The sequence below is a fragment of the Desertibacillus haloalkaliphilus genome, from assembly GCF_019039105.1.
GTDB classification, from domain to species: Bacteria; Bacillota; Bacilli; order Bacillales; family KJ1-10-99; genus Desertibacillus; species Desertibacillus haloalkaliphilus.
The window spans coordinates 1-47,929 of record NZ_JAHPIV010000025.1 but is presented as its reverse complement, the minus strand read 5'-3'; the positions used below and the strand labels follow the sequence as shown (position 1 = coordinate 47,929).

44 protein-coding genes are annotated in these 47,929 nt (G+C 39.1%); 38 read left to right on the top strand and 6 right to left on the bottom strand.

The features are described from left to right. Positions 1–134 precede the first annotated feature (134 nt). On the bottom strand, positions 135–1,493 hold the full coding sequence (gene mgtE, locus KH400_RS20265) for a magnesium transporter (protein WP_217227744.1): 1,359 nt from the start codon (positions 1,491–1,493) through the stop codon (positions 135–137). 317 nt (positions 1,494–1,810) lie between these two features. Here mgtE and KH400_RS20260 point away from each other — a divergent pair, with 317 nt between their 5' ends. From KH400_RS20260 to KH400_RS20220, 9 genes are all read left to right on the top strand, one after another. After that, complete coding sequence (locus tag KH400_RS20260) at positions 1,811–2,209, top strand: rhodanese-like domain-containing protein (RefSeq protein ID WP_246589912.1); 399 nt, start codon at positions 1,811–1,813, stop codon at positions 2,207–2,209. 151 nt (positions 2,210–2,360) lie between these two features. Next, positions 2,361–3,377, top strand: coding sequence for a potassium channel family protein (locus tag KH400_RS20255; protein ID WP_217227743.1), 1,017 nt, complete (start codon positions 2,361–2,363; stop codon positions 3,375–3,377). An 80-nt stretch (positions 3,378–3,457) separates the two neighbouring features. Beyond that, positions 3,458–3,961 (top strand): DUF4178 domain-containing protein, encoded by a 504-nt coding sequence (locus KH400_RS20250; protein WP_217227742.1) that lies wholly within the window; start codon positions 3,458–3,460, stop codon positions 3,959–3,961. Between the two features lie 19 nt (positions 3,962–3,980). Next, entirely contained in the window at positions 3,981–4,649 is a 669-nt protein-coding gene (locus tag KH400_RS20245; protein WP_217227741.1) for a PspA/IM30 family protein, read from the top strand. Between the two features lie 160 nt (positions 4,650–4,809). After that, the gene (locus KH400_RS20240; protein WP_217227740.1) at positions 4,810–5,415 is read left to right on the top strand and encodes a DUF4247 domain-containing protein; all 606 of its coding nucleotides are present in this window, start codon (positions 4,810–4,812) and stop codon (positions 5,413–5,415) included. 21 nt (positions 5,416–5,436) lie between these two features. Beyond that, a complete protein-coding gene (locus KH400_RS20235) occupies positions 5,437–5,832 on the top strand; it encodes a DUF350 domain-containing protein (RefSeq protein WP_217227739.1) in 396 nt (131 codons plus the stop codon). 69 nt (positions 5,833–5,901) lie between these two features. Beyond that, positions 5,902–7,452, top strand: a complete 1,551-nt coding sequence (locus KH400_RS20230) for a polyamine aminopropyltransferase (protein WP_217227738.1) — start codon at positions 5,902–5,904, stop codon at positions 7,450–7,452. 54 nt (positions 7,453–7,506) lie between these two features. After that, positions 7,507–7,704, top strand: a complete 198-nt coding sequence (ykzS, locus tag KH400_RS20225) for a protein YkzS (protein ID WP_217227737.1) — start codon at positions 7,507–7,509, stop codon at positions 7,702–7,704. Positions 7,705–7,787: 83 nt separating this feature from the next. Beyond that, positions 7,788–8,075: an atypical membrane-integrating protein (Mistic protein) gene (locus KH400_RS20220; RefSeq protein WP_217227736.1), complete on the top strand. Its 288-nt coding sequence runs from the start codon at positions 7,788–7,790 to the stop codon at positions 8,073–8,075. Positions 8,076–8,251: 176 nt separating this feature from the next. Here the strand turns inward: KH400_RS20220 and KH400_RS20215 are convergent, their stop codons facing one another. After that, entirely contained in the window at positions 8,252–8,692 is a 441-nt protein-coding gene (locus tag KH400_RS20215) for a Dps family protein (protein ID WP_217227735.1), read from the bottom strand. 287 nt (positions 8,693–8,979) lie between these two features. Then, positions 8,980–9,648, bottom strand: a complete 669-nt coding sequence (locus tag KH400_RS20210) for a B3/B4 domain-containing protein (protein ID WP_312889303.1) — start codon at positions 9,646–9,648, stop codon at positions 8,980–8,982. Between the two features lie 104 nt (positions 9,649–9,752). Between KH400_RS20210 and queG the strand changes: the two genes are divergently transcribed. From queG to KH400_RS20180, 6 genes are all read left to right on the top strand, one after another. Then, a complete protein-coding gene (gene queG / locus KH400_RS20205) occupies positions 9,753–10,886 on the top strand; it encodes a tRNA epoxyqueuosine(34) reductase QueG (RefSeq protein WP_217227733.1) in 1,134 nt (377 codons plus the stop codon). A gap of 74 nt (positions 10,887–10,960) precedes the next feature. After that, complete coding sequence (locus KH400_RS20200) at positions 10,961–11,491, top strand: methylated-DNA--[protein]-cysteine S-methyltransferase (protein ID WP_217227732.1); 531 nt, start codon at positions 10,961–10,963, stop codon at positions 11,489–11,491. Between the two features lie 463 nt (positions 11,492–11,954). Next, complete coding sequence (locus KH400_RS20195; RefSeq protein WP_217227751.1) at positions 11,955–12,833, top strand: amidase domain-containing protein; 879 nt, start codon at positions 11,955–11,957, stop codon at positions 12,831–12,833. A gap of 162 nt (positions 12,834–12,995) precedes the next feature. Then, positions 12,996–13,469: a tRNA (uridine(34)/cytosine(34)/5-carboxymethylaminomethyluridine(34)-2'-O)-methyltransferase TrmL gene (gene trmL / locus KH400_RS20190; RefSeq protein WP_217227731.1), complete on the top strand. Its 474-nt coding sequence runs from the start codon at positions 12,996–12,998 to the stop codon at positions 13,467–13,469. A 374-nt stretch (positions 13,470–13,843) separates the two neighbouring features. Beyond that, complete coding sequence (locus KH400_RS20185; RefSeq protein WP_217227730.1) at positions 13,844–14,152, top strand: antibiotic biosynthesis monooxygenase family protein; 309 nt, start codon at positions 13,844–13,846, stop codon at positions 14,150–14,152. Between the two features lie 67 nt (positions 14,153–14,219). Beyond that, complete coding sequence (locus tag KH400_RS20180; RefSeq protein ID WP_217227729.1) at positions 14,220–14,777, top strand: DUF5366 family protein; 558 nt, start codon at positions 14,220–14,222, stop codon at positions 14,775–14,777. 48 nt (positions 14,778–14,825) lie between these two features. Here KH400_RS20180 and KH400_RS20175 read toward each other — a convergent pair whose 3' ends face one another. Beyond that, positions 14,826–16,694 carry a transglycosylase domain-containing protein gene (locus tag KH400_RS20175; RefSeq protein ID WP_246589910.1) on the bottom strand — a complete coding sequence of 623 codons (1,869 nt, stop codon included), beginning with the start codon at positions 16,692–16,694 and terminating at the stop codon, positions 14,826–14,828. A gap of 270 nt (positions 16,695–16,964) precedes the next feature. On the opposite strand from KH400_RS20175, the gene KH400_RS20170 reads away from it, so the two are divergent. The 13 genes from KH400_RS20170 to KH400_RS20110 all read left to right on the top strand — a co-directional run bounded on the left by KH400_RS20170 (position 16,965) and on the right by KH400_RS20110 (position 35,055). After that, positions 16,965–18,860, top strand: coding sequence for a PrkA family serine protein kinase (locus KH400_RS20170; protein ID WP_217227728.1), 1,896 nt, complete (start codon positions 16,965–16,967; stop codon positions 18,858–18,860). A gap of 223 nt (positions 18,861–19,083) precedes the next feature. Next, positions 19,084–19,635 carry a signal peptidase I gene (gene lepB, locus KH400_RS20165; protein WP_217227727.1) on the top strand — a complete coding sequence of 184 codons (552 nt, stop codon included), beginning with the start codon at positions 19,084–19,086 and terminating at the stop codon, positions 19,633–19,635. A 572-nt stretch (positions 19,636–20,207) separates the two neighbouring features. Beyond that, positions 20,208–21,665, top strand: coding sequence for a 4-hydroxyphenylacetate 3-hydroxylase family protein (locus tag KH400_RS20160; RefSeq protein WP_217227726.1), 1,458 nt, complete (start codon positions 20,208–20,210; stop codon positions 21,663–21,665). A gap of 88 nt (positions 21,666–21,753) precedes the next feature. After that, positions 21,754–23,094, top strand: coding sequence for a short-chain fatty acid transporter (locus KH400_RS20155; RefSeq protein ID WP_217227725.1), 1,341 nt, complete (start codon positions 21,754–21,756; stop codon positions 23,092–23,094). 48 nt (positions 23,095–23,142) lie between these two features. Then, the gene (locus tag KH400_RS20150; RefSeq protein WP_217227724.1) at positions 23,143–23,907 is read left to right on the top strand and encodes an SDR family NAD(P)-dependent oxidoreductase; all 765 of its coding nucleotides are present in this window, start codon (positions 23,143–23,145) and stop codon (positions 23,905–23,907) included. A gap of 30 nt (positions 23,908–23,937) precedes the next feature. Beyond that, a complete protein-coding gene (locus tag KH400_RS20145) occupies positions 23,938–24,780 on the top strand; it encodes a 3-hydroxyacyl-CoA dehydrogenase NAD-binding domain-containing protein (protein WP_217227722.1) in 843 nt (280 codons plus the stop codon). Positions 24,781–24,793: 13 nt separating this feature from the next. Further along, a complete protein-coding gene (locus KH400_RS20140) occupies positions 24,794–26,389 on the top strand; it encodes a class I adenylate-forming enzyme family protein (RefSeq protein WP_217227720.1) in 1,596 nt (531 codons plus the stop codon). Between the two features lie 5 nt (positions 26,390–26,394). Then, positions 26,395–27,570: a thiolase family protein gene (locus tag KH400_RS20135; protein ID WP_217227719.1), complete on the top strand. Its 1,176-nt coding sequence runs from the start codon at positions 26,395–26,397 to the stop codon at positions 27,568–27,570. Positions 27,571–27,741: 171 nt separating this feature from the next. Then, positions 27,742–29,463: a sigma 54-interacting transcriptional regulator gene (locus KH400_RS20130; RefSeq protein WP_246589908.1), complete on the top strand. Its 1,722-nt coding sequence runs from the start codon at positions 27,742–27,744 to the stop codon at positions 29,461–29,463. 722 nt (positions 29,464–30,185) lie between these two features. Beyond that, entirely contained in the window at positions 30,186–31,355 is a 1,170-nt protein-coding gene (gene yhbH, locus KH400_RS20125; protein WP_217227718.1) for a sporulation protein YhbH, read from the top strand. Between the two features lie 291 nt (positions 31,356–31,646). Next, positions 31,647–33,278: an ATP-binding protein gene (locus KH400_RS20120; RefSeq protein WP_217227717.1), complete on the top strand. Its 1,632-nt coding sequence runs from the start codon at positions 31,647–31,649 to the stop codon at positions 33,276–33,278. A 7-nt stretch (positions 33,279–33,285) separates the two neighbouring features. After that, positions 33,286–33,993, top strand: a complete 708-nt coding sequence (locus tag KH400_RS20115) for a response regulator (RefSeq protein WP_246589914.1) — start codon at positions 33,286–33,288, stop codon at positions 33,991–33,993. Between the two features lie 138 nt (positions 33,994–34,131). Then, a complete protein-coding gene (locus KH400_RS20110) occupies positions 34,132–35,055 on the top strand; it encodes an AEC family transporter (protein ID WP_217227716.1) in 924 nt (307 codons plus the stop codon). A gap of 88 nt (positions 35,056–35,143) precedes the next feature. On the opposite strand, the gene KH400_RS20105 is transcribed toward KH400_RS20110, so the two are convergent. Both KH400_RS20105 and KH400_RS20100 read right to left on the bottom strand, forming a co-directional pair. Then, positions 35,144–36,475, bottom strand: coding sequence for a CitMHS family transporter (locus tag KH400_RS20105; protein WP_217227715.1), 1,332 nt, complete (start codon positions 36,473–36,475; stop codon positions 35,144–35,146). A 295-nt stretch (positions 36,476–36,770) separates the two neighbouring features. Beyond that, positions 36,771–37,745, bottom strand: a complete 975-nt coding sequence (locus KH400_RS20100; RefSeq protein ID WP_217227714.1) for an ABC transporter substrate-binding protein — start codon at positions 37,743–37,745, stop codon at positions 36,771–36,773. Positions 37,746–37,950: 205 nt separating this feature from the next. On the opposite strand from KH400_RS20100, the gene KH400_RS20095 reads away from it, so the two are divergent. The 10 genes from KH400_RS20095 (at position 37,951) to KH400_RS20050 (ending at position 47,703) form a co-directional block, all read left to right on the top strand. Then, positions 37,951–38,955 (top strand): FecCD family ABC transporter permease, encoded by a 1,005-nt coding sequence (locus KH400_RS20095; RefSeq protein ID WP_217227713.1) that lies wholly within the window; start codon positions 37,951–37,953, stop codon positions 38,953–38,955. Continuing rightward, positions 38,952–40,013, top strand: coding sequence for a FecCD family ABC transporter permease (locus KH400_RS20090; RefSeq protein ID WP_217227711.1), 1,062 nt, complete (start codon positions 38,952–38,954; stop codon positions 40,011–40,013). The genes KH400_RS20095 and KH400_RS20090 overlap by 4 nt, the downstream gene beginning before the upstream one ends. 18 nt (positions 40,014–40,031) lie before the next feature. Next, a complete protein-coding gene (locus KH400_RS20085) occupies positions 40,032–40,826 on the top strand; it encodes an ABC transporter ATP-binding protein (RefSeq protein WP_217227710.1) in 795 nt (264 codons plus the stop codon). Between the two features lie 15 nt (positions 40,827–40,841). Then, complete coding sequence (gene fhuF, locus KH400_RS20080; RefSeq protein ID WP_217227709.1) at positions 40,842–41,603, top strand: siderophore-iron reductase FhuF; 762 nt, start codon at positions 40,842–40,844, stop codon at positions 41,601–41,603. 509 nt (positions 41,604–42,112) lie between these two features. After that, positions 42,113–43,315, top strand: a complete 1,203-nt coding sequence (locus KH400_RS20075; RefSeq protein WP_217227708.1) for a quaternary amine ABC transporter ATP-binding protein — start codon at positions 42,113–42,115, stop codon at positions 43,313–43,315. Further along, complete coding sequence (locus KH400_RS20070; RefSeq protein ID WP_217227707.1) at positions 43,312–44,148, top strand: ABC transporter permease; 837 nt, start codon at positions 43,312–43,314, stop codon at positions 44,146–44,148. The genes KH400_RS20075 and KH400_RS20070 overlap by 4 nt, the downstream gene beginning before the upstream one ends. 78 nt (positions 44,149–44,226) lie before the next feature. Then, positions 44,227–45,108, top strand: coding sequence for a glycine betaine ABC transporter substrate-binding protein (locus KH400_RS20065; protein ID WP_312889297.1), 882 nt, complete (start codon positions 44,227–44,229; stop codon positions 45,106–45,108). Positions 45,109–45,264: 156 nt separating this feature from the next. Next, the gene (locus KH400_RS20060) at positions 45,265–45,582 is read left to right on the top strand and encodes a DMT family transporter (RefSeq protein WP_217227706.1); all 318 of its coding nucleotides are present in this window, start codon (positions 45,265–45,267) and stop codon (positions 45,580–45,582) included. A 41-nt stretch (positions 45,583–45,623) separates the two neighbouring features. Continuing rightward, positions 45,624–46,607 (top strand): Gfo/Idh/MocA family protein, encoded by a 984-nt coding sequence (locus KH400_RS20055; protein WP_217227705.1) that lies wholly within the window; start codon positions 45,624–45,626, stop codon positions 46,605–46,607. Positions 46,608–46,743: 136 nt separating this feature from the next. Then, positions 46,744–47,703: a calcium/sodium antiporter gene (locus tag KH400_RS20050; RefSeq protein ID WP_217227703.1), complete on the top strand. Its 960-nt coding sequence runs from the start codon at positions 46,744–46,746 to the stop codon at positions 47,701–47,703. Positions 47,704–47,929 lie beyond the last annotated feature (226 nt).

Genomic DNA, 47,929 nt, shown 5'->3' with positions numbered 1-47,929 from the left:
TGGACAAAAATACTCCCCCTAAGGTAAAACAGATTTTTATTTTTTAATCTGTCTACCCTAGAGGGAGCATATCAAAAAGGTAAAAATCAACCTTCTGTCCGAGCCTCTTTCCTTGCGTTTAGGTGAGAGCGATTCTACATCAAGTTTGTTATGAACATCGTCGCAATTCCAAAATAAATCAGCAAGGATAAAATATCATTAATGGTTGTGATTAATGGACCAGAGGCGACAGCAGGATCAATATTAAATTTGTATAAAATCAGTGGAATGATCGTTCCAGCTAATGTACCGATAATTAGTGTGCAAAGCAAAGAACTGCCGACAACAAACCCTAATGTCGGGTTTCCGCGCCATACGTAAGCGATAATCGCAATTAATACAGCACAAGTGATTCCGATAATGATCCCTACCCAAAGTTCGCGTAAGATGAGTTTCACAACTTGTTTAAAGTTTAAGTCCTCAGACACCAATCCTCGAACAACGACTGCAAGTGATTGAGTCCCCGTATTTCCTGTCATTCCTGCGATCAATGGCATGAAAAAGGTTAGCGCAACAACGGCTTCTAACGTTTCTTCAAAGCCACTAATAATTCCACCTGATATTAAACCGATAAATAATAATAAAATAAGCCAAGGAAGCCGACGGTAGGCAGCGACAAGAGGTCTTGTATTAAAGTCAATCGCCTTACCAGAAGCATGTAGTTTTTCAATATCTTCATTTGCTTCTTGGAGGACGACATCAATCACGTCATCAACTGTAATAATTCCGACTAACTTGTTGTCCTCTTTAACAATTGGTAAGGAGACAAAGTCATAGCGGCTAATGAGTTTAGCCACCTCTTCTTGGTCCGTATGTACATCTGCTTTAACAACTCGGCTATACATCACGTCTTCTACTTTGTCATGTAAGTTACCTAATAATAAATCTTTGTAGGAGATAACCCCAACTAATTTTTTCTCTTCATCGATCACGTATAGGTAGTTTAAGTATTCAGCCAACTCAGCGAAATGTTTGAGTTTATCAACGGCCTCACGAATCGTGTAATGTTTAGGAATCCAGACAAAACGGTTGTTCATGATTCTACCGGCAGTCTCAGGTGGGTAGTTCATTAAGTTTTGCACAACTTCTGATTCTTCTTCTTTCATTTCTGAAAGAAGTTCTTCGATTTGTTCTGGCTCAAGGTCAGTAAGTAATGAAGCTAAGTTATCATTCTCCATTAAGTCTAGAACTTCTGTTGACTTTTCAATGCCCAATTTTTGGAGTACGGCTAATTGGTCATCAGTATCTAACTCCTGCATTAATTCTGTGAGTTGCTCGACTGACAAATAAATAAGGAACTTATTAATATGTTTTGACGGAAGTGCCCGATATTGCTGAGCAATATCGTAAGGTTGTAGCTCATCGATGATCTCTTGAAAGGATTTCTTTTTCCCTTCTTTCAATGATTGAATAATTGCAAGTGTAATTTCATTCTCTGTCATCTCTAAAGACATTGAAATCTCTCCATTCTGTGAAAGCTTTAGGTAGATGCAGCTGTCAGTTTTTATAACGTCCATTACTGATTTATCTTTCCCATTATTCACTTTAACGAAAAGTAAGATGTTATAAAAGGAAAACATTGCATAGAGAAGTCCAAATGAATGGCAAAAGTCAAACAATCAAATAGTAAAAAGGAAGAGATTGCAACGTAAATATCCGTTGTAGCCGTGGTTAAAAACACTTTTTTGAATTACTATTTGTCATGAGTTAGACATAGGTTTATACCGATATATATGTATATAATGAAAGAAAAAAGCAGGTTGATACTGATATGAACAAAAAAATGGTTCTTGTTATGATCCCATTAGTCGTTTTTATTGCGTTTGTAAGTAATCGTTTTTCTATGACAAATGATGTTGTACAAATGGAAACGAATGAATTAGCTCAGTTGTTACATCAAACTGACGATGATTCGTATTTTTTTGTCGATGTACGGGAAGAAAATGAGTTTAGAGAAGGGCATATTGCGCAGATGACCAATTTTCCGCTGAGTCAATTTGAAAGTAAGTTAGAACACGTCCCTATTGATAAAACCATTGTCTTGATCTGCCGTAGTGGTAATCGAAGCCAGCAAGCTGCCGATATCCTAGTTGATAAAGGGTATCGAGATATCATCAATATCAATGGCGGTATGCTTGCGTGGGAAGGTAAAGTAACTAAATGGAAGTAGCTATTTTTTGAAAGAATAGTAACAGTATAGTTAATAAACACACGGCCATCTATCATAAAATAGGTGGTTTTTTCTTGTGTGTTGATGGGGGTATTTTTGCTATACTAACTACATTGAGATTTACTGTGTCTGTTTTGAGGAGGTTGGTTAATTGCACTTTTTTCTTAAACTTGGTTTGAATTTGATAAAGATGAGAAACCTCACTTTAATCCTCGCTACGTTGATTTTTGTGATTCTTTGTACAGTTATCGCCTATTTATTAGAACCTGATAACTTTGAGAGTCTACCAAACTCGTTTTATTTTGTGATGACAACGTTTTCGACAGTCGGCTATGGGGATTATTCACCGGTGACCGCAGCAGGGAAAACCTTTGCTGTCATCATGTATTTAGTTGGTATTGGTTTGCTAGGGGTTGTGATCGGAAAAATTGTTGATGCATTTACGATTTTTAGGCGGAAAAGGGAGGAAGGGAAGTTGAAATACGGGAAAGACAATCATATTATCATCGTTGGCTGGAGCAAAAAGACAGCAGCTGCTGTACAGGAATTACTAGAATCGGATGACCGTGTTGAAGTTGTTGTTATTGATGTGTTGGAAAAGTCCCCCATTGATCTAGCGGTGGATCGCGTCCATTACATACAAGGAGATCCTACCTGCGAAGAGACGTTTGAAAAAGCAAACATTTCAAGTGCAAAGTCAGTCGTTGTATTTTCAGATGATAATATTCAAGATCATTCATTAAAGGATGCTAAAACGTTGTCGATTGCAATTACAGCGGAACGGGTGGCTCCCGACGTCCATACAACGGTAGAAATCATGACGGAAAAAAATAAAACCAACTTTTCACATGTGAACGTTGATGAGTTTATTTTATCGCAGCAAACGATTTCGAGCCTTGCTGTACGGTCAGCGATGTATAAAGGCGTAACGAAGGTTTATTCGCAATTGATGAGCCGTCAATATGGGGAAGACCTTTATAAGATTTCTAAGAAAGAAAATTGGCATACATACCGTGATGCCTTCTTAGATTTATTACAGCAGGGGGCAACGTTAATTGCTGATCGTGATAAACTTGATATTAATCGTCGCTTAGATGAAAAAATCGCTGATGATGCCGTTCTTTATGTTGTGTGTAATTCTGAAACGTATCAGAAGCTAACATCATAAAAAGTTTTGCTGAGATTTTTGAAACCTTTTCGTTACCAACAACGTAAAAGTAAGTGTATAAAAAGAGAAAGGTGTGAACGATGAGTTTCCTGCGTAGATTATTTCGCTCAAAACAACAGGATGAACCTGTTAAAGAACGAACCGTCATGAACATACAAGTAGATGACATTATCACCTACGACCTAGAAGACTATCAAGTCGTAAGTAAATTAACGTATAATGACCATGGGTTTGAATGGACCGCGTATCAACTTCAAGGGAATAAAACCCTGTGGTTAAGTGTAGAAATGGATGATGAGCTTCATGTTGGCATGTATGAAAAGATAACCAAGAAACTCAACGATCCTTTACCGGAAAGAGTTGAACATGAGGGTGTTACTTATTATTTAGATGAAAGTGGTACTGCCCATGTTCGTGGTGAAGGAAGAGGAGCTAATGTAAATGGCCGAGAATGTCATTACTTCGAGTATTGTAATGATAATGAGGACCGTTTTTTATCAGTCGAAATATGGGGAAGTGAAGTTGAAGTAAGCTATGGCTACCCAATCGAAGACTATGAGCTTAAAATACTTGCAAGTCATTAATTTTTAAGGGGGAATAACGATGTTTAAATTTTTTAAGCGTGTCAAAACAGTTGTAGGCTCTGAATTAAATGCGATGTTAGACCGAACAGAGGATCCAGTAAAAATGTTAGATCAAATGATGAGAGAGATGGCAGAGGATATCCGCGAATCTGAAACTTCTGTTGCTAAATTGATAGCGAATGAAAAACTTCTGTATAAAAAATATCAAGATGCAGAAAAGATGGCACAAAAACGTGAGGAACAAGCGATTAAGGCGTTAGAAGCAGGCGATGAGGATTTAGCAAAACGTGCATTAGAGGATAAGAAATCACATAGTGAGCAAGCGGAGTCATTAAAGGAATCCTATGATACGGCAAAAGCAGATGCTGATGCATTGCGAGAGAAGTTAGAGGAAATGAAAAATGAATACAATGAAATGAAGTTAAAGAAAGATTCATTAAAAGCACGAGCAGAATCAGCAAAGACTCGCAAGAAAATGAACCGTGCGATGTCTTCTGTTGGTAACGACCAATCAAAACAAGGTTTTGAGCGAATGGAAGAAAAGGTAATGGAGATGGAAGCAGAGGCAGAAACGACGGAAGACCTGCATGCATCAAGTCGTAGTTTAGATGATGAATTAGATGCCCTTGATAAAAACAGTGTCGATGATGAATTAGAAGCATTGAAGAAAAGATTAGGAAAAGAATAATGAAGGAATCATGGGGCTGTTCCATAAGGGATTGCATACCTCGTTTAGGTGCATAAACAGTAGCGTAAGTTCTATACCATGCACTTGAGGTGACAGTTACCTAGATTGGGACAGCCCCATCATTTTCAGGGTGTAGAATGTCTACAAAGGGGGTGGAGCAGTGAAAAGCATATATGTATCTATCATTTTTATAGCTGTCTTATTTATAAGTGCTTGTTCTGTGCAAAGTTCAGCCTATCAATCAATCTATAATGACGAAATTGCTAGCTTTATTAAAGGGCAGTATCCGTTATTTGATGTTGTTGCCAGTTCCATAGATTCATCGAATTACTCGGAAATCTATGTTGCAGAAGGAAAAGGGATGGCCGAAGTTGCGACGGAGATTGAAGCGGTAAAAGAGCCTGTCCAATCCAGTGATGAAAATGATGGTAAACAAGTACTTGTTTATGATCAGTTTTTTGTGATTTTGTCAGTCGCTGAAGATAACCGAGCAAACACGTTAATTGAATTGGCGAATAAAGAATTTGTACGTAATAATTTTAACCCGAGCTTTTTTGAAGGAATGTTGTTAATGAGTATGCTTAACAACATGTTAGGTGGTAATGACTGGGGGAATACTCGGCGTCAACAATGTAATAATAACCCTGATGAATGCTATCGTGGCTATAGCACATCCGGTGGTAGTTTCAAAGGCTATCAAAATAGCCCAACTGTTCGCGGTGGTAGTGCGACAATCCGTGGCGGTGGACCAGGGACAGGGAAATAAAAAATAGAGAGGATGTAATAAATGGAACCATTTATATTTACAGTCGTTTATTTTGCATTAGCGATTATTATTGTTCTTATTGGTTTAATTATTTTTGAAAGCCTAACACGTCAGTATAAAGATTGGCATGAAATCTTAGCGGGTAATAAAGCTGTGGCCTTATCGATTATGGGTAAAATTATAGGGATTTGTATCATTTTAGCTTTTGCCGTTTATCATAGTGTGCAATTAACGGATACATTAATTTGGGGATTAGTTGGTGTGGTTCTGCAAATGGCTGCTTATTTGATTTTTGAACTTGTAACACGCAGTTTTTCCGTAGAAGAGCAACTGAAAAATGGGAATGTGTCAGTTGGTATGATTAGCTTTGCTGTGTCAGTTGGACTAGCATTAGTGATTGGGGCATCAATCACTTAATCATACTACCCGTACAAGGTGAGAATTTTGCTCAGGGGCCTTAGGATCTAAAGCAAAGGAGTTACAACAGTGGGACATGATGGAGTAAATAAAACAAAAGCTTTGTATTGGGCGTCTGGGATTGTATCGATTTGCGGTATCATCTTCCAAGTCTTGTTTGGGGCGGCTGGCTCGTATCTTTTAGGAGATGGAGTCAAACAATATACACTTGTAATTTCTTTATTTTTGACCGGCATGGGAATCGGTGCTGCAATTAGTGAGAAGGTAACGAAAAATTTAATCCTATCATTTGTTTGGGTGGAATATTTAATTGGTATCGTTGGGGGATTCTCAACCTTTCTTTTGTTTGGTATTAGTGCCTATTTAAGTCAAGGGACGGATGCGTTCTTTCTTTATTCAGTGACTTTAATAATTGGGACGTTAACCGGTGTAGAACTGCCAATCTTGATTCGCAAGGCTAATGAGATTGGAGAGACGTTAAATCGGAGTGCCGCACGCGTCCTGTTTTCAGATTATGCCGGTGGTTTAATTGGCGGTTTGGCGTTTGTTTATTTCCTTCGCCCAGAGCTTGGTCTTGTCAAAACAGCCTTTGTCGTTGCGCTCATTAATATTATCGTTGCGCTTTGGCTACTCTTTTACTTTCGGGATGAAATCACAACCTATAAAAAACATGCAGGACTTGGAATATTAATCTTCCTAGTCCTTACTGCTGGTGTTTTTTGGGGAGAAGAGATGGCTTTTTCATTAGAACAAAAGCTCTACCGGGATCCGATAATTTATCATGACACGAGTGACTATCAACAATTGATTGTAACGAAAGAACAAGGCGACGTCAGATTGTTTCTAGATGGACAATTGCAATTTAGTTCAAGCGACGAGTATCGTTATCATGAAACGCTCGTTCACCCAGCTATGGCGACAGCCAGAAGCAAGCGACATGTGTTGATTTTAGGTGGTGGAGACGGTCTTGCTGTAAGAGAAGTTCGTAAATACGATGAAGTAGAGACGATTACACTTGTCGATCTAGACCCAGCTGTCGTTGAGTTAGCAAAGACAAACCACGACTTCATATCCTTAAATGACGATGCGTTTTCTGATCCGCGCCTCACCGTGATTCATGAGGATGCCTTTTTATTTATGGAAGAGTCTGCTCGTTTTTTTGATGTTATTCTAGTTGACTTACCGGATCCTAACAATGAGTCGCTTAATAAGCTTTACTCTTTACGCTTTTATCAACTTCTACGGAATCATCTTGCACCGGGGGGCTCGATTATGGTCCAAGCGACAAGCCCGACATTTGCGAGAGAGGTTTATTGGACGATCAATCAAACGCTTGAGGCTGCAGATTTAGTGACCGAGAATTTCCAAGTCGACGTTCCTAGCTTCGGTAATTGGGGGTTCATCCTGGCAAAGCGGGAAGCTACCAGTTTAGAACCCGTTGAAATTGAAGCAGATACGAAATTTCTATCAGGTGATGTGATGAGAAGCCTTACTCAATTTGGTAAGGACATTGATCAGTTTATATATAATGAGAATGGAGAATTACTTGAGTGGGAGATTAATACGCTGATCCACCCGATCATTTTAGAAAAATATAGTGAATCATGGCGTAGGTATTGATGCTGATATAAGTTAAAGTTTATAAGGAAACAAAGGTTTAGGGGGAAGGTAGATATGGATTGGAATGATGAACTAGAAAAATTAAAGGATGGTAACATTTCGGAAATTTCGATTAGCAAGGAAGACTTTCCTGCCTTTAGAGAAGCGTTAATGAAACGCAAACAGCCTCCATACAACGACTTTTACGATTTTGTAGGGATAGCGATTAAAGGTGGAGCTGTTGTATATCGTTATGAGAAGATTGAGGAGTAACGGTACTAAATAGTGAGTAAACTGAAAGAAATGGATTCCCCTTGTCTATACTAGGAGAAAACTGTGTGTGCGAGGGGATGACAATGAAAGTATCAAAAAGTGAAAATACTCGATTAAGTCAAGCGATTGATAACATTACCGATGGGTTAGATGTCGTGATCGAAATGTATAATGACTCGGAAGAGGATATGCCTCTTATTGATTTTGATGAAGAAGTGATAACAGATTTAAGAAAAGCAATCAATCAGTTTGGTGCCGATACCGTAAACCGAAAAATAAATACGATTGTACGTGAGTTGCTTGATTGGTTGCCGTTAGAAGATGTGGAAGAAGATACTGAGGAAGAAAAAGAAAACGATGAGGATGAATAATTTGTCTACATGTTCATATGGATAGAAAGGAGGCTGGGACAATTTGATATGCTCCCTCTAGGGTAGACAGATTAAAAAATAAAAATCTGTTTTACCTTAGGGGGAGTATTTTTGTCCAATAAATATTATTCTAGTCAGTTTAAGAATGAAGTAGGTTCAAAAGTGATGTGTTGTGATTATTTTAGGAAGGAACGCAGCATCCAGTTATGCTTTTCAAGTGATTGGTGAATCGCTAGTAGCATATCGCCTGTTGTTTCATCACCAAGCTCTTCAGCTGCTTCCATTCCATCTTTTAACTCAGAAATGACCGTATCGAAGTCTTTGACAAGTTCAGCAACCATTTCTTCAGCTGTTTCGTTACCTGTTGCTTCTGAAATGGATGACACCTCAAGAAACTCTTTCATGGTTGCCACAGGCTCTCCTTGTAGAGCGAGAAGGCGTTCAGCTAATTCATCGATATGTGTTGCTCCTTCGTTGTATAGCTCTTCAAACTTTTCGTGAAGAGTAAAGAATTGAGGACCTTTTACAAACCAATGATAATTGTGGAGTTTGATAAAAAGAACACTCCAGTTAGCAATTTGCTTATTTAATATTGACGCTACTTTTTCTTGACTCATACATACATCTCCTTTGTTAGCGGTGTTATTAGTAAAATACCCAGCAATCGGCTTGTTCAAACCTCTTTTAGTTTCTGGTTGATCGGATATTAATATGTACTGGAAACTGTTCAATAATGAAACGGAGGCCGGAAGGATGGTAAACTAGAAAAAGTAGTGTTCTAACAACGGAACACTACTTTTTCTAGTGGGAGTGCGCTAGCAAAGAGGAATGTTCAGGGAAGTAAGCTTACTCGCACCGCCTTAGATTGAGTTAGGGGAATTTCCCCCGAAGTGATTCGAGGGTATTAGGTGATCAATGAAGGCGTTGCTTCGCCGCCATGGACTTGTGTAAACATACTAGCTAGTGAAGAGAGAAGTTTGTTTGCTTCAGATGGCTGCATGGATTCTTTTAAATAAACGATATGTAAGGCATTTTTTGTCTTTTCAGTTACGATTGTTCGTTTTGAGTCGACAATTGGACTTCCGAATGGACCGTCTGCATCAGCAGATATAAGTTTATTTTTTAATTGATTGACTCTACCGTTAATTCCTAAAAATTGATCTTCTTCTTGGCCAATACGATATTCAACGGGGCCTTGTAATTGATCTAAATCATAGATACCCAGCGGAATTTCGTGCTGTAAGGAAAAGAAGTTATTGAGGTCTACAGCTGAATTAATAAGTGGAAGTGATTGTCCTTTTTTTATTCGCTGATATAGGGCCTCAGATGAAGGTCGGTAACGCGTGGGATCGATTCCAAGCGTTTTAAATATCTCTCGCCATTCCTTAATACCAGCTAAGCTTGTGAGTGGAGTGGTTTCTAGATTGACCTTGATCTCTTCTTGGAAAAACTGTAATCGCCCCCGCAACATTTGTGGAGAATGGTCGACAACAATTCCTTGATACGTAATCATTCCAATTTTAAAATTAGGTAGACGCTTCTTTATATCATCTTGTATGGATGTTATTAACACGTAGGGACACCTCTTTTTAACTAACATTTATGTCTAGTTTATCATAATGACAAATCAGTTATTAAATCGTAGCACTCAATCGAAAAAAAGAAGGGGTGAAAGAATTGACAAGTGCCCAATTAAAAAAGGAAATCATTGCATATAGTAAAAGTATTGGAATAGATAAAATTGGATTTGCAGCTGCTGATCCTTTTCAACAATTAAAAGAACGGTTACTGACACAACAAGAGTTAGGTTATCAATCAGGTTTTGAGGAGTCAGATATTGAAAAAAGAGTTGATCCCTCTAAGATCGTACCTGAAGCCAAAACACTGATTGCCATTGCACTCGCGTATCCATCAAAAATGAAAGATGCACCAAAGAGTAACAGCAAAGAGAGGCGAGGGGTATTTTGTCGGGCCTCGTGGGGAGAGGATTATCATCATGTGCTAAGAAAGCGCATGGAGCAATTAGAAGCCTTCATTTTAAGGAAAGTCCCTGAAGCCAACGTAACATCGATGGTGGATACTGGTGAACTTTCTGATCGTGCCGTTGCAGAGCGCGCTGGAATTGGGTGGAGTGGTAAAAACTGTGCGATTATTACACCGGAGTTTGGGAGCTATGTCTATTTAGGTGAGTTAATCACCACGATATCTCTTCCGCCAGATCAGCCGATCACTGATCAGTGTGGAACATGCAACAAATGTGTAGACGCCTGCCCTACAAGTGCATTAGTCCAAGGGGGACAGTTGGATTCAAATAAATGTATTGCATTCGTAACACAAACGAAAGGTTTTCTTCCCGATCGTTTTCGCGAAAAGTTAGGAAATCGCTTGTATGGCTGTGACACGTGCCAACAGGTTTGTCCGGAGAATAAGGGGAAAGACTTTCATCACCATCAAGAGATGGAGCCTGATCCTGAAGTGGTAAAGCCGAAACTGATTCGACTTTTACGTATCAGTAATCGAGAGTTTAAGGAGACGTTTGGGAAGCTCTCAGGTTCGTGGCGTGGAAAGAAGCCGATTCAACGAAATGCGATTATTGCACTAGCACATTACAAAGACGAAAATGCTGTTGATGAATTGTATCAAGTGATGATGAACGATCCTCGTCCGGTTATTCGCGGGACAGCCGCTTGGGCGCTAGGGAAGATCGGCAAGGAAGGTAGCGAAGAATTATTAGAACAAGCGATACAGCGAGAAAAAGACGAAGATGTCCTAGCAGAAATCAAAAAAGGGCTGAATTTGCTTGTAGATTAGCATATATGTATATGGATATCTTTAAAATAATTCTGTATGATAAATAAAAGACTGGTTTGGAAGGAAGGGGTAATATGACACAACCGTCATTTATCTATTATGATGTAATGGATAGTCCAATAGGTCAATTAACTATAGTCTCAACAGATCGTGGTGTATGTTTGCTTCAATATGGCCCGATCGATAACAGCTTACCGAATATAAAAGCTTGGATTAAGAAAAATGGTTTGAAGGGTAAACTAGTTGAAGATATCGAGTTAACAAAGCCAGTCGTAAAGCAGTTAGAAGATTACTTTGAAGGTAAGAGGGTCGAATTCGATGTTCCATTGGATTTGTATGGTACCCGATTTCAAAAGTGTGTTTGGAAAGCACTACAATCAATAGGATACGGAGAAACTCGTTCATATAAACAAGTTGCACAAGAGATTGGTGCACCAAAAGCGGTACGTGCGATTGGAGGAGCCAATAACCAGAATCCTGTGCCGATCATTATCCCTTGTCACCGTGTGATTGGGAGCAATGGTGCTATGGTCGGTTACGGTGGTGGTCTGGCAAGAAAAGAAGCATTACTTAACCTCGAAGGTTCAATTGAAAAAATTTCCTAGTAGTGGGTCGGAGTAAAACTAGTAAAAATATTGGCAATGGATTCACTCGCCAAATGCCCGTTGTGATAAACCCACTCACACCGGGCTTTTAAATGATCGTGGCGGTTACACTCATTGCTTCGAGGTTAAGGACAAGAGGTAAAAATAAACCTCTTGTCCTTAGCCTCTTTTTTATTTTTAATAATGGCTCTGTTATCGTTGAATGTTGATATTGGGCTCATTTTATGGGAGATATGAATGAAATCCTATGAGAAAATAAATTTTCTCCATGATATCATTCATATCTTCCAACCTTTCAGTACCTGAAAGGCGTGCGAAACAAAGGTTTCGTACGAAAGGAGCCCAATATCAACGAGCATCAACAATAAACTTTAACACAGCCTTAATAATGAACGTGCTCTTCATCATATGTTAAATCAGGCTGTTTTTTTATAAATGATAGGAGGCGTTCGGAGTGCCACAATTGGTTGAACAATTAAAGCATTTTATAAATGAGAGAAATCAATGCTTTGTTGAAGATCGGCAATTGGAAACAGCTTATATCCGTGCGGATGAGTGTGAAAGCTTGGCAAGAAAAAAGCAAGCTTTAAAACACCGTAAAGCTGAAATTGTAAAAGCAAGCATTGAGGGCCAAGTCATCCGGCAGCAGCGGATTGACGATGAAGCTGAAATTGATTATTTACTTCACCATCAATTTTTAATAAAAAATAAGGAGAAGTTTTATATGGAAGAGCTTCTTCAGCATCGGCGGGCGTTATTTGTGAATGAAGAATTAGCCGATGATTTTGAGGTCATTGAAGACTCAGTGGTTGAATCACCACAAATCGAACGCTTAAATCAATCAGAACAAAAGGAACGATTCTCCTACAATCGCTTAGAAGCTGTTCGTTATGCTGAACGATGGTGGAATGATTATAATCCCATTTACCGACGCTTTGAAAACAATTGCACAAATTTTGTCTCGCAATGCCTACGGGCAGGTGGGGCACCGATGTCAGGAGCATCTAATCGCTCAAAAGGCTGGTGGTACCGAGAGGAAAACTGGAGCTATAGCTGGTCAGTTGCTCATGCGATGCGTTGGTATTTAAGCGGTGCAGAAAGTGGTTTACGAGGACAGGAGATGTCTTCAGCAAAAGAGTTGAGCCCAGGTGATGTGATTTGTTATGACTTTGACGGTGATGGAAGGTGGCAGCATACAACGATTGTCGTTGCTAAGGATGCAGATGGAATGCCACTTGTGAATGCCCAGACGACAAATAGTCGAATGCGTTATTGGACGTATGAGGATTCCACGGCTTGGACTGAACATATTAACTATAGGTTTTTTCATATTGCTGATTAATGCATAGCAGGAAGTGATTTCTCACAAGCTGAAAATAATGGTATAATGACGTTTGGATGAAAGTCGTGCATGGCGCCTATGAGTTACAGGAATAACTGTCTGCATAGGCGCTCTTCTTATTAACATATATTTTAAACATGGAATGAAATAGAGGTGCGAAACGTGGGGTTACATATTGTACTATATCAACCTGAAATACCTGCTAATACGGGTAATATTGCAAGAACATGTGCAGGAACAAATACAACACTGCATTTGATTCGGCCACTCGGCTTTTCAACAGATGATAAGATGTTAAAACGAGCAGGCTGTGATTATTGGGCTGATGTTACGATTAAGTATTATGATTCGTTAGATGAACTGTTTCAAACGTATAATCAAGGGGCATTTTATTTTATCGAGACTGTAGGGACAAAAGCGTACAGTGATTTTGATTACCGAGATCGTAATCAAGATATCTTTTTTGTATTTGGCAGGGAAACAACCGGGTTACCGAATGATCTGTTGGAGAGAAATAAAGAAAATTGTCTACGTATTCCTCAGACCGATAAAGTAAGATCATTGAACTTATCCAATACAGCAGCGCTCGTCATTTATGAGGCGTTGCGTCAGCAAGGATTTCCTGAGTTAAGTTAATCGTTGGTGATTAAAAAAGGGCTGTCCCAAGCTAAGTAACAGTGACTTAGGGGACACCCCTTTTTTATTTAATTTTTTCGAGGATTACCTTCGTAACCTGCTGCGAAGATGGCAGTTAAAAATGCTGCACATACACCTAAAATAAGAAGTGTGCCCATCTGTTTAACCTCCTTTTAAAAAAGCAATTAGTAATCATAGCTTTCCAACTTTTATTATAGAGTATAACTTGTTTGCTGTGAACAAGGAAGCATCAATTTTGTGACGAACAAATGAATCCTGTAAGAGAAGTGTTGATTGCTCGGAGAAATTATCCATTGCTGGAAGTTTGAGTTGTTGTATAATGGATATGATAAATGAAGTAGGAGGGATACAGCATGTATGTCGTTATGAATGAATTATATGTTCCTAAGGAAGCGAAAGATGAAATGATCAAACGCTTTGGAAAAAGTGCTGACAATATGACTAACGTTCCTGGGTGCCTTGAGTTTCTATTTTTAAACCATGAAGAAGAAGACGGTAAGCAAATTGTCTTTACAAAATGGGAATCAAAAGAAGCATACGAGGCATGGGTTGAGAGTGATGCCTTTAAAAAAGCGCATAAAGAAAGACGTGAATCAAAAGAAAAGAGTCCTGCTTCTGGGAACCAACTAAATGCTTATGAGGTTGTTTATCATACATCATAAATCGATCTCTAAAATCAACAGCGTTTTAAAACCTGTTGATTTTTTTAATGACTAAGGGTGGTAAGTGATGAAAAATACATATTTAACAAGCCACTTTCCGTTGTTTTCCATCTTATTATTTAGTACAGCACTTGCGATGTATTCACAATCGGTGATTATAACGAAGCTAGATGATTTAGGGTTGTATCAAGGCATGATGGAATTTTTTTCGGAGAGTGGGATCAAAGGAACCTTATTATTTTTGCTTTTATTGTTCTTTTTTATGGTTTTTTCCGCGTTAAAGTTAATATCGGATACGATGGTTCAACTGTCTTTATTGTTTTTTTCTAAAGATGAAGAAGGTGTGTCTTTAACGACAATCCGTTCAGGCTCATGGATTTATCTGATAGCTAGTGTTGCTGCATTATTAGGAAGTACCTTTATTGAAGTCATTGTTGGTGTGTTTTTAGTTGCCACACTCATCTATTTTGTGTTTTTTGTCTATAAAATTAGTGATTCTTTATCGGCTCTTGGGCTTTTTGGTGTCGTGTTTTTTCATACTTTCTTTTGGTTTAGCTTCGTGCTAGCGATCAGTTTTGCGGTTTTACGTTTGTATAATAGCTTCATGGCAAGCTTGCCGTTGTAAAAAATAAACCACCGTGGGGAGCGATGATTGCTCATCTCTCCACGGTGTTTAATGAATCGCACTCATTACATCCCTCCAAATCAGAAGGTGTGGTGAACGTTGATAGACGTTTCCCAAGCTTTGTGGCTGGTCTTTTCCAACCCAGACACCTGTGGTATAACGATCAGTGAGGCCGATAAACCAAGCGTCATGATAATTGTTCGTTGTTCCTGTCTTCCCACCGATATAGGAGTGTGCCAAATACGCTTTTTTACCTGTTCCTTCCGTGACTACCTTATGTAAAAGAGTGCGCATTTTTGTATTTGTTGCTTGGTCCCAGACTTGAGTGGAGGTCTCTTCCCATTGATATAGGATGTTCCCGTCTAAATCAGTAACTTGGCGAATCCCTTTTGCCGGTTGAAACTTCCCTTCATTAGCAAACGTTGTATATGCGTTTGTAAGCTCAAGTGGAGTCACGCCATATGTGAGGCCACCAAGTGCTGCCGGAAGATGATAATCGCTCTGATGTAGATGTTCAAAACGAAGATCGTCTATATATTGAAAAGAGGTTTCAATACCTGTTCTCATCAGAAGACGGACCGCAGCGGTATTGTACGAATGTTTTAAGGCTGTTTCTATCGTCACTGTTCCGTATTGTCCGCCCCCATAGTTTTTAGGACAGTAGCTTTCAATACACAAATTATTAGCGTTTATAGAACTATGAATCGATGCGTTGCTTTCGGCTAGATAAGGGGCAAACACAAGCAATGGCTTTATCGCTGACCCAGGTTGTCTCGTTGCTTGATAAGCGCGGTGAAAATCAAACTTGTTGTACTGTTTCCCACCGGTGATGGCGACGATTTCATTCGTTGTATGGTCAATAACGATACCAACACCTTCAACATCCGATTCGGGTAACTGGTTGCTGATCGTCTCAATGGTCTGCTCTTGAATCATCGGATTAAGCGCTGTTTCAATGATGATCCCTTCACGGTAAAGTGATTCCACTTTTTGATCCAGCTCATGTCTGATCGATTCGCGGGCACTAGCGTCAGCGGTTCGCAAGCGATCGGCATACCCGTCTTGTGTAGCGACTAGCTCCGTAAATTCATGATGAATATAGGTGACATAATCAGGGTAGTGATCGGTTTTTTTCGTAACCTCTAATTGGATAGGCTCCACTAACGCAAGCTCGTACTCCTCTTCAGTAATGGCTTCAACCTCGATCATTTTTTGTAAAATCCAATGTTGGCGTTCCTTAGTTTTGTCTTTGTTTGTCAGTGGGTTGTAATACGTTGGATTGTTTGGAATCGCACTTAAAAATGCAATTTCTGCTAAAGAAAGCTCGTCTGTCGAGCGTCCGAAATAGTAGCGACTAGCCGCTTCAATTCCATATACACCATGTTGGAAATAGATTGTATTGATGTATAAGGCAATTATTTCTTCTTTGTCATAATGCTGTTCAAATTGATAAGCGTAGAGGAGCTCACTTAATTTGCGGTTATAGCTTTGTTCGTGGCTCAAAAACACGTTTCGAACAAGCTGTTGAGTGATTGTACTAGCCCCCTGTTCAATCGAGTTATTTTCGATGTTAATCATTAATGCCCGCACGATGGCTGTCAGATCAAACCCCTTATGATCATAGAAATTCCTGTCTTCAGTGGCAATAAAAGCATCAATGACATGGGTGGGCATCTTATCATAGGCTAGTGGGATCCGATTTTCAGCTTGATAGATTTCTGAGATTAACGTGCCATGTTGGTCATATATATAACTATTTGTTGGAAGCGCAATATGGTCAACGCTGATCTGCTCATCAATTGCTTCATGAATAGGTTTAGTGTGTCCGGTCTCTGTGATGACTTGAGTTAATAATAGTAAAAAGCAGATGAAAAGCAGCAAAATAATAAAAAGTCCTGTCGTTATTCTTATATGCAATGGTTCTTCTCCTTTCGCATTGTTTTTATTTTACCTTTCTTGTAGATTTGCGTCATCTATTTCTCTAAAGCAATTCATATTTTAAGAGGTTGAAACGTATAGTGAATAAAACAGATACCTAGTTTATAAGCTCCTTCAATATTAGAAAAAAGCTTTGTAGGGCAAGGTCTTTTGTCCAGTTATCATGACAAGTTAAAAGGTATGTTCAGAAGCTGGGGTGCATAGGATTTAGTAACCGGCGACTGAGGTGAGACTTGAAAGGAGGAACATATGGATATTTTAGATAAGGCTAGACAGTATCGTGAGGAAGAAGAACGATTAACTTGGAGAGGGACGTTCGCGGAGTATTTAGAACTGTTAAAAGAAAATCCAAATATAGCTCAAACTGCACATTCTCGTGTTTATAATATGATTAAAGATGCTGGAATTGAAGAGGTTGATGGAAAAAAGCGCTACAAATTTTTTGATGGTGATATTTATGGTTTAGAAGATTCCATTGAAAAGCTTGTTGAAGAATATTTTCACTCGGCAGCGAAGCGGTTAGATGTTCGAAAACGAATCCTATTGTTAATGGGGCCAGTCAGTGGTGGTAAATCAACGATTGTAACGATGTTAAAACGTGGACTTGAGCAATATACACGAACAGAAAATGGTGCTGTTTATGCCATTGCGGGTTGCCCAATGCATGAGGATCCTCTTCATTTAATTCCACAGCATTTACGTGATGATTTTTATGAAGAGTATGGGATTAAGATCGAGGGTAATCTCTCTCCTTTAAACATGATGAGGTTAGAAAAAGAATATGGCGGACGCATTGAAGATGTGATGATTGAGAGAATCTTCTTCTCAGAAGACAAACGTACGGGGATTGGGACGTTTAGTCCATCTGATCCAAAATCTCAAGATATCGCCGATTTAACCGGGAGCATTGACTTCTCAACGATCGCTGAATATGGTTCAGAATCTGATCCACGCGCCTATCGATTTGATGGTGAATTAAACAAAGCCAACCGTGGTTTAATGGAATTTCAGGAAATGCTCAAGTGTGATGAGAAGTTCCTATGGCACTTATTATCACTCACGCAGGAAGGGAACTTTAAGGCCGGTCGATTTGCACTGATTTCTGCTGATGAAATGATTGTTGCTCATACGAATGAATCAGAATATAAATCATTTATCTCAAACAAGAAAAATGAAGCGCTTCATTCACGGATTATCGTGATGCCTGTTCCGTATAACTTAAAGGTGAGTGAAGAAGAGCGTATTTATCAAAAAATGATTAAAGAAAGTGACATGTCACATGTTCACATTGCACCGCATGCCTTAAAGGTAGCCGCTATTTTTACGATTTTAACGCGTTTAAAAGCACCAAAGCGCCAAGGTGTTGACTTAGTGAAGAAGATGCGTTTGTATGATGGCGAGGATGTCGAAGGTTTCAATGGGCAAGATTTAGATGAATTAAAGAAAGAATATCAAGATGAGGGCATGGACGGTATTGACCCTCGTTATGTCATTAACCGCATCTCATCAGCGATTATTCGTAAGCAGTTAACATCAATCAACGCACTTGATGTCTTGCGGTCAATTAAAGAAGGTTTGGATCAGCATGCATCGATCTCAAATGAAGACCGCGAGCGCTATAAAGACTTTATTGCGATTGCTCGTAAAGAGTACGATGAAATTGCGAAAAAAGAAGTTCAAAAAGCGTTTGTTTATTCATACGATGAATCTGCGAAGACACTAATGGAAAATTATCTAGATAATGTTGAAGCATATTGCAATAAAAATAAATTGCGTGATCCATTAACGGGTGAAGAAATGAACCCAGATGAAAAGTTAATGCGCTCAATTGAGGAGCAAATTGGCATTTCTGAAAATGCGAAAAAAGCATTCCGTGAAGAAATTTTAATTCGAATTTCTGCCTATGCTAGAAAAGGTAAGAAGTTTGATTATAATTCGCATGAGCGTTTGCGTGAGGCGATTCAGAAGAAGCTCTTTGCGGATCTAAAAGATGTTGTTAAGATTACTACATCTACGAAGACTCCTGATGAGTCACAGCTGAAGAAAGTTAATGAAGTGATCGCACGCTTAATTGATGAGCACGGCTATAACTCCGTATCAGCGAATGAATTGCTGCGCTATGTTGGAAGCTTGTTAAACCGATAATAAATGGAAAGAAGGATGTGGTCTTGCGCCACATCTTTTTCTTTTGGGGCGAAGTAAGATACAGGTGAAACTGAGGGAGCAGAGAAGAATGACTTTGAGTAGGTTTTCAATAGAGCATATCATTGTGTGAGCTTATAGTCTTTATTAGGTTATTTTCCATTTGTAGAAAATTTACCGTAGTGGTACATTAATAGTGGTAGCTTAGCGGTAGGGGTTGAAATATATGGGGCAGTTAAGAAATGAGATTTTCGAATGGGTTAAGACATTGGTTGTTGTCCTTATTCTAGTTATCATCGTTCGTACATTTTTCTTTGCAAATTATATGGTCTATGGTGAATCGATGATGCCATCGATTCAAGATGGTGAACGAATTATTATTAATAAAGCCAGTTATAATCTTTCAGAACCAAAACGATTCGATATGATCGTCTTTCATGCCACGAAAGAAAATGATTATATTAAACGTGTGATTGGATTACCTGGTGATTCGATTTATTATAAGGATGATATTCTCTATGTTAATGACGTCCCGATTGAAGAAGCGTATTTAGAAGAGTTTCGCGCACAATACGATGGAAACGTTTTTACAAATGATTTTACAATTGAAGATGTAACAAATGAAAGTGTTGTTCCTGAAGGTCATTTGTTTGTGTTAGGAGATAATCGTAGAAATAGCATGGATAGTCGCCAGCTAGGCTTCATATCTCTCGACCAAGTTGTTGGTAAAGCAAATCTTTGTTATTGGCCGTTAAGTGACTTTCGACTGTTAAAGTAAACATCCGTACTAGTTGTGGGTGTGAAAATAACAAATAGCAAAAGTAATAAGCGTACCAATTCACAGATGGATTCGTACGTTTGTTTTTTTGTTGATATAGTTTTAATAGATTTATACGAAAATCAGCGGATGAAGGACAAAAAGAGTGGGAAAAGCGAGGGAAATGTCCTTCATAAAAATAGATAAACTATTTTTATTGGATAGAGCTTCATCTTCAAGCATGGTAAATTTGTTTGGATCTTGTGAATGATCTTTCCCCCTAAAACTGCTCCTGTAAGCTTTTATGAATAAAAAGCGTCCGAATAAACTCTTCTGCCATCATTTGTTGCGAAAGTGCATCATTAGCTATTTATGATGCTAATATGCATCAATTTAGCGTAGGAAACCTTGCTTCTGTTTATTGAGATCTCTCTTTAGAGTGCCTAAATATAGCCATTTTTTATTTATTTTTTAAATATTTCATAAATTGGAACAAGTCTTGCATCTATAAAAAAGTGAGAAAAGAAAGCGATTACACAACTTGTGAAAGTCGTGATCCAATATGTGTGATATGAGAGGGAGGAGAAGGTATTATGATGACACCTGAACAATATGTAGAAAGTTTACGAAAGCAGAAAAAAGAAGTTTATTTTATGGGGGAAAGAGTTGAAAATGTTGTTGATCATCCAGCGATGAGACCACATATTAATGCCGCTTCCGTGACGTATAAACTTGGTACAGAGGAAGAATACGAAGAGTTAGGAAGTGCTGTTTCTCATATAACTGGGAACAAGATCAACCGCTGGACACATATTCCGCAAAACCAAGAGGACCTTGTTAAAAAGGCGATGATGCTGCGAGTAGCTGGGCAAATTACTGGAACCTGTTTCCAACGCTGTGTCGGAATGGATGGTTTAATTTCGTTATACTCGGTCACTTGGCAAATGGACCAAGACCTTGGTACAAATTATCACGAGAAATTCCGTGAATTCCTCGTTCATACACAAAATAATGACTATATGACAGATGGGGCAATGACTGATCCAAAAGGTGATCGTTCAAAGAGGCCATCAGAACAACATGATCCTGATCAATATGTAAGAGTCGTTGAAGAACGAGAAGATGGCATTGTTGTCCGTGGTGCAAAAATGCATCAGACAGGAGCGGTTAACTCTCACCAAATTTTAGTGATGCCAGGAATGGGGATGTCTCCGGCTGATGAAGATTATGCGATTTCTTTTGCTGTTGACGCAGATGCTGAAGGCATTATTTATATTTTTGGACGACAAGTTAATGATAGCCGTAAATGGGAAGGTCATATTGACCAAGGAAATGCGAAATACGGTGTTGTTGGTGGGGAAGCTCTAATTGTTTTTGAAGATGTATTTGTTCCTTGGGATCGCGTCTTTATGTATAAAGAAACACAATACACGGGGCAACTCGTTGAGAGATTCTCCTCTTATCACCGTCAAAATTACGGTGCATGTAAGGCCGGAAACCTTGATGTTCTAATCGGTGCAACAGCAAGTTTAGCTGACATGCATGGGGTGGCAAAAGCTAGCCATGTGAAGGATAAACTATCAGAAATGGGTCACTTAGTAGAAACGATGTACAGTGGTGCTCTTTCGTGTTCGTTTAATTGTTCAGAATTTGGCTGTGGGACAGCATTTGTTGACCCAGTATTAGCGAACTCTTCCAAATTAAATACGGCTCGCTATTATCCAGAAGTAACAAAAATTTCTCAAGACATTGCTGGTGGTTTTGTAGCGACGATTCCTTCTGAAAAAGAATTTGATAATCCGAGAGTGTCATCATATATGCACAAATATTTCAGTACCGGTGAAAATGTTGATGCGATTGAGCGAATTAAGATGGGCCGCCTCGTTGAGAACATGACAGGGTCTACACCGATCGTTGAATGTATGCACGGAGCAGGTTCACCTCAAGCGCAAAAGGTTGTCATTCAACGAGGAATTAACTGGAAAGATAAAATTAAGTATGCAAATGATATTGTCAAAGACTCTGAAGAAATGAGTTCCAATAAAAAATAATGATGGAATCACTTTCATTACCGAACTGAGGCACTGGTCTTCAGTTCGGTAATAATCTTTGAAATTACGATAAAAGAGGGGGAAGTCAATGTTAAGGGTACTCAGTGAATTTTTCACAAGGATCATGCAAAGGTACTTGCCAGATGCGATTCTTTTTGCGATTTTATTAAGTTTTATCACTTATTTTCTAGGTATATTCATCGGTGGAGCAAACCCAATTAGTCTATTAGGTAGCTGGGGCACAGGATTGTGGGATTTACTTGAATTTTCGATGCAAGTGACATTAACGCTTGTGACCTCCTACATCCTGGCACATACGAGGCCTGTACAAAAGGTGTTAGAAACGGCGGCTTCTAAGGTTAAGACGCCAACAATGGCAATTACGATTTGTGTTATTATCTCGATGATTGCCTCAATGATTTCATGGGGCTTTGGTTTAATAATCGGTGCGCTTGTTGCCAAGGAAATAGCTAAGCAAGTAAGAGGTGTTCATTATCCTTTACTTGTTGCGAGTGCATATTCAGGTTTTGTTATTTGGCATGGGGGATTATCAAGCTCTGTCGGTCTAGCGATTGCAACGCCAGGTCATTTTATGGAAGAGCAAATTGGTGTTATCCCTGTTTCTCAAACGGTGTTTTCTAGTTACAACCTCATTACATTAGCTGTTGTATTCGTGACATTACCGATTATCTTAAATATGATGAAGCCTAAGAAAGAACATGTAATGGAATTTACTGCTGATGAGCAAGCGGCTACAGCAGAATTAGAACCTAACAATGAACCACCTAAACAGGTTGGTGACACACCTGCACAACGGTGGGAAAATAGCCGAGTTAGTTCTCTATTATTAGGTGGATTCTTATTAACTTCGTTGATCCTTTATTTGGTTCAAAATGGTGGGTTAGATGCTATTAATTTAAATATAGTCAACTTATTCTTTATTTGTTTTGGAATGTTATTTGTTTCATCACCAAAGGAGTATGTTGGGCTAGGTGTTGATGCAGGTAAAAGTGCAGCAAATATTATTATCCAATACCCATTATATTCAGGGATCATGGCGATGATGACAGTGTCTGGATTAGCTGCGATGATTTCAGACGGATTTGTATCGATTTCAACAGAACAAACATTACCGATCTTTTCATTTCTTGCAGCAGGTGTCGTAAATATGTTCGTACCATCTGGTGGAGGACAATGGGCGATTCAAGCGCCAATTATGCTTCCAGCCGCGCAGGAATTAGGTGTTGATATTGCAAAGGTTGCGATGGCAGTCGCTTGGGGGGATGCATGGACGAATATGCTTCAACCGTTCTGGGCGTTACCGATGTTAGCGATTGCAAAGCTTTCCATTCGTGACGTGATGGGCTATTGTTGTATTACTTTAATTTGGGTAGGAATTGTTTTCACTGCAGTTTTCTTAATATTCTAAGTAGTTCGATTTGATCGTAGAGAAGTAAAAACAATAGGAGGTTTTTTCATGAGTATTCCAAGCTTTGATTTATCAAATAAAGTAGCATTAGTAACAGGAGGGTCAAAAGGGATTGGACTAGGCATGGCTGAAGCTCTTGGTCAATACGGAGCAACGGTTGCCATTAATGGTCGTAATCCAAAGGATGGAGAGGAAGCGATTAAATCTTTACAAGAACAAGGGATTGAAGCTCGATTCTTTCAAGCGGATGTCACAAGCGAGTCTGAAGTAACGAATATGGTCGAGCAAGTGGTTGAAGCGTTTGGACGAATTGATGTCCTTGTTAATAACGCAGGTATGAACATACGTAAACCATTGATTGAAACTGAAGAAGATGATTGGGACCGTGTCGTTGGCACAAATTTAAAAGGTGTTTTCTTAATTGGCAAGGCCGTTGCAAAACAGATGGTCAAACAAAAAAGTGGAAAGATGATTAATATTTCTTCAATTTTAGGAACAATCGGGCGTCCGAATCAAACGAGCTATGCTGCTTCAAAAGGTGGCATTAACCAGCTAACAAAGGTATGGGCAAGTGAATTAGCACCTCACGGAATTAACGTCAATGCGCTCGGACCAGCGTATATTAAAACGCCTATGACTGAGGACTATCTTTCAGATCCGGAAGTGTTGAAAGGGATCACAGATAGTACACTAGTTGGTCGGGTCGGGACACTTGATGACTTAGTTGGCCCTGTAGTCTTTTTAGCGTCAGATACGTGTTCATACATTACGGGTCAAACCATTTATGTTGATGGCGGGTGGACAGCGAAATAACGAAAAAAGAATCAATGGGGGAATAAAACGATGTCAAAAGTATTAGTAATTGGTGCAGGAACGATGGGATCAGGAATTGCACAAGTCATTGCTCAAGGGAATCATGATGTTACCTTATTTGATCAATCTGAACAGCAAATTGAAAAAGGAAAAGCTGTGATTGAGAAACAGCTTGGCTCATTGGTAAAAAAAGAAAAAATGAGTGAAGAGGATAAGCAGGCAACCCTTAACCGGATTACAGCAACATCGATGAAGCCCACTGGAGTTTTCGATGTCATTATTGAGGCCGTACCAGAAAATAAAGAAATCAAAAAAGCTGTTTTTCAAGATATGGAAAGCATCAGCGATGAAAACACAATTTTAGCGACAAATACATCTTCGATCAGTATTAGCGAAATTGCTTCTTATGTGGAAAAGTCAGATCAGGTGATTGGGCTTCACTTTTTTAACCCACCGATCGTTATGCAGCTCGTTGAAGTCATTCGCGGACAACGAACAAAGGATTCAATAGTGACAGAAAGCAAGTCGTTTATTGAATCCATTGGAAAAGTTGCAGTAGAAGTCAATGAGGCTCCTGGATTTGTGGTCAACCGTGTGTTAGTTCCGATGATCAATGAATCCATCTTTTTACTAGGGGAAGGCGTTGCCTCTGCTGAGGAAATTGATAAATCGATGAAACTAGGTGCAAACCACCCGATCGGTCCGCTATCACTTGCGGATTTAATTGGACTTGATGTCTGCTTGCATGTGATGGAAGTTCTCTATGATGAATTTTCTGATAGCAAATATCGTCCAGCTCCGCTCTTACGAAAAATGGTTCGAAGTGGTTACTTAGGGCGAAAAACACAAAAAGGTATTTTCGAATATAAGTAAGGGGGAGAGGTCGATGTGGACGAAAGAAGATCTAAAAGGGATTGAACGAGAAAACCACTTTAAACGGGACGTGAAAGTATATAATGATCGCCCGAAAAATTTTGTTGAAGCTTTCAGAGAAACAGTCGAAGCACATCCGAGTCGTGAAGCGCTTGTAATGGGGTCTAATCGTCTGACATATCAAGACATGTGGTCAGTTACTGAACATATTGCAGGCAACCTTTATCATAAGTATCAAGTGAGAAAAGGTGACCGTGTTGCTCTATTAGTGGGCAACTGCATCGAGTTTTCATTAGTCTTTTTTGCATGTGCGAAGCTGGGTGCAATCCTAATTCCATTAAATACGCGTTTGGCAAAAGCAGAATTGTCTTTTATGATTAAACAATCAGGTGCGTCCATTGTGTTTACAGATGATGAGTTCAAGGCTAATCTCGATGACGAGTTAGCAATAGATTATAAGTTTCTAATTGGGGATGATGATGAGGCATTCTTACCTTATTCGGAATTAGTGGAAGATAGAAATTCGTATCCAGAGGTAGATATTGATGAAGATGACCCATTATATGTCATGTTTACTTCTGGTACGACGGGAATGCCAAAGGGCGCTGTCGGAACACATATTGGTGTTTTGCATTCAGTCATTTCTTATCAGCGAATATTCCAAACGGATGAGAATGATCGTTCATTAGATGCGGTCCCTCTCTTTCACGTGACGGGTCTTGTTGGACAGCTATTGCATTTCGTCTATATCGGAGGAACCAATGTCTTAATGCGAAGGTATAAGGGCGAAGAATTCAATCGTCTTCTATCCGAAGAAAAGATTACATTTACGTTTAATGTTCCAACGATCTATGTATTAATGATGGAGCACCCTTCATTTAAAAACTACAGCTATGAATCATTGCGGACGATTGCCTATGGTGGCGCGCCAATGTCACCGCAAACGATCTATCAATTGAAAGAAGCGTTTCCACAAGTGGAATTACACAATGCTTACGGAGCAACGGAAACAAGCTCACCAACGACAGTGATGCCTAAAGGCTATCAAGAAAAGAAACCATCTTCTGTAGGTTTACCAATCCCAGTGATCGAGGTGAAAGTTGTCGGAGCTGATGGGCCTTGTCAGCCTAATGAAGTTGGGGAATTATGGGTGAAAGGGCCAAATGTTGTCCCTTCCTATTGGGGAAATGAAGCAGAAACGAAAAAGTCATTTGTTGATGGATACTGGTGTTCAGGTGATATGGCGATGATCGATGAGGATGGATTCGTCTATATTATGGACCGAATGAAAGATATGATTAACCGTGGCGGTGAAAAAATCTTCTCAGTGGAAGTGGAAAATACCCTCTATAATCATCCCGATATACTAGAAGCTGCCGTTGTTGGTGAGCCAGACGCAGTGTTTGGGGAAAGAGTGAAGGCGGTCATTGTACCAAAAGAAAATGCGATTCTCACAGAAGAAGATGTGAAAGTTTTTGTTAGAAATCAGTTAGCTGATTATAAGACGCCAGAAATTGTCGAGTTTCGTGAGCAATTACCAAGAAATCCTGGTGGTAAGATCATCAAAACGGAATTAAAGCAAACAGCTGCAAAAGAGAAGAAAGGGTGAGGGGAATGAAAGATGTTTATATTTTAGAAGGTGCTAGAACTGCATTTGGCTCGTTTGGCGGAAAGTTAAAAGATGTTGATGCGACAACGCTTGGGGTAACTGCGAGTCAAGAAGCGATCAAGCGAAGTGGAATCGAAAGCGAGCAAATTGACTTTTCTGTCGTTGGTAATGTGATTCATACGTCCAAAAATGCTTCGTATATTAGTAGACATATTTCTTTAAAATCAGGTCTACCAATCACAAGTCCAGCGCTTACGATCAATCGCTTATGTGGTTCAGGATTGCAAGCCGTCATTTCTACGGCGCAGTCGATTATGCTTGGTGATGGCGATGTTGGCTTGGCCGTCGGTACGGAAAACATGAGTCAATCCCCATATGCTTTGCGTGGTTCACGTTTTGGTACGGGGTTGAAAAGTCCACAAATGGATGACATGCTTTGGGCGACACTAACCGATGAGTACTCTGGCATTGGTATGGGAGTAACGGCTGAGAACTTGGCTGAAAAGTTTAATATCAGTCGAGAAGAACAGGATGAATATGCACTACTCAGCCAACAGCGAGCAGCAGCAGCACGAGAGAGTGGACGCTTTGCTGAGGAGATTGCTCCAGTCGAAATCTCTACAAAAAGAGGGACAAAAATTGTTGATGTCGATGAGCATATTAGAGAAGATACAAGTTTAGAATCACTAAGTAAATTAGCGCCAGCATTCGCTAAGTCAGGTTCGGTGACTTCGGGGAATGCGAGTGGAATAAATGATGGGGCATCTTCACTTGTTGTAGCTAGCAGTGATTTTGTCGCCCAAAATAACAAATCACCACTAGCTCGTATCGTTTCTTACTCAGTTGCCGGAGTGGATCCAAACATTATGGGTATTGGCCCAGTTCCAGCGATCCAAGAAACGTTGAAAAAAGCGAATTTAACGGTTGATGATATCGATTTATTTGAAGTTAATGAAGCTTTTGCAGCACAATACTTATCAGTTGAGAAGGAATTAGGATTAGACCGGGAGAAGACAAATGTTAATGGCGGTGCCATTTCGCTTGGACACCCTGTTGGTGCTAGTGGCGGTCGAATCTTATACTCGCTCATCAAGGAATTGAAAAAAAGAAATGGTCGTTATGGTATTGCCTCATTATGCATCGGTGGCGGCCAAGGAATTGCTTTATTAGTAGAAGTTTAACACCATCTTCCTTCGTACTAGAGGTTAAAAGGGGGGCAAGGGTACCTATCTCATGTGATAGACTTGCCCTCTTTTTTATTTGATTGAATTTGCGGACAATTTTAAAAAGTTGTATAATTGGTGGTGGTAAATGATAGAACGATACGGATATGGTTAGTTGAGGGGGATAAGATGAACAAATACGATCTTTTTTTTAAAAAGCTTAACGAAACCATTAAAAACGGGATTGCTTTCATTGACAAAGATGGAGTTATTTTTTATTGTAATGAACGACTTTTACAGATGACGGGCAAGACAGAGCAAGAAGTTATGGGATGTTCGATAGATCGATTATTTCCAATGCTAAAGATTGGTGAAAGCCCCCAGTTTCAACGCGAAGATCACGAGCAGAATGTTTCATTAGATGAGAATGTGTATCATGTATCTTGGCACCCAGTCATAGACGAGGATCACTTCATAGGTGGAGTTCTTTATTTCCGTGATATTTCAGAAAAAGAACAGTTAAAGCAGTCATTGAATGAGGTTCAAAAATTAAACCGTCAATTGGACTCAATTATAAATGCGAGTTATGATGCAATGTACCTAGCTGATGAGAGCGGTAGAGGAGTCAAGGTGAGCCGCGCCTACGAAAGAATTACAGGCGTAAAGCCGGAAGAATTAATCGGAAAAAAAATGAGTCAGGTTGTCGAAGAAGGGATCGTTTCGGAATCGGTGACTGAAAAGGTGATTGGGACACAAGAACCAGTAACGATCGTTCAAAATGTACGAGGTAAGGAAGTGTTAGTAACCGGGAGCCCTGTCTTCGATGAGAAGGGCGATCTAATAAATGTTGTAACAAATATACGCGATATCTCTGAGTTAAACGAACTTAAAAAAGACCTCCAAAAAATGAAAGCGTTGTCAAGAAAGTATTATGATGAGCTTGCCGAAATAAAAAATAGTAAAGTTGAGACAGATGGAATTATTACTCAAAGTACAAAGATGAAACAAATTATTAATGTAACTAAACGTGTGGCTCATTATGATTCAAGTATTTTAATTTTGGGAGAGTCAGGTGTCGGTAAAGAATTAATTGCTAGGCTCGTTCATAACAATAGCAATCGTAAAACTAGCCCTTTCATTAAGGTCAACTGTGGCGCAATTCCTCATGAATTGTTGGAATCAGAGTTGTTTGGCTATGAAGGCGGAGCATTTACAGGGGCGAACAAACGCGGAAAACCTGGGATGTTTGAATTAGCGAACAACGGAACTTTATTTTTAGATGAAGTCGGTGAGCTCGCTCTAGATCTACAGGTGAAGTTATTAAGAGCTGTTCAAGAACTAGAAATTACGAGGGTAGGCGGTACGCAAAGTATTGCTGTTAACGTAAGAATCATCTCCGCTACAAATCGAGACTTATTAAAGATGACAGAAGAAGGCAAGTTTCGTAAAGATTTGTATTATCGCTTAAATATTGTTCCAATTCATGTCCCACCGTTACGGGAGCGCCGTTCAGATATTATTCCATTAACCTTTTATTTTATAAATAAGTTTAATAAGAAATACGGCATGAATAAGAGCTTTTCTCATGATGCGCTTACCTGTTTGAAGAATCAAGAATGGTCTGGAAATGTGCGTGAGTTAGAAAACTATATCGAGCGGTTGGTCGTCATGAATGAAGAGGATCATATCACACTGGATCATTTTCCTTCAGAAGTGAAAGGAAGTGAAGATAGCGCTAACTATGATGTAAATCGACCGTTAAAAGAGATACTTAAAGAGTTTGAAGGCGAGATTTTAAGGAATTGTCTGAAAAACTTTAAGACAACAAGGAAGGCGGCCGAAGTTTTAGGTATTAACCAATCCACTCTTGTTCGTAAAATGCAGAAATTAAATATAAGTGTACCGAACTAAGGGATCCTGTTTTAAGGAAAATGAACGTAACAGGGGCTGTTCTGTAAGCGAAGGACTCATCTTATATACAAATATAGTAGTGTCTGTTAAGAGGTTCTACATAGTGTATCAGAGATGAGATGATGGTTACTTGGCTTTGGGCGGCCCTTTTTGTCGTTTAATAGTAGTTGGGGCTCAACGATATCTTACATAACCGACCTAGACTGCGCTCTCATAACGGTTGAAGGACAAAAGGCGTTGAGAGTGTTGGTGAAATGTCTTTCATAAGCGTGATGAAGGACAAAAGGCGCTGAGAATGGGAGTGAAATGTCTTTCATAAGCGGAATGAAGGACAAAAGGAGCCTAGAATGGGAGTGAAGTGTCTTTCATCATCAGCCCCCACGGAGCCCCAATCAAGTAAAGTGAGCAGAAGGCTGTCATATCGTCTTTTTTTGCTGCTATTTCAAATGGTAGTTTCTCTGTTTTTAGGCTTGTCTTCTTTAAATAAAATCTAATTTGTCAGAATTCATTAGCAACTCTCTTGTCTCGTTGCATAGGATAAAGTAAGTAACTTTTTTCAGTTAGTTGGAGTCAAGAATTACAACAGACTAACGACTCGAAAATAGTATATGATCTTTCTTTGAAAATGTGAATCAATGATAAATTGCTTTTCTCAACTAGTCCTTAAGGATAGACTGTTAATTGAATTCTGAAGAGGGATAGCTTTTAAGGAGGGAATGGTAATGAAAAAAAACAACGAGCATAATTATGTCGTTTCGCAGGAGAATTGGACCCTCCACCGCAAAGGTTACCAAGATCAACGGAGGCATCAAGAAAAAGTACAGGAAGCTATTAAGAAGAATTTATCAGACTTAGTCAGTGAAGAAAATATTATTATGTCCAATGGTCATGATGTTATAAAAATCCCAATACGTTCATTAGATGAGTATAAGATTCGCTACAATTATGATAAAAATAAACATGTCGGCCAGGGCGACGGTGATAGTGATGTCGGTGATGTTGTTGCCAGAGATCCTAATGCTAAACAGCAAGGACCTGGAAAAGGTGAGGGGGCAGGTAATCAGCCAGGAGAAGATTACTCTGAAGCCGAGGTTTCGATCCTAGATCTTGAAAAGATGCTCTTTAAGGAACTTGAACTGCCGAACTTACAGAAGAAAGAACAAGATGAATTAGTTGTAGAAGACATCGAATTTAATGATATTCGCAAAAAAGGGCTTATGGGTAACATTGATAAGAAGAGAACGATTTTATCAGCGATTAAGCGAAATGCAATGGAAGGTCGACCCGGTCTAGTCCCGATTTACAATGATGATTTACGATTTAAGACATGGAGTGAGGTCATTCGTCCAGAATCAAAAGCTGTTGTGCTTGCGATGATGGATACGTCTGGATCGATGGGCCGTTGGGAAAAATATATGGCAAGAAGTTTCTTCTTCTGGATGACCCGCTTCTTACGTTCAAAGTATGAAACGGTCGATATTGAATTTATTGCCCACCATACGGAAGCAAAAGTTGTCAGTGAGGAAGATTTCTTCTCAAAAGGTGAAAGTGGTGGAACCATTTGTTCATCAGCGTACCGGAAAGCATTAGAACTTATTGACCAAAAGTATGATCCAAAACGGTACAATGTATATCCGTTCCACTTCTCCGATGGCGATAATTTAACGTCAGATAATGCGCGTTGCATTAAGCTCGTGAATGAACTAATGGAACATTCGAGCATGTTTGGGTATGGTGAGGTGAATCAATACAGCCGTCACTCAACATTAATGAGTGCGTATCGAAATATTAAAGATGAACGTTTCCGGCATTATATTTTGAAAGATAAAGGTGATGTCTACCACGCCTTGAAGAGCTTCTTTAGGAAAGAAGAAGAGGAAATCAAGATATAAAGGGTCACAGATAGGCCCCCGCTTGCAGTGAATAGTTACTGTGGCGGGGGTCAATTATTTTTCGTTGGAATGAATCTAAGACTGTCCTTTTTAAAATTAAAATCATAAACATAATGAACAAAATGAAACTTATCCGACTAATGTTTATCATTTCTATATATTCAGATAAGTTTATAAGGAGAAGTGTACTAGCCGTTCGTATTCTAGGAGTACAGTTTATCGATTTTTATTATTCTAATATACGTGTATACTAGAATGAGTACTTGGTTGTCGGTATGAGGAGAATCATTTATGAAACCGTTTCAAAAGAAGAAGTTACGTATTTTTAATGGTTTACCGGCGTTTCGCTTTACGCTGTTGCTGAAAACGATTGTATTAATCTGTTCGCTACTTACAATAATGTTATTGTTTTTAGGAATGTATACGAATACAAAATACTCGGAAACATTAGTCGAGCAAATTGGCAATCGAGCTCTTAATGTTGCTCATTCGGTTTCTGAGATACCGGAAGTGAAAGAGGCATTCCATACTGAAAACCCTGCAGAAATTATTCAGCCGATTGTTGAACGGATTAGAGTAAAAACAGAGTCTGAATTTATTGTTGTTGGTAACAGAGAAGGCGAGCGATATTCACACCCTTATGAGGAACGAATTGGTGAAGTTATGGTGGGTGATGATAATGAGCGAGCGTTATTACGAGGAGAATCCTATGTTTCAGAAGCAGAGGGGTCACTAGGACCATCGATTCGCGGGAAGGTACCGATTTTTGCTCACGATGGGGAGATTATCGGTGTCGTTTCAGTAGGTTTTTTAATTGATGATATCGAAATGACAGTCGGAACGTATGTTTCTGACGTTTGGTATTTAATTATGATTTGTATGTTTGTTGGCGTGGTTGGGGCTACTTTAATCTCTCTTCATGTAAAGAAATCGATTTTAGGCCTTGAACCAGAAGAAATTGGACGACTTTTCCAAGAGAGAGAGGCGATATTTCAGTCCATCCGTGAAGCGATTATTGCTGTTGACCGAAACGGTTACATTACAATGTATAACAGCAATGCTGGCAAGGTACTACAACATAAGGGTCGAAAAGTGGTTGGTACCCATATCAAGGATTTATTGCCACAAACTCAACTTATGGAAGTACTAGAGACAGGAAAAAGCCACTATAATCAAGAGTTATGGGTAAATGAGGAAAGGTACGTTGTGAATCGTATACCTATTTATTATGGCCAGAAACTGATGGGGGCGGTTTCAACCTTTCGAAACAGAACGGAAATAGAGAGTCTAGCAGAAGAATTGTCGAAGGTGAAGCAGTATTCGGAAGCCCTCCGTGTACAGACCCACGAGTTTTCCAATAAATTAAATACAATCTCAGGGTTCTTACAATTAGATCAAATTGAAGAAGCGATTGATTTTATCAATAAAGAGAGTAGACAGCAACAAGAATGGATTCATTTCTTAATTCGAAATGTGCGCGATCCTTATGTGAGTGCAGCCTTACTAGGCAAATTAAATCGTGCTCATGAACTTGGAATAACGATGACGATCAACGCTAATAGTGAACTTCATTCACCACTTACAGAAAAGCAAAGAGAAGGGTTAGTAACCATTTTAGGAAACCTATTAGAAAATGCCTATGAAGCAGTGAAGGAATCAACTCAACAGCTGGTCACCATTTTCTTTACTGACATTGGTCATGAACTCATTTTTGAAATTGAAGATAGTGGAGTTGGTATACCTGAAGAGAGTGTCGAGAACGTTTTTACAAAGGGGTACTCAACGAAGGAAGGTGCACACAGAGGTATTGGACTTGCCTTAGTTCAACAACAATTAGAACAATTGGATGGCTATGTAACACTAGAGACAAGCGATTTAGGTGGGGCTTGCTTTATTATAGCCATTCCTAAAGACAAGAAATAGGAAGGTGATGATGTTGCCAAATCAGTCATTTGCTGTGTTGATTATTGAGGATGACTTTCGTGTTGCCGATATTAACAAACAGTTTGTAGAAATGGTAGAAGGATTTCATGTTTCTGGTGTAGCGAAAACGGGTCAAGAAGCACTTGATTTTCTTGAAGAGGCTTCTCACTTACCGGACCTAATTTTACTTGATGTTTATATTCCTGACGTGAAAGGTTTGGAGTTAATGTGGGAGATCCGAAAAACATATCAAGGCATAGACATTGTCATGATAACTGCCGCAAATGAGGTAGAAACAATTGAAGAGACGTTTCGTGGTGGAATCTTTGACTATATTATTAAGCCAGTCGATTTCAAACGCCTTAAACAGACGTTTGACCGTTATGTTGAAAAACAAAAACGGTTTGAAGGGAAACAGGAAATGACACAAGATGAGCTTGATCAACTCAGAGGTGTAAACACTTCTCCGCAAGTGAAAGAGGAAAAGTCAGAACTTCCAAAAGGCATTGACCGGTTGACACTTGAAAAGGTTACAGCTGTTCTTCAAGAGAATGAAAAAGTAGGATTTACTGCGATAGAAGTGGGAGAGCGTATTGGAGCGAGTCGTTCAACTGCAAGACGTTACTTAGAGTATCTAGTTTCTATTGAACAAGTAAAAGCTGAATTAATTTATGGGGATGTTGGTCGACCTGAGCGTCGCTATTTTTTAACGTGATCATTATGAACAAAATGAGCATAGGTTAATTAATTTCCATAATCTGTAGGTTTCGTTCTTTTTATGCTACATTGGATCATATCTACTTGGACTCGGTGAACAAATCGATTCGATATTACTGTAATGGAATGATAAAATATGAACCTATTTTTTGTTATCCTAACTAGTGTTATTTTGCCTGTTTTTGTTTTATTAGCGATGGGAATTATTCTGCATCGGAAATTTCATTTTGATCTAAAAACCTTATCGAAAATCACGACTTATTATCTATTACCAACAACGACATTTGTAAACGTGTATAAAAGTAATATTGACGGACAGGTACTAGTAGAAGTTATTAGCTATCAATTAGTATTGTGTCTGATTTTAATGATCATCTGTGCAGTAGCTTCTCGGCTATTAAAACTGGATAAGGGGATGTCTGCAACATTAAAAAATAGTGTGGTCTTAATGAATTCAGCCAATTACGGTCTTCCAGTAAGTCAGCTTGTGTTCCAACAGAACCCATTAGGAATGACGATTCAAATTATCGTTACTATTATTCAAAACTTTGTCACCTATACATACGGATTATTAAATTCTGTCTCTGTGAACTATCATGGACGACAAGCATTGCAAGTTTTATTTAAAATGCCGATGTTGTATGCACTTATAGCAGGAGTGTTATTGCAAACACTGTCAGTAGAAATTCCAATCGTTCTTTGGAACCCGCTAGAAAGTGTAGCGAACGCATTTATCGCTATGGCGCTTTTAGTATTAGGGGCACAAGTTGCCTACATACAAATGACGAAGATTAATAAAATACTAGTCTTAAGCTGTATAGGTAGACTAGTACTCGCACCAACCATCGCTTTGGCTCTTATTTTTCTCTTTGGGTTAGAAGGTACGGTAGCTCAAGCATTATTTATTGCGAGTTCATTTCCTTCCTCGCGTAATAGTGCGCAGTTTGCGTTAGAGTTTAATAATAATCCAGAGCTTGCTGCTCAAACCGTTCTAGTTACAACATTGCTCAGTGCGATCACAGTTACAACCGTTGTTTTTATCGCACAACTTATCTTTTAGTCTATGACATTCTTTCTGTCCCTTTTTTAGAACCGCACTATCAAAAAACTTCTCTTGAGATCGATAACTCTCAAGAGAAGTTTTTTGATTAGATCGCAATAATTCCAATTAAAATGGCAACAACCATAAGAACTAAACTGAAACCCCAAACCCATACTAGTGAGTAACGGATATGTTTCCCCATTTCACATCCTGCTAACCCGAGGGCTAACCAAAGGGCTGGTGAAAATGGGCTGACAAATGTGCCAATAATATTTCCAATAATCATTGCATAAGCAGTTGAATACACATCAACACCATAACTTGTAACAATTTGTTCAACGACTGGCAGTAAAGCAAAATAATAGGCATCTGTATTTAAGATTAACTCAAATGGTACCCCTAGAGCACCGATGATAAGGTGTAAATAAGGTACTATGAAAGCAGGAAGTATCGTCACCATATCTACTGCAATAGAATCTAACATCCCAGTGCCACTTAAGATTCCTAAAAATGACCCTGCAGCTAAGATAATACTTGCCATAAGGAGTGCATTTGGCGCGTGTGCCTTAATTCTCTCCATTTGGTCACTGACTTTCGGATAATTCAATGGTAAAGCAAGGCTAAGGGCAATCATAAAGACAAAACCAGCCGGGATAATTCCCCATACTAACATTCCAATCATGCCTAAAGTTAATAATAGATTCACCCACAATAGTTTTGGACGTGCTAGTGGATTGTCCTTTTCTTGTTCTGAATGGGTTTCAGCTGCTAGCTCCTGAGTAGCTGCTACTTCTAGATGAGCATCTTCTGTATCGCTTCGGTTAGCAATACGTTTCTTTTCGCGGATCCCTAAGACGATAGCCATCCCAACTAATAAAACTAGCGCAATAATTTGTAATGGAATGAGTGGTCTCCATAATTCAGTTGGATCCATCCCAAGGACAGCCGCCGTTCGTCCAAGTGGACCTGCCCATGGTAGCATGTTTAAGATACTTGCACTTGTCCCTACTAATAAGAGAAGTAAGTACGGACTCATTTTTAAACGTTGATATAAAGGTAATAACGCAGGTATTGTAATAAGGAAAGTCGATGCCCCCGAACCATCTAAGTGGGCAATAGCAGCGACAAGAACTGTTCCAACTGCGACAGCGATTACATTACCTCTAGAAAGTTTAATCATTTTATTAATTATCGGATCAAATAGTCCGGCGTCTTGCATTACGCCAAAAAAGAGTATCGCAAAAATGAACATAATGACAACGTTAATGACTCGATCAATTCCTTCATTAAAAAAGGTACCGATTTCTACAATTCCAAAGCCAGCTATTAAGGCCCCGATAATTGGGACGATTACTAAACCAATGATTGGTGATATACGCCCTTTTATCAGTAAGATAACGATCGTTAAAATGGTAGCAAAGCCTATAATACTAAGCATTCGTTTCCTCCCCCTCTAAGTAAAAGTATAAATTCATAAAAGAAAACGTCTCAGTAAAACGCTTTCAAAATTTGTTAAAAATTTTTAAGAAGTTTCTGATATATTTAATAACTTATCATACGAGAATAAGAGGAGATAGTTTATGAAGATAAACGGAATATTGATTAATAATGCTATTTTGTTCATATTGATCACAGAGAGGTTCCCCCCTATCTATAGAAATCCTAGTTTAGTTAGATCATGAATAACCAAAAAAACACTGACAGCATTTATCTACTGTCAGTGCGGATTGGGTTTATTCTAAAATTTTACTTTCTAAATCATCGATCATGAGGTGAGCGGCAAGGACTCCGCCTGCTGTGTTCCAAATGGCATCGCTGACTTTATGAGCATCTCCTCTTTCAACAACAGGTAGTTGTTGGAATAACGGGTCATTTAACCATTCTTCTTCAACATTTGATCCTTCTCCATCACCAGTTTCATAGGTGAAGTAGAAAAGAATGTCACCATCCATATCAGGGATCATTTCTTTTGTTGCCCCCATGATCGCAAGTTCATCTGCTCTTTGTGATTCTGGGCGGTTAAAACCAATCTCCTCAAGAATTACACCTGAGAATGAATCTTTCTGATAGATTCGTACATCTCCACCTAAGAAACGAACCATAGAGATTTCTAAGTCTAGGAGATCACCAGCTTCCTCTTGGAAAGCAGCAATGCGTGCTGCGTAATCCTCTAATACTTGTTCGCCTTCTTCTGTTTTATTTAACGCTTCTGCATAAAGCTCAAAGTTGATTTTCCAGTTTCCGCGTAGTGACTCTGCAAAGACAGTCGGTGCAATCGCACTTAATTGCTCATATACGGCTTCTTGACGCATTTTGTTTCCAATAATTAAATCAGGTTGAAGAGCCGCGATGGCTTCTAAATTTGGTTCACTCTCTGTCCCTAGTTCTTGTACGCCTTCCATATCTTCACTAATATGCTCATACCAAGGATCACCAGTCCAAGACGTAACAGCTCCTACAGGTGTAACCCCTAAGGCTAGTAATGCTTCTGTTCCCTCATTCGTTAAAATGACTACTTTTTCTGGTGTCCCTGCGATTTCCGTTGACCCCATGGCGTGTTCAACTATGTAGGAAGATGTTGTCTCTTCGTTGTCATTCTCAGCAGGTTCAGTAGTCTCTTCTTCTGAATTGTTCCCGCATGCAGCTAAAGCTAAAACGAGTGTAATCATCATCGAGAACAAGATAAATTTTAATGATGCTCTTCGCATAATTATGTCTCCTCCAAAATGTGTTAATTGATAATTAATTTCAATTGCATATATAATAGTAAGTGTGATTGTGAAAAATGTCAATATGTAAGTGAAAATGATTCTCACGTTCATTGACTATTATTATCAATTAACATAAACTTTAAGTACTGATATTAATTTACTAGAATAATAGATCATTTACTATTAAAGGGGTCACACAATCATGATATTAAAATCAACACCAGCAAAAGTTAGCGGCCTTATCGTTGGGATCGTCATCTTTCTTTTATTTATTTGTTTAAGTATTGTTTATGGATATACAAATACAAGCTGGAAAACAGCTATTGAAGCCTACACAAACTTTAATGGGTCAAATGAACATTTAATTATCCAAACAACCAGGATGCCAAGGGCATTGATTGCAGCTACTGTGGGAGCTAGTCTCGGAGTCGCAGGCGCATTGATGCAAGCGTTGACGAACAACCCATTAGCCGATCCGAAGATATTTGGTATAGATGCTGGTGCGAGTTTTTTTATTGTTAGTGCGGTCACATTCTTTTCTATTACCTCTTTAGGGTCTTTCGTTTGGATTGCATTTGCAGGCGCAGCACTTGCAGGGGCTGCCGTCTATTTTATTGGATCGTTAGGAAGAGAAGGACTAACACCGATGAAATTTACGCTAGCAGGGGCAGCGATATGGGCCTTGTTTTCGTCCTTAACGCAAGGGATGCTTGTTTTAAATGAAAAGGCCTTAGAGGAAGTGTTGTTTTGGTTGGCAGGCTCTGTCCAAGGGAGGAACCTTGAATATTTACAAAGTGTCTTACCCTACCTACTTGTGGCTTGGGTTGGTTCATTAGTGATTGCTAGGCACATTAACTTACTATCGATGGGAGAAGATGTAGCCAAAGGTCTCGGGCAGCGAACAGGATTTATCAAATTAATTTCTGCAATCATAATAATTATATTAGCGGGAGGATCTGTGGCGATTGCGGGTCCGATCGGTTTCGTTGGAATTATGGTTCCTCACATCGCTCGTTTCTTTGTTGGGATCGATCATCGTTGGCTGATTCCTTACTGTGCAATTATTGGCGGGTGTTTGTTACTGGTAGCCGACATTAGTGCTAGATATGTCATCATGCCACAAGAAGTACCAGTTGGAGTGATGACAGCAATTATTGGGACACCATTCTTCATTTATATTGCACGTAAGGGGGTGTCTAAATCATGAATTTAAAAAAGTATTTTGTGTTACGTCTTGGAAAAGATAACCTGTCCTTTTTAGTTGATCGTAGAAGTATATTTGTTTTTTTCATTCTCTTATTAACTACAATTATTGTTGCTCTTTTAAGTGCGGGGTTAGGGGAAATGAAAATTAACCCTATTAATGTCATAAAAGCTTGGTTCGGTTATGGAACGGATATGGAAAATCTCGTTGTAAACTCCTTTAGACTACCGAGAATTGTGATTGCGATTCTTGTTGGAATCTCGTTTGCCATCTCAGGTGCGATCTTGCAAGGAATAATTCGAAACCCATTAGCGTCACCAGATATTATCGGTATTACAGGTGGTGCTGCGGTTGCCGTCGTTTCATTTTTAGCGATTTTCAGTAATGAGCATAATGCCTTAACCGTAAGCATAAAATGGATGCCCTTAGCTGCTTTTATAGGGGCAACGTTAATTGCTTTGCTTATCTATATATTAGCTTGGAAAAATGGTGTCTCACCCATTCGACTTGTTTTGATAGGGATTGGCTTGTCGGCTTTAACACAAGCACTTACAACATTGTTTATGGTTCTAGGTCCGATTTATCAAGCAAGCCAAGCAAACATTTGGCTGACAGGATCGATCTATGGAGCTAGTTGGGAAAATGTTGCAACGTTGTTACCATGGACGGTCGCCTTACTAGTCATATTAGCGATTGTAACGAGACATTTGAATGTCCAAGAGTTAGGGGATTCGATTGCTACTGGTGTCGGAAGTGTTGTTGGGCGTTATCGAATAGGCCTATTACTGTTAAGTACTGGATTTGCAGCAGGGGCTGTCGCTTTTGCCGGTGGAATTGGGTTTGTCGGTTTAATTGCTCCACATATTTCTAGGAAACTGGTCGGTTCATCCTTTGGTGCGCTCCTACCAGTATCTGCTCTAGTTGGTGCAATTTTAGTGATGGTAGCGGATTTAATTGGAAGGGCGTTCTTTAGTCCGAATGAAATTCCTGCGGGTGTATTTACTGCAGTGATTGGAGCACCTTACTTTATTTACTTATTATATAAAAATCGAAACTTATAATGAAAGGATTTAGATCGTATGAGCCTTGAAACTTCAGGATTAACACTCGGGTATGGTGAGTCAGTGATCATCGAGGAGCTTGATATAAAAATACCTAAAGGTGAGATAACAGTATTTATTGGTGGAAATGGCTGTGGAAAATCAACGTTATTGCGCTCACTTGCAAGGTTACTAAAGCCAAAATCAGGATCGATCGTTCTTGATGGAACTTCCATTCAAAAAATGCAGACAAAAGAAATTGCTAAGCAACTAGCGATTCTTCCTCAAGGCCCAGAAGCACCTGAAGGTTTGACCGTTCTTCAGCTCGTTAAACAAGGACGTTACCCGTATCAAAACTGGTTAAAACAATGGTCAGAAGTAGATGAGAGGAAGGTTAGCGAAGCTTTAGAAGCAACTCAATTAACCGACTTAGCTGAGAGACAGGTAGATTCTCTCTCAGGAGGTCAAAGGCAGCGGGCATGGATCGCGATGACCCTTGCTCAAGATACAGATACGATTTTATTAGATGAACCGACGACCTATCTAGATATGACACATCAAATCGAGATTTTAGATTTGTTATTTGAATTAAATGAAAAAGAGCAGCGGACGATTGTGATGGTACTTCACGATTTAAACTTAGCTTGCAGGTACGCTCATCATATTGTCGCGGTTCAAAATCGGAAAATTTTTGATCAAGGCAAGCCTGAAGATGTTATTACGTGTGAGTTGGTGAAGAACGTTTTTCGCATGGATTGTCAAGTAACAAGTGATCCACTTTTTGGAACACCTTTATGTATCCCTTATGGAAAAGGACGCTGCATAATAAAATAAAGTAGGTGTCAGTTGATGAAAAAGCTACAGTTGGATGCAAATGAACGGAATGAATTGTGTAATTACCGTGTCTGTTTTCATAAAAAAACTGAAGCAACACAATCGATTCCTGTTGAGATGTTGTTTGATCGAGCTTATTTAAAAAAACTCATTGAAGACTTACAACAAGACATGGATGCCGAGGATGGCCGTGTGACTGCCTCTATCTTTTCAAAGCGTTATAGCTTTCTACTTGTTGTTCCTGCTTTTTATAGCTTTTCAGTTTTAAATAAAAAGATAAACCTAGCTAAAGACCAATTATTCTTAGAACCATCAAAGTCTACCGAACATTGGTTACCTCAGTTACTATTAGTAGATCAAACGGTACGTCTGTTTGATAGTGAAGAGGAAAGGGTCTTCCAGCGAAGGTTGTTAGTTGAGGACATTTTTGCCAATCACCTTAATCTGATCTGCAATGAACTGTCAACAGCGTGGAAAGTTCCGAAACAAATATTATGGGAAAATACAGCGATTTATCTCTTTTGGTTATATGAATCTTTATTAGAAAAGGAGAGCGCTGAGGATGTCAAGCAGAGGTTGAAAGAAGACTTTTCCTATCTGCTCAATGATGCTGAAGGATCTTTGTTTGGTAACTACAACCGAAATCCGCTGACTAGATTTTACCACGAGAAAACCTTGGTTGAAGGAAAGGAAATCCGCATCCGCAAAACTTGTTGTTTTTCTTATCAAGCGGAATCAAGGAAAATGTGTTACACCTGTCCAAAGAATTGTAGGTAGTACGACTAGTAAAGCCTTTATATATTCTTGACTATTTAGGAATGTTGATTGTTCCCCGACTTCAATTGTTGTCGGGTTTTGTTGTTAATATGTAAGGGATTTCTAAAACAAGACGACTTTCTATTATTTTAGAAAGCCGTCTTGTTTTTTTATTATCAGCACTCTATTTGGTGCTTAGAAGCTCTTAGTATAAAGATCAAAAATGCTAATGTAATGGTTTTGTTTAGCCACCTTCTTACCAACAGGTTAACAAGGTTTATAACGTAAATACGTTGAAAAGTGAAAAAACGTCACTGACTTTCACTGAAGTTCACTGACCTTCACTGAAGGAGATAATATCGGCTAAAGGCTTCTAGGTAGGTTTGTTGGATTTTTTAACTAAGTGTTATGATAATTCTCGTTCAATTTAGTGTAAAATTTGATATTTTTCGACAGGTTGTGGTGTTTCGATCGCAATTTTGCTTGGAAAAACAATAGAGTAATAGTCTTAACTGAAAAAGGGGAATGCAATGAATAAAATCGAAGCAAATGACGTATTTAAAATCTTTGGTTCGAATCCAAAAGAAGGTTTAAAACGTGTGAAAGAAGGACAAGGAAAACAAGAAATTCTTAAAGAAACAGGAATGACTGTAGGGGTGAACAATGCAAGCTTCTCTGTAAAAGCAGGTGAGTTCTTTGTGATTATGGGGTTATCTGGGAGTGGAAAGTCAACCCTTATCCGCTTAGTTAATCGTTTGATTGACCCTACAGCTGGTGAGATTCTCATCGATGGTGAAGACCTTACTAAAATGGATAAAACCGAACTAATGCAAGTTCGTCGTAAAAAGTTAGGTATGGTATTTCAACGCTTTGCACTCTTTCAACACCGAACGATTTTGAAGAATGTTGAATATGGTCTAGAGGTTCAAGATTTTCCTAAAAAGGAAAGGGAGGAAAGAGCTAGAAAGGCGATCAAAGATGTTGGCTTAAGTGGATATGAGGAGAGTTATCCTGATCAACTAAGTGGTGGTATGCAACAGCGTGTTGGATTAGCGAGAGCCCTAGCAAATGAAACAGACATCTTATTAATGGATGAGGCGTTTAGCGCGTTAGATCCATTAATTCGTAAAGATATGCAAGATGAGCTTCTTCAACTTCAGAGGAATCTAAATAAAACCATTCTATTCATCACACATGATCTAGATGAAGCACTTAAATTAGGAGATCGGATTGCGATGATGAAAGACGGTGAAATTGTTCAAATTGGTACTGCTGAAGAGATTATGTCGAACCCAGCCAATGATTACGTGTCTACTTTTGTTCAGGATGTGGACCGTTCTAAAGTCTTACTTGCCTCTAATGTCATGAAAAAGCCTGATGTTCTGACAACGGTCAAAGAGGGACCACATGTGGCGGTGAGGCGAATGGAGGAAAAGGGCATATCCAGTATTTTTGTTGTCGATAAAGATCAAATGTTAAAAGGATTGTTAACGATTGATGAGGCAGTGCAAGGAGTGAAGGAAAAGCTACCTGTAGAAGATTTGCTTGTCGGCACTTATCCGACAACATCACCTGAAACGCCATTACATGAGTTGATAGGCGTCGCAGCTGAAGCAAAATATCCAATTGCTGTAGTTGAGGATGGAAAGTTACTTGGGATCATTGTGAGAGTCTCGATTTTATCAGGATTAGCCTTAGGGAAAGAAGCTGATGAGGAGGTGATCATAGCGTGAATTATTTTCATCTTCCATTAGAGGATTGGACAAATCGCTTTGTTGATGAATGGTTAATTCCAGTACTTGGCCCTTTCTTTGATTTTATTAGTGTTGTAATTGGGGCTATCATCAATGGGATTTCCTCTGCGCTAACATGGGTCCAACCCGAAATTATCGCTTTAATCATTGTTTTCATTGCTTGGCGAACAGCAGGAAAAGGGATTGCTTTATTTAGTTTCATAGGTTTACTGTTTATTGGTTCAGTTGGTCTATGGGATGCAGCGATGGAAACGTTAACGATTGTCATCGTTGCAACCGCATTTTCGATTGTAATTGGGGTTCCCATTGGGATATGGAGTGCAAAATCTGATATTGGTGAGACAATCGTCCGACCAGTTTTAGATTTTATGCAAACTCTTCCTAGCTTTGTATATTTGATTCCAGCCATTTTATTATTTGGTTTAGGCGGGGTCCCAGCAGTGATTTCAACGTTTGTATTTGCGACACCACCGTGTGTACGTTTAGCAAACTTGGGTATTAGACAAGTCCCTGAAGATGTCGTTGAAGCGGCGAAGGCTTTCGGATCGACATCATGGCAAATCTTAACGAAAGTTCAGCTGCCACTAGCTGTTCCAACAATTATGGCTGGTGTTAACCAAACGATCATGCTTGCATTATCGATGGCAGTGATTGCTTCGATGATCGGTGCACCAGGACTCGGTTCAACGGTGTTGGCAGGGATCTCTAGTGTCAATGTTGGTCTTGGTCTTGTAGGTGGTCTTGGTATTGTTGTATTAGCGATTGTACTAGACCGAATTACACAAGGGTTAGGTGAACAAAAACATAGTTAATGGTTCCGTATGTAAAACATGAGGTTATCGGAATCGGTTTATAGTGCAGAACATACATAATTTAAGGAGTGTAGAAAAATGAAAATGAAGTTTCTAGTTGCAAGTCTGGCTTTTGCATTACTATCAGTGCTGCTTATTGGATGTGGCACTGAAGAAACGAGTGGAAACGATACGGATAGTGAAACTGAAAAAGGTACAATAACCGTTGGAGTTACTCCATGGTCAAGTACAGTGCCACCAACTAATATCGCTAAGCTTCTACTTGAAGATCTTGGGTATACTGTAGAGCTTCAAAGTGCGGATGCGGGTGCGGTCTATACAGGAATGTCAAGAGGTGATATTGACGTATTTATGGATGCGTGGTTGCCAGATATGCATGGACATTTCATGGAGAGATATGGAGACGACATTGATCAAACAGCCCTTAGTTATCCAGATGGAGAATTAGGTTGGGTTGTGCCTTCATATGTTGAAGGAATTGACTCAATTGATGATCTTAAAGGCAATGAAGAGATGTTTGATGGCAAGGTCTATGGTATTGAAGAAGGTGGTGGGATGACGATCACTTCAAGAGAAATGATCGAAGAGCTTGGTTTTGATCTTGAATATGTATCATCAAGTGAAGCAGGGATGTTGTCCCAAGCGATGCGAGAGATTGGCCAAGAAGAACCTGTATTATTCTTAGGTTGGCGTCCACATACGATGTTTGTTAATTGGGATATTAAGGTACTTGAAGGCCAAGAAGAGTATTTCCCGACTTCAGAGATCCACGTATTAACGAATATTAATTTTCAAGACACAGCGCCAGCAGCGTATGAATTCTTAAGCAATTGGAGCATGCCGGTTGAGGAAATTGAAAAGATGATTGCTGAAATTGAAGATGGCGCTGATGAAGTTGAAGTCGCGAGAGAATGGATTGAAAATAATCAGCAACATGTCAGTGAAATGTTAGGTGAATAACGAACAGTGTATTGTTTTAAAAGTCTGTACCTGACTGTGCACCATGCAGTCTAGGGGCAGACTTTTTTTACAACGTGTTATTCATTTTGATTAGGAATCTAAAGCGTGAATCAGGTGCTTGTTTTTTAAAACAATAGAAAATTGAGAGGTAATTGAATGAGCTGGTTATTTATGATCTTAGCAATCGTTTTTGAGGTTGCAGGTACAATATCGATGAAGTTTTCTAGTGGATTTACAAAACTGTATCCAGTTATGATGACACTTATCTGTTATTTGCTTAGTCTTGCATTCTTTGCGTTAGCTTTAAAAAAGATTGATATTAGTATCGCTTATGCGATGTGGTCGGGATTGGGTATTGTTCTAATAACGGTCGTTGGGGTATATTGGTTTGAAGAATCGGCAAGTATTTTAAAGCTTATTTCTATCCTATTTATTATCATAGGAGTTATAGGTCTCAATCTAAGTAAAGTCTAGTGAATTCAACATTGATTTAAGTCGAGATATGGAGGTAAAAAATGATCCGTTTTGGTGTAATTGGGACAAATTGGATAACAGAAAAATTTATACAAGCAGCAACTGAGGTAGAAGGGTTTACACTCTCAGCTGTTTATTCGCGAACGGATGAACAAGCAAAAAGATTTGCAGCGAAGTTTAGTGTAGAAGCTACTTTTACAGACCTTAAGAGCTTCGTAGAAAGTGATGAGATTGATGCTGTTTACATCGCAAGTCCAAACTCTTTTCATGCAGAGCAGGCGATCCTGTGTATGGAACACGGTAAACATGTTCTTTGTGAAAAACCGATGGCTTCAAATAGTAAGGAAGTCAACGATATGATTTATACGGCTAAACAAAACAATGTCTTATTAATGGAAGCTCTAAAAACAACGTTACTTCCTAATTTCAAAACCATTCAAGAGAATATAAATAGGATCGGCAAAATCCGTCGTTATGTTGCAAGTTATTGCCAATACTCTTCCCGTTACGATGCGTATAAAGAAGGAAAAATTTTAAATGCATTTAATCCAGCCTTTTCCAATGGTTCTTTAATGGACATTGGTGTCTATTGCGTCTATCCACTTGTCGTGCTCTTCGGCAAGCCAGATACAGTAAAAGCGAATGGAATTGTTCTCGAATCTGGAGTGGATGGAGAAGGAAGTATGACATTAAAATACAGTGAGAAGGACGCAGTTATTAGCTATTCTAAAATTACGAATTCGTCCTTACCATCGGAAATTCAAGGAGAAAAGGGAAACATTATTATTGATAAGATCCATACTCCGGAAAAAGTTGATATCAAATTTAACGATGGAAGTGTAGAGGATATCACAAGAGAGCAAGAAAAGCCGTCTATGTATTATGAAGTGAAAGAGTTTATTGATTTGATTAAAAATGGTGAGCTAGAATCGCAGGTCAATACCTACAAGAACTCATTGGTAGCATCAGAAATTATTGAAGACGCCCGCAAGCAAATGGGAATTGTGTATCCAGCGGATCGATAACGTTTGTTAGTTAGAAGAAATCTTTTAAAAGATGCAACGGCTTCGCACTTTTTCAGTGCCCTCAGTCATAAATGGATATTATTTTTCAAATCGAGCATCTTAACAGTATAGATCATGAAAAGAAAGGTAATTGTGCATGGTATATTTGTTATTATTGCTTGGGTTTGTATTATTAATAAAGGGTGCTGACTATTTTGTCGATGGGTCTGCTAATATTGCCACATTGCTGCGTGTACCACCACTCTTGGTAGGGCTTACTATCGTTGCTTTTGGTACAGGAGCCCCAGAGGCAACAGTGAGTATGATTGCGGCATTCGAAGGCAATGCGGATGTCACATTAGGGAATGTTGTTGGGAGTAATATCATCAATATGGCTTTGGTTGTTGGTGTCACTGCATTTATTTTCCCTTTAAAAGTCGAAAGTGCAACGATTAGAAAAGAAATTCCGTTTGCTTTTTTAGCAAGTATCGTTTTACTCGTATTAATGAGTGACCAATATTTGCAAGAGACACCTGAAAACATCATTACGAGAAGTGACGGGGTCATCTTTTTACTGTTTTTTGCTATCTTTTTATACTATGTAATCGAAGCTGCAAGAAACAGCCGTGATGAGGAATTAGAAGAAGCGACGAGCGATCAAAAGGAGTTAAGTTGGGGAAAGAATATTTTATTCTCAATAGGTGGTCTTTCTGCAATTATCTTCGGGGGGTATTTAGTAGTTGAAAACAGTACAGAAATTGCCCTTCGCTTTGGTATGAGTGAGGCATTAGTCGGTTTAACGATTGTTGCGATTGGGTCCTCGTTACCAGAGCTTGTTATAGCCGTTACTGCGGCTTTAAAAAAGCAAAGTGAAATTGCATTAGGTAATATCGTTGGGAGTTCAATATTTAATATTTTATTTGTTCTTGGGGCCACTTCATTGATCATGCCTCTTTCTGTAAATTTTAAAATATTTTTCGATGTCTCAGCGATGTTAGTATTGACCGTAGTATTGTTTATTTTCTCTAGAACGCAATGTAAAGTGGGTAAGATGGAAGGGTTGGTACTGACTCTCGCTTATATTTCATACCTTGTATATATAATTATAAGAAATTAAGGGTGAAGGTATCGGAACAAAACGAGTTAAACGATAGGCAATGGCTTTACTTGCCACAAGCCCGATGTGAATCTCACACGGGCTTTTAAAAGATTGGTGACGGTTGCGCTCATTGCTTCGAGGCTGGGACAAAAGGTGAAACGAACCTTTTGAACTGCCCCCTGTCAAGTAGACAGTGGAAATAATAAAAATGACCTAAGCGGCTTTAGCTCTATATTCTATAGGG

Coding starts and splice junctions, on each gene's coding strand:
- yhbH (WP_217227718.1), top strand. CDS start 30,186: ATGAAAAAAAACAACGAGCATAATTATGTCGTTTCGCAGGAGAATTGG.
- KH400_RS20050 (WP_217227703.1), top strand. CDS start 46,744: ATGGTATATTTGTTATTATTGCTTGGGTTTGTATTATTAATAAAGGGT.
- mgtE (WP_217227744.1), bottom strand. CDS start 1,493: ATGTCTTTAGAGATGACAGAGAATGAAATTACACTTGCAATTATTCAA.
- ykzS (WP_217227737.1), top strand. CDS start 7,507: ATGGATTGGAATGATGAACTAGAAAAATTAAAGGATGGTAACATTTCG.
- KH400_RS20075 (WP_217227708.1), top strand. CDS start 42,113: ATGAATAAAATCGAAGCAAATGACGTATTTAAAATCTTTGGTTCGAAT.
- KH400_RS20095 (WP_217227713.1), top strand. CDS start 37,951: ATGATATTAAAATCAACACCAGCAAAAGTTAGCGGCCTTATCGTTGGG.
- KH400_RS20115 (WP_246589914.1), top strand. CDS start 33,286: ATGATGTTGCCAAATCAGTCATTTGCTGTGTTGATTATTGAGGATGAC.
- KH400_RS20055 (WP_217227705.1), top strand. CDS start 45,624: ATGATCCGTTTTGGTGTAATTGGGACAAATTGGATAACAGAAAAATTT.
- KH400_RS20170 (WP_217227728.1), top strand. CDS start 16,965: ATGGATATTTTAGATAAGGCTAGACAGTATCGTGAGGAAGAAGAACGA.
- KH400_RS20130 (WP_246589908.1), top strand. CDS start 27,742: ATGAACAAATACGATCTTTTTTTTAAAAAGCTTAACGAAACCATTAAA.
- KH400_RS20105 (WP_217227715.1), bottom strand. CDS start 36,475: ATGCTTAGTATTATAGGCTTTGCTACCATTTTAACGATCGTTATCTTA.
- KH400_RS20135 (WP_217227719.1), top strand. CDS start 26,395: ATGAAAGATGTTTATATTTTAGAAGGTGCTAGAACTGCATTTGGCTCG.
- KH400_RS20150 (WP_217227724.1), top strand. CDS start 23,143: ATGAGTATTCCAAGCTTTGATTTATCAAATAAAGTAGCATTAGTAACA.
- KH400_RS20200 (WP_217227732.1), top strand. CDS start 10,961: ATGACACAACCGTCATTTATCTATTATGATGTAATGGATAGTCCAATA.
- KH400_RS20185 (WP_217227730.1), top strand. CDS start 13,844: ATGTATGTCGTTATGAATGAATTATATGTTCCTAAGGAAGCGAAAGAT.
- fhuF (WP_217227709.1), top strand. CDS start 40,842: ATGAAAAAGCTACAGTTGGATGCAAATGAACGGAATGAATTGTGTAAT.
- KH400_RS20180 (WP_217227729.1), top strand. CDS start 14,220: ATGAAAAATACATATTTAACAAGCCACTTTCCGTTGTTTTCCATCTTA.
- KH400_RS20120 (WP_217227717.1), top strand. CDS start 31,647: ATGAAACCGTTTCAAAAGAAGAAGTTACGTATTTTTAATGGTTTACCG.
- KH400_RS20140 (WP_217227720.1), top strand. CDS start 24,794: ATGTGGACGAAAGAAGATCTAAAAGGGATTGAACGAGAAAACCACTTT.
- KH400_RS20145 (WP_217227722.1), top strand. CDS start 23,938: ATGTCAAAAGTATTAGTAATTGGTGCAGGAACGATGGGATCAGGAATT.
- KH400_RS20155 (WP_217227725.1), top strand. CDS start 21,754: ATGTTAAGGGTACTCAGTGAATTTTTCACAAGGATCATGCAAAGGTAC.
- lepB (WP_217227727.1), top strand. CDS start 19,084: ATGGGGCAGTTAAGAAATGAGATTTTCGAATGGGTTAAGACATTGGTT.
- KH400_RS20245 (WP_217227741.1), top strand. CDS start 3,981: ATGTTTAAATTTTTTAAGCGTGTCAAAACAGTTGTAGGCTCTGAATTA.
- KH400_RS20110 (WP_217227716.1), top strand. CDS start 34,132: ATGAACCTATTTTTTGTTATCCTAACTAGTGTTATTTTGCCTGTTTTT.
- KH400_RS20160 (WP_217227726.1), top strand. CDS start 20,208: ATGATGACACCTGAACAATATGTAGAAAGTTTACGAAAGCAGAAAAAA.
- KH400_RS20220 (WP_217227736.1), top strand. CDS start 7,788: ATGAAAGTATCAAAAAGTGAAAATACTCGATTAAGTCAAGCGATTGAT.
- KH400_RS20235 (WP_217227739.1), top strand. CDS start 5,437: ATGGAACCATTTATATTTACAGTCGTTTATTTTGCATTAGCGATTATT.
- KH400_RS20215 (WP_217227735.1), bottom strand. CDS start 8,692: ATGAGTCAAGAAAAAGTAGCGTCAATATTAAATAAGCAAATTGCTAAC.
- KH400_RS20065 (WP_312889297.1), top strand. CDS start 44,227: ATGAAAATGAAGTTTCTAGTTGCAAGTCTGGCTTTTGCATTACTATCA.
- KH400_RS20085 (WP_217227710.1), top strand. CDS start 40,032: ATGAGCCTTGAAACTTCAGGATTAACACTCGGGTATGGTGAGTCAGTG.
- KH400_RS20060 (WP_217227706.1), top strand. CDS start 45,265: ATGAGCTGGTTATTTATGATCTTAGCAATCGTTTTTGAGGTTGCAGGT.
- KH400_RS20100 (WP_217227714.1), bottom strand. CDS start 37,745: ATGCGAAGAGCATCATTAAAATTTATCTTGTTCTCGATGATGATTACA.
- KH400_RS20260 (WP_246589912.1), top strand. CDS start 1,811: ATGAACAAAAAAATGGTTCTTGTTATGATCCCATTAGTCGTTTTTATT.
- KH400_RS20090 (WP_217227711.1), top strand. CDS start 38,952: ATGAATTTAAAAAAGTATTTTGTGTTACGTCTTGGAAAAGATAACCTG.
- KH400_RS20250 (WP_217227742.1), top strand. CDS start 3,458: ATGAGTTTCCTGCGTAGATTATTTCGCTCAAAACAACAGGATGAACCT.